This window comes from Aurantimonas marianensis (assembly GCF_024195285.1).
Lineage (GTDB): Bacteria > Pseudomonadota > Alphaproteobacteria > Rhizobiales > Rhizobiaceae > Aurantimonas > Aurantimonas marianensis.
This window is the reverse complement of the sequence record NZ_JALHBS010000069.1, coordinates 57672-101617: the sequence shown is the minus strand read 5'-3', so window position 1 is coordinate 101617 and position 43946 is coordinate 57672. Positions and strand designations below refer to the sequence as shown.

The following is a 43946-nucleotide window of genomic DNA, read 5'->3' as shown; positions in this document are numbered from 1 at the left end:
CGACAGCTGGGAAGAGTTCTGATCGGGCGCGAACGCGGCCGAAACGGACCTGACAATCCCATGACAAAGAGGGCGGCACGGTCAAACCGGGCCGCCCTTTTTTCAGTCCGGACCGGGCGGCCGCGGACCCTTGGCAGCATCCGTGATCAGCGGTCGGTGCGAGCCGGCGCCGCTATTCCATTTCCAAGCCCGAAGGCGCAGGATGGCACCTTATCGAAGGCCGGGAGGAAAGCGACCGATGCGTTGCATCATCTGTGATGGACCGGCGGAGCGGGGCGAGGCCGAAGCAGCGCATGTCGCCGTCGTCCGGTGCCCGCGATGCGGCGAGTTCGAAGTCTCCGACGCGGCGAGCAAAGTGCTGGCGGGCTGGGAGCCTTACGCGCGGCTCCAGGCGCTCAGATATGCGCAGACGAACGCGCAGCCGGGCCGCCGCCCGCATCTTCACGGGATCGTCTAGGCAGGGCGCCTGATTCTCAATTTTGGGAAATGGTGCCAGGAAAGGCGTCACATCCATGACGTAAGACGTTGATTAAATTAGCTATCGGGTAAATTAATTTCGTTCGATACCAACAAATCTACCAACAAATGCGAATGCTTGGCGCACGTTTCCGCCGCGCCGATCACAAGGCGTTGACCAATCGAAGCGCGATATAAAACGCTTCGGTCCGCTTCGCCTATTGCACTCGGATAGCCTGATCGATCGTCGCGAAATTGCGAGCGGTCGGTATGCAGAAGATGCCTTGGCCATCCTTCGCTCTGCGCCGTCGCCTCGCCGCGCATCCCGCCAAAAATGCAACCAACCCGCCGGACGGGAACCCTACGATCGAATAAAACTTGAGGGCAACGTCAGCAGCACCGGATCGATCAGTTTATCCTTCGAAAGCCGCTGCAAATCACCGCGTTCCATCCCGCTACGTATTCAGGCATCGAGACGGCTGGCAACCGGTGGTGGGTAATTGCCCTTTGGAGACGGCGAACTGCAACCGGGTTCTGTTGCTTGCCGGAGCTTGCCTCAGAAAGCGTGCAGCGCTTACAGCTCTACCAGGGCGAAAACCGCCGGAAAAAGGTCAGGCATGTTCGAAAACGCATTCAACAACATCGACCGCGTGCTGCGAAACGACGAGGGGATCTCCTCTGAGCTCGACTACGCTGAGCAGACCTCCTGGGTTCTATTCCTGAAATATCTCGACGACCTTGAGGCCGAGCGCCAGGACGACGCCGAATTGAAGGGCGAGGGCTACACGCCCATCCTCGAAGCGCCCTATCGCTGGCAGGCATGGGCCGCGCCGAAGACGAACGGCAAGCTCGACCACAACGCGGCAAAGACAGGTGAGGACCTGATCGACTACGTCAATCGGGAGCTGTTCCCTTATCTCAAAAAATTCCGCGTGGCGTCCGACGATCCGGACACGCTGGAATACAAGATCGGCGAAATCTTCTCGGAGATCGTCAACAAGTTCCGCTCCGGCTACACGCTGCGCGACACGCTGGAGATCATCGACGGGCTGAACTTCAACAGCCAGGCGGCCAAGCACGAGCTGTCCGATCTCTATGAGAGCCGGATCAAGCGCATGGGCAATGCCGGTCGCAACGGGGGTGAATATTACACGCCGCGCCCGCTGATCCGCGCCATGATCAAGGTCGTCGAGCCGCAGATCGGCGAGACGATCTATGACGGCGCCTGCGGGTCGGCCGGCTTCCTGTGCGAGGCGTTCGAATATCTCAAGCGCGACGATCTCTCGGCCAAGGACTGGGACACACTCCAGCGCAAGACGTTCTACGGGCAGGAGAAAAAGTCGCTGGCCTATGTGCTGGGCATCATGAACATGATCCTGCACGGCATCGACACCCCGTCGATCCGCCACACGAACACGCTCACCGAGAACGTGATGGACATAAGGGAGCGGGACCGCCACGACATCGTGCTCGCCAACCCGCCCTTCGGCGGCGGCGAGCGAAAGGAAGTCCAGCAGAACTTCCCGATCAAGTCGGGCGAGACGGCCTATCTCTTCCTGCAGCATTTCATGCGCAAGCTGCGCGCCGGCGGGCGCGGCGCGATCGTCATCAAGAACACCTTCCTGTCGAACACCGACGGCGCCAGCGTCGCCCTGCGCAAGGAGTTGCTGGAGACGTGCAATCTCCACACCGTGCTCGACTGCCCGGGCGGCACGTTCCAAGGCGCAGGCGTCAAGACGGTGGTGCTGTTCTTCGAGAAGGGCTCGAAGACGCGCTCCGTCTGGTATTACCAGCTCGATCCCGGCCGCAATCTCGGCAAGACCAACCCGCTGAACGACGCTGATCTCGAAGAATTCGTCACGCTGCAGATGGAGCTGGAGGACAGCCCGCAGAGCTGGTCGGTGCCGGTCGGGAGCCTCGACAAAGCGACCTGGGACCTGTCGGTCAAGAACCCGAACGCACCCGAGGCCGAGGCACTGCGCAGCCCGGAGCAGATCATCGAAGACATGCTGGCGCGGGACGTGGAGACGGCGCATATCCTCGAAGACATTCGGGGGATGCTGTGAAGGATCAAGCTGACGCAATCAAAACATTGCCTATGGGCTGGAAATCACTGCCTCTAGCAAAAATTGCCGCTGTGTTCACCGACGGCAATTGGATCGAAACAAAGGATCAGTCAACTTCTGGAATACGACTTGTTCAAACTGGTAACGTAGGTATCGGTAAATTTAAGGATCGGCGTGAAAAGGCCCGCTTCATCGATGAAGAGACCTTCAATCGTCTGAAATGCTTTGAGGTTGTGCCTCAGGATATTCTTATATCAAGACTTCCCGATCCTGTTGGGCGTGCTTGCATAATCCCGGATTCCCGCGAAAAGATGATTACTGCTGTGGACTGCTCGATTGTGCGGCCGAAAATGGAAGCGGTCGATCCGCAATTTCTTGTCTACTACACAGAAACGCGAAGCTATCTCCGGGATGTAGATGACAGATGCACCGGGACGACACGCCGCCGGATAAGTAGAAAGAACCTGGGGAACGTCTCAATCCCACTCCCCCCACGAGAAGAGCAGAAGCGGATCGTTGCGCTGCTTGATCAGGCCTTCGCCAGCCTCGACCGCGCCCGTGCCCATGCCGAGGCCAATCTGGCGGATGCGACCGAAATTTACGATCGCTGTCGGCTTTCAATTTTTGATCCAGAGACTGCTACGGTCGCCGTCAACGAAGCGAAGACCATTGGCGACGTCTGTCGGATTCAGTCGGGCGCTGGTTTTCCAGTTAAAGAACAGGGTCAAACTGAGGGCGACTATCCTTTCTATAAGGTCAGTGACATGAATCTTGTAGGGAATGAATGGCGTCTTAGAACTGCGAATAATTATATTGGCGATGTTGCGCGAAAACGTATGAATGCGGCTGTATTTCCCATGGGATCGATTGTTTTCCCGAAGGTTGGCGGCGCAATAAATACGAATAAGAAGCGAATTGTCGAGACGGCAGGATGTGTTGACAATAACGTCATGGGATTGATTCCTGACGAGGACAAGATTTTGCCGCAATATTTGCATGAGTGGCTGTATTCGGTAGATATCTACGAATTTTCGAACAAGGCCAACCCACCGTCTATAACTCAAGGAACCGTCAGCGGTTGGCCCATTCGAGTGCCAGAGCGCGGCAGTCAAGTCGCGGCCGTAGAGCGGATTAAAACACTGCGGAATTCGATTGAATTGCTGCAGAATCAGTATTCAGAGACTCTTGCCGACATCGCCGACCTCCGCCAATCCCTCTTACAAAAGGCCTTTTCCGGACAACTGAGCGGCCCCTGTGCCGTTTGATTCCGCACCAAATCTAGGCGAAGACAGCTTAGCTCTCGCTGCACTTGCGGCACGCCATTGTCGCTTGCCGCACCCGTCTGTGGTTGCAAAGCTTGCAGGGCCTGTGTTTCCTTCAATTCGAGATCAACAGCGTAGACTGCAGGTTGACGAAGAAAGCGGATTACTACTCGACGACAACGTCACACCGAGGTGGGCTCTTTTTTGGTCACACGGCATGAAAGCAACGCACCATCCGCGTGGCTGGACGATCGCGCATGTCTGGACGAGGTCGAAGGACCCTAACGCTTACACAAACTTAGCAAATCTTTTCCTCCTGCCGGAATGTTTGGGCTCTCTCTCAGACAAGAATGGGCCGCTTGGACCTTACCTTCGCTACCATTCTCACCATGTCTATCGGTGGGTCCCCGCGGATGTCGACGTGCCAGTTGAACCTGAAGGATACAGCGAAATTCAGTGGAAATACTTCGCTCCGATTTCTGATCCACGACAGTTCTTGCACAGTCGGATATCGGCTCTGAGGAATCAGCGGGTTAGAATGCTTCGCCCGCTCATGGGGTTGCCGGATGCAGATTGAGACTGAAGCCGACACTCGCGCCAACCGCATCGACCCTATCCTGCGCGACGCCGGCTGGGGTGTCGTTGATGGCTCTCACGTCGCCCGAGAATTGACGATCGCACCGGGCCGGATTCTCAGCGGGGGACTGCGCGCGAACCGCGTCGCCGCCGACTACGTTCTGAGCCATCGCGGCCGGCAGCTCGCGGTTGTCGAGGCCAAGCGTGCCGGGCTCGGACACACCGACGGCGTCGGCCAGGCCAAGGACTACGCCACCCGCCTGCAGGCCCGCTTTGCCTATTCGACAAACGGCCTCGGCTGGTATGGCATCGACATGAACACCGGTGCGGAGGGCGACCACGCGCTGCCGTTTCCCACCCCGCAGGAGCTTTGGGATCGCTGCTACCCGCAAGGAAACGATTGGCGCGACCGCTTCGGCATGGTGCCCTTCGAGACCGGCGGCGGCAAATGGCAGCCGCGCTATTATCAGCACAACGCCATCACCGCCGTTCTCGAAGCGATCGCCAAGGGCGATCAACGCATTCTCCTGACGCTCGCCACCGGCACCGGCAAGACCTCCATCGCCTTCCAGATCGCCTGGAAGCTCTTCCAGTCCTCCTGGAATCTCACCCGCGACCCCATCCGCCGCCCGCGCATTTTGTTTCTCGCCGATCGCAACATCCTCGCCGATCAGGCCTACAACGCCTTCAGCGCCTTTGCGCCCGACGCTCTCTCCCGGATCAGCCCGGAAGAAATCCGCAAGAAGGGCAAGGTCCCGAAGAACGCCAACATCTTCTTCACGATCTTCCAGACCTTCATGACCGGCTCGGGCGAATTCACCTTCGAGGGTTACGAGCCCGACTTCTTCGACCTGATCGTTATCGACGAGTGTCATCGCGGCGGGGCGAAGGACGAAAGCACCTGGCGGGGGATTCTCGAATATTTCACGCCGGCCGTGCAGCTCGGCCTGACCGCGACGCCGAAGCGCGGGGCGAACGCCGACACCTACGGCTATTTCGGCGATCCGGTCTACACCTACGCCTTGAAGGAAGGGATCGGCGACGGCTTCCTGACGCCCTTCAAGGTGCGCCAGATGGCCTCGACGCTCGACACCTATACCTTTTCTGACGAGGACGAGGTGCTGGAAGGCGAGATCGATCCGGACCGGGTCTATTCCGAGGCGGACTTCAACACCAAGCTGATCATCGATCAGCGCGAATTGAGCCGCGTGACCGAGTTCATGGACCAGATCGATCAGCGCCAGAAGACGCTGGTGTTCTGCGCGACGCAGGACCACGCGGCGCGGGTGCGCAACTTCATCAACCAGATCAAGGACAATCCGGACCCGCATTATTGCGAGCGCGTGACCGCAGACGATGGCAAGCTCGGCGAACTGCACCTGCGCGAGTTTCAGGACAACGAGAAGACGCTGCCGACTATCCTGACGACGTCGCAGAAGCTTTCGACCGGCGTCGATGCGCGCAATATCCGCAACATCGTGCTCCTGCGGCCGATCAAATCGATGATCGAGTTCAAGCAGATCATCGGGCGCGGAACCCGCACCTTCGACGGCAAGGACTTTTTCACGATCTACGATTTCGTGAAGGCCTATGAGCACTTCAACGACCCTGAATGGGATGGCGAGCCATTGCCGCCGGATATACAACGCGCAAAGACGGAGACCGGCAACGAGCTGGATGACGTCGTCTATAGCGACCAAGAAGAGACACCGCGTGGCGAGATGTCGGAGGATGGTCCGGCGGAGAAGATCGTCGTCAGGCTGGCAGACGGCAAGGAGCGCAAGATCCGATATATCGCCACCACAACCTATTGGTGGCACGGCCGGCAGATCTCGGCGCAGGAGTTCATGGATCAGCTCTTCGGCGATCTTGGTTCGATGGTGGACTCCGAGGACGAACTGCGGAGCGTCTGGAGCGATCCTGCCCGGCGCGAAGCGATGATGCAGCGGCTCACCGAGCTTGGCTACGATGCCGATCGCATGGAGGACATGCGCCGCCTGATCGACGCGCCGAACAGCGACATCTTCGACGTCCTCGCCTATGTCCGCTTTACGCTCGCACCCTTGGCGCGATCGGAGCGTGCCGAGGGTGCCCGATCGACCGGACTTTCCGGCTACGAGACCGAGATGCGGGAGTTTCTCGACTACGTCCTGCGCGCCTATGAGCTACACGGGATCGAGGAACTGGCGCCGAGGAAGATCGCAGATTTCCTGCGGATTCGATATGGCGGCACCAACGACGCGAAGCGGGTTCTCGGCGGTGTCGCTGACATCCGAGACGCGTTCGTCGGAATTCAGAGCCATTTGTTTCAGTCGCGTATTTGACCCAGTCCACCGCCTTGGACGAGGTGCTCCAAGACGCGGCGAACTGTTTCAGGATCGGGCGATCCGGTTTCGACGGAATTGGCCTGCCGCCCAATTCGCATCTTGCCGATCAGTTCTTCCTGTCGGTGCGGAGCGACCGTGCCGTAGCTAACCAGCGTCGTCATTACCTGATCGTGGCCAAGATTTTGCGACCACGCCTTGAACTCTTCCGGTGATCCGCAGACGCGCTCGCCGAGCCGCGCCAGCGTCTTCCTTAGACTGTGCGGATTGAAGTACGGCAGGCCGGCGCCTTCGAAGCTCTCGCGAAAAACGCGGCGGATCGGATCGGCATTCGACCAATGCGCCCTTTCGAGGCCGGCCGGCGCGAATTGCCCCTCGTTCAATCCGATCTTCGTCTTGGGAAACAGCGGATCGTCGGGACCGAACAAAAGCGCCTCTCCGAGGTAAGCTTTCCAGTCGCGCACGATCGCTTCGATATCGTCGCCGATCGGAAAGAACCAGGTCGGAAACGTCTTGCGGTTCTTCGTGCGGACCGTGCGCGCATCCTGATCGAGAAGCCGCCGATCCATATCGACATGCTTCAGCGACAGTGACGCCACCGCGTCGTCTCTAGCGCCGGTCAGGAGGATGAAGGCGATCAGCGCCCGATCGCGCTTTTCGATGTCCGAGCCGGCCGGCATCGATGCGATCACATGGCGCACCTGTTCCACGCTTGGCGCGCGCTGTTCGCGGCTGGCCGTCGCGATCCGGGCGTCATTCGCCGACGGGTTGAAATAGTCGGCGTCCGAATAGCTGATCTTGGATTTGTAGCCCTGTTGCCCCGCCAGCCAGTGAATGAAGCGCCCCACCGCCTTGAGCCGCGCATAGCTCGTCGCCTTGGCAAGCGGCCGGCCGGTTTTCGGGTTCACATCCTCTTCGAGCTGCCGTTTGAATTTGCGCGCTCGTTCGATGTGGAACCGGGCAAAGTCCCGCCAGCCGGTCGAGGCCTCGAAGCCGGCAATTGCTGCCAACGCCTGATCGACGCTCTTCGGCGCCATGCGTTGCGCCTCTTCGAGATAGATCGCGTAAGCGCGCTTGATCCGTTCGTTTTTGGGATGGTGTTTTCGCACGGGTTCACCTCGTCTTTTCCAAGTGATCATTCGGACAGGGGGGATGGCTCTCGCCTATGCGTTCGTGCTCTTGCACGATCATGACCGTCACCTTGGCGCGAAGTTCGGGGAGCCGGGCGACGGATACGGGCTTGTGCATGACCGTCGCGCATTGCTCGCAGAGCGCCCGCATCATCGCGGTCGCCGTCGTTTTCGGCCTGATCTCGACTTCGCCGAAAGCGGGGTCGCGCGGCGCGCGGCAGGAGAAGCAAAAGCCTTGATGGAGTTGGCAGGTCTGCCGCGCGGGTTGTCGGCCATCGAGAAACGCGATCAGGTCGCTTCCGAGTATCAGCGTCGGTCGCTGATCGGTGAGAGCCGGCAAGCCAGCCTTCAGCCATCGCCGAACGGTGCCTTTCGCGACCTTCAAGGTCCGCGCCGAATCGTCGACGGTGTAGTTGCGATGTTTCTTGATGGCCCTGCCGTTCGGGCGCCGGGCCACCCTTAGAGCGCTCCGTTGTCGATAAGGGCGCGGATGTCTTCCACCCGCCAGACGGTAATCCGGCTGCCAAGCTTCGTCGGCTTGGGAAAGCGCCCATCGCGGACACCTGCCCACCATGTCGATTTGGAAACAGGGATCGGGCCGGCCGGCGCAAGGATGGAGCGCAAGCGCAGGAAGCCGGTGCGGGGAAGTTCGTCGGGATTTGCCATGATGTCACCTCGTCGTGGATTGAACGAGGTGGGCTTAGGAGAGCCGCCAGCGGCTTTGGCCGAATTCGGTTAGGGCATTCCCGAATTCGGCTTCAGCGGGGCTCTATTCGTCTTGCTGCGGAAGCAGCTCGGCACCCTCGCGAAGGTATTTTCGAATCGTGTCTTCGGACAAAGAGACGCCGTGCGTTTGCAGGTCGGTCGCGATATCAGCCGGGATCGGAGACCGCGCAGCCATCGGATCGTAGCCGTAGCCGCCGGTTGCCATGCCGATGATCAGCTTCAAAAGGCTCTCGCGTTCCCTGGTGGCGCCGGATGACTTGCCCGTTCCATCGGCAATGGCCGCTTCCAATTCGCTCACACGACTTGCAAGTTGATCCCGACTCTGTTCGGCCTTCTCCGCTCTCGCCTTCCAATCGACTGGATTTCTATCGAATCGTTCAACGGCTTCGGCCATTCCATCGGGAACCCACAATTCCAGTTCCCAAAGCCAGTTGAGAAACGTTGTAGGGGTAATCGTGGCGCCACGGAATTGCCCCCCGAAATGTCGAACGACTAGCGTGGCCATCCGATCAATTCGCTTCGCGAACGCCTTTTCGTCGTCGGAGCGAGTGTCGGTTCGATACTCATGAAGCGGATCGTAGGGCGGTTCGTCGATGGGCTCGGCACCGAGTGCGAGCGCCACGCATTCTTCCGTCGTCCAAACCTTTGCGCGCGCCCAGTGGTTGTAGTTCGCGGGAGCCCTGCCGGCGGGTAAAATGACGCGACTCTCGTCAGACATCGACGCCACGCACGGATGGTAAGAGGGCCATTTCGGCGCGAGCCACCTCCGAGGCCCACCATTCCGTCATTTTCACCCGCTCGTCCCAATAGGCCGCGCGGTGATACGCGCGCCGCACTTCGTCGGCGCCGACATGGCCCAACTCGGCTTCGATCGCGTCCGAATGCCAGAGACCGCTTTCGTTCAAGAGGGACGACGCCGAAGCGCGAAAACCGTGCGACGTCATTTCGTCCTTGTCGAATCCCATCCGGCGAAGGGCGCCGTTCAGCGTGTTCTCGCTCATCGGCCGCAAGGCCGTATGAATCGCTGGGAAAACGAGGCGTCCCAACCCCGAGCGGCTTTTTACATCCTCAAGGATTGCGACCGCCGCTTCGGAAAGGGGCTTGCGATGCTCTCGCCGCATTTTCGTTCGCGCGGCCGGTAGCGTCCAAACGCGCTTCTTTAGATCGAATTCGCTCCATTCCGCCTGCCGTAATTCGCCCGGTCGAGGATAGAGCAAGGCGAGAAGCTTCAGCGCCGCGCGCGTATCGGTCGAACCCTCATAGCTCTCGATCGCGCGAAGCAGGCCGCCAAAGCGTTGCCAGTCGGTGAAGGCCGCGCGATGCGTGACGGTTGGGGCGGTGAGGGCGCCGCGAAGCCCGTAGGTCGGATCGTTCTCGGCGCGCGCCGTCGCGATCGCATATCGGAACACTTGGCCGACGACGGCACGAAGCCGGCGCGCGGTCTCATAATTGCCTTGCGCTTCGACACGGCGAAGCGGGACGAGGATTTCCGCCGCGCTGATTTCGGTGATCGGCCGGCCGCCGATGTCGGACTGGACCAATCCGAGCAGCCAGCGTTTCTTCGTCAGGGTCGCTTCGGCTTTGCCTTCGCGCCCGGATTTCGAAAGTAGCTCTTCCGCCACGGCGTCGAACGTGGTCGCGCGCGACGTCGTCGACGCGATCCGATCGAGCTTCGATTTTTCCGACGGATCGATGTTTTGTTTGAGAAGCGATTTCGCCGCGTCGCGCCGTGCGCGCGCATCCGCCAGTGAGACCGTCGGATAGGGACCGAGCGAGAGAAGCTTCTGTTTTCCGCTGAAGCGATAGGACACCCGCCAGAGCTTCGAGCCGGTCGGCGATACCAACAAATGAAGCCCGCCGCCGTCGCTGTGTTTGGCGGGTCGCTCGGAAGGTCTAAAAGCCTTGATTTGCAGGTCAGAGAGCGACATTCCGCCATCCGTTTGTTGGTATCGAGTTTCGGTTCCAACCGCATTCCGCAGCCGATACCAACAAAACTACCAACAAATGAATTGGATACCAACACCCCGCGCTGGACAACGTCGGATCAAGAATTCAGCGTTTCTAGGGGTTTGGGCTGCTATTCGGACTGTTTTGGAACGTCTCGAATAGGGAAATGGTGCCCAGGAAAGGACTCGAACCTTCACGCCTCGCGGCACACGGACCTGAACCGTGCGCGTCTACCAATTCCGCCACCTGGGCACGGCGCGGAGCATTAGAAGCTGGGCGGGTCCCTGTCAACGCGGATTTTTTCGCGTCGCGATCAGCGATGCCCAGGCACGAACGAAGAGGGGAACGCGGCGGTGCTTTCGCGCCTTCACCTGGGCGGGCGAACCGGCTATGAGGCAAGGCGAGCCGGGCGCGCGGGGCCGGGCGAGACACGTCAAGCGAAGCAAGGAGCGCGGTAACGATGGCGATCGGCACGGGCAAGACGGTGGTGGTCTTTGGCGGTTCGGGATTCCTCGGCCGCTATGTGACGCGGGCGCTGGCCAGCCGTGGCCATCGCATCCGCGTCGCCTGCCGGCGGCCGGATCTGGCCTATCATCTGCAGACCAACGGCAATATGGGCCAGATCATGCCGGTCCAGGCGAATCTGCGCTATCGCTGGTCGGTGGATCGGGCTGTCGTGGGCGCCGACCATGTGATCAATCTCGTCGGGATTCTCGCCGAAAGCGGCCGTCAGAATTTCGAGGCGGTGCAGTCGTTCGGAGCGAGGGCGGTCGCCGCGGCGGCGCGCGAGGTAGGCGCGTCGATGACGCAGATATCGGCGATCGGGGCGGACGCATCTTCCGATTCCGCCTATGCCCGCACCAAGGCGGCCGGCGAACAGGCGGTCCTCGAAACCATTCCGGACGCCTTCATCATCCGGCCGTCGATCGTGTTCGGGGCGGAAGACCAGTTCTTCAATCGCTTCGCCGAGATGGCGCGGTTTTCCCCCGTCCTGCCGCTGATCGGCGGCGGTCGCACCCGTTTCCAGCCGGTCTATGTCGGCGATGTCGCCGAGGCGATCGCCGCGACGGTGGACGGCGTGGTGGCGGGCGGCCGCGCCTACGAACTCGGCGGTCCGGAAATTCTCACCTTCCGGGAAATGATGGAGGAGATGCTCGACGTGATCGGCCGCAGGCGCCGCTTCGTCACGATTCCGTTCGGCGCGGCGGCCTCGATGGCCAGAGCCATGCGGTTTCTGCCCGGGGCGCCGCTGACCGAGGACCAGGTCCGCCAGTTGCGGCGCGACAATGTGGTCTCCCAGCAAGCCATCGCCGAAGGCCGCGACCTCGCGGCTTTCGGGCTGAAGGGGCATACGATCGACGCGATCCTGCCGACCTATCTCATCCGCTTCCGGCCGCAGGGCCAGTTCACGACCCCGCAGCCGCAGGCTGGCGGTCTGAGGCCCGACGACAAGGAATTCGTCTGAGCCGGAACGCTGGGCCCGTCACCAGCGGTCCGATTTCGACATTCGCATCCCGCTTTGGAGCGCCCCCGGCGGGCGAACACCGAAAAAAGGGCACCAGCAACTTTACGACTGTCGTGGATCCCTCAAGATTCGGCACTTGCTTTCGAGCCCGCGGCACATGGTATCGGATGTCGAATTCGATCCATCAGCGGGCGTCCAAACCGGCTGTGCGCTATCCGATCGCCACGATCGCCACGATACCGGCAAGGCCGACCCCGATCCGCCACCAGGCGAAGGGAGCGAAGCCGTGCCGCGACACGAAGTCCAGCAGGCCGCGGACAACGACGAGCGCCGACAGGAACGCCATGACGAAGCCGATGGCGATCAGCCCGAAATCGTCCAGCGACAAGGTGTTCCAGTTCTTGATCAGATCGTAGGTGAACGCGCCGAGCATCGTCGGCATGGCCAGGAAGAACGAGAATTCCGCCGCCGATCGCTTGTCGGTACCCATCAAGAGCGCGCCGGCGATGGTGGCGCCCGAGCGCGAGGTGCCGGGAATGAGCGCCAGGGTCTGGAACAGGCCGATCTTCAGGTACAGCGAGAGCGGATAGTCCATCACGTCGTGATAGCGCACCTTGAGCGGCATCCGGTCGACGACGAGCAGCAGGATGCCGCCGACGACGAGCGCCACGCAGATGACCATCGGCGTCTCGAACAACACTGTCTTGATGAAGTCGTGCGCCAGGACGCCGGCGAAGGCCGCCGGCAGGAAGGCCAGCACGATGCCGGCGACGAAGCGGCGGCTTCTCGGGCTCGACGGCAGCGTGATGAACAGCTGCCACAGCCGGGCGAAATACACGGCGAGGATCGCCAGGATCGCGCCGAGCTGGATCAGCACCTCGAAGGTCCGGGCCGTCGACTGGAAGCCGAGGAAATGGCCGAGCAGAAGGATATGCCCGGTCGATGAGACCGGGATGAACTCGGTGAGACCCTCGGTAATGCCGAGGATGACCGCGTCGATGATGGCCCGAGTTTCCATAAAAGCGTCGTCCTCGATGGTGGTCGCGATCTAGGCGGAAAGGCTGATGCGAAGCTTTCGATGCCGGTCCGGGTCAGGACGCGCATGGGCAGGAACGCGCGACGCCGAACAGGGCCCGCAGCGCTTTGACTCCCTTCGGCCGCGTATTGCAACATCTTGCAAGCCACACGGATGCTGCTATGTGGCGCGCAAGCACCGGCGAAACGCCGTTCAGGGTTCGTTGACGCGCGCCTGCGACAATCCCGGTCAACGCGATCCCTGTGATCGGGCGGTCGCGTGTTTCGACATCATCATGGTCCGGCACCGCCGGCCGAGCCCGCGCCTCCACGCAAGAGTTCCCGACCGTTTCCATGCTGAAGCTCCACCATCATCCGATGTCCGCCGCCTCGCGCTTTGTGCGGCTGGTGCTCGGAGAGTACGGCGAGCGGGCCGAGCTCCTGCAGGAGCGGACCTGGGAAAAACGCCCGGAATTCCTTGCCCTCAATCCGGCGGCAACGCTGCCGGTAATGATCGAGGACAACGGCCCGCCGATCGTCGGTGCGACGGTGGTGGGCGAATATCTCGACGAGACGCGCGGCGTCTTCCAGCGCGACCGGCGATTGTTGCCGGAAAAGCCGATCGAGCGGGCCGAGGTGCGCCGGCTGACCGAATGGTTCCTGGTGAAGCTCGACGGCGAGGTCACGCGCTATCTGGTGCGCGAGCGGGTCCTCAAGCTGGAAATGAAGCCGCAGGAGGGTGGCGGATCGCCCGACGCCGCGGCGATCCGCGCCGCGCGAGCCAATCTCAAGCACCATCTGCGCTATCTCGGCTGGCTGGCCGAAAGTCGCGACTGGCTGGCCGGCACGAAGCTTTCCTACGCCGATCTGGCTGCGGCCGCCGCGCTGTCGATCCTCGACTACCTTGGCGAAGTCCCCTGGGACGACGAGCCGGCGGCCAAGGACTGGTACATGCGGGTGAAGTCGCGTCCGTCCTTCCGCCCGCTGCTCAGCGAGCGGGTGCGCGGCCTGCCGCCGGTGCATCATTACGGCGAGCTGGATTTCTGAACGGTACCCGGGATCGAGGTCGATGGGATCCCATTGCAATCAAAAGCCCGGTTTCTACGCCGCGCGACTCGACCGCGCCATGTCCAGGGTCCGCAAGAGGCCGCCGCTCTATCGCGCCAGAACCCGCAATTCCTTGAATGTGTCGGCGGGAACCGTGATCTCGTTCTTGAGAAGCGCGCCGTCACTTCCCAGGGTTTGCAGCCTGTAGGTGCCGCTTTCGATGTCATCGAACTGATAGTAGCCGGTCGCGTCGGTGACCTGGCTCACGCAATCGTTGCCCGTCACACTGCATAACTCGATCAGCTGGTTGGAGAGGGGCTTCAATGGCAGGTCTTTCGAAATGTCGATCTTTCCGGGGCTCGCCGTGGTCCCGCTGTTCGTCCCAACACCCCCGTTTTCGGCCGGAACAGAACCAGTGACCGCCGCCGAGGCGGCTTTCGGCAATGCCATGACGTCGCCGAACAACCCGCCGGCCTCGGCCGGGATCGGATGCAGGGACGAAACCAGGGCGACGACCACCGTGATCGAGGCGACCGGGCGGACGCTATTCGAGCAAAACGACCTCGGCATCGTTTTCTCCTATCGGTGTGAGGCTGCGCTTCCTGCGCAACGTCACCGGCTCGAACGTGAGCGACGTCGTCGCCCCGTTCGCCTGCGCGGAAGACAATTGAAGTTTTTGCGTCACGAAATCCGGATAGCCGATCAGAATGTCGGCCAAGGGCTGATAGCCCTCAACCCTGCGATCGGCGGGTCGAAGAGTTACCACCTTCCAGTCCAGAAAGCCTTCTCCATAAGGCCGCCCGATCTCGTAGGAACGGGGGGCGTAGGTAATTGTCAATTGGCGGTAGTCCGGCTCATCCCTCATTCCTTCCAGTTTCACGGACCCCGCGATCGTATACAGCTGGTAGCGGTTGGTCCCCGCCACATCGTCGATGCTCACATAGTTGACGCCGATCAGGAGCACGACGACATAGCCGGCGATCGATCCGGTCAACTTGATCGGAACGCCGTAGAGGGTACCACCCACCTCGCCGGCAGCGGGAAGGAAACGATAAAGGAAAAAAGCGGGAACCATTGGCAGCAGGAACAAAAGGGCCAATGTCACCCAGTTGACGATCGCGGGATTCATGGGATCCTCCGTCATCCAGGCCGAGTATCGCCAAAACAGGAATGGTTTTCAATTGGTGCTGGATGAAAATGAAAGTGAAGCCGCCGTCAGGATCGGCGCGTCGGCAACCGAAAATGCAGACGATGGACGTAACGTCACCTGACGCGAGACCGGCCGGACCCGTGTCCGACCGCCTGGAAGCCTTCATCCGCGAGGACGCGCGCCGCCTCGGCTTCGACGCCGTCGGCATCGCACCGGGCGCCGGCGACGTCGCGACCGGTCCGCGTCTCGATGACTTCCTCGCCGAGGGCCGCCACGGCACCATGGACTGGATGGCGGACACGGCCGAACGGCGCCGCTCGGCGAGGGCGCTGTGGCCCGAGGTGCGCTCGATTGTCGTTCTGGGCATGAGCTACGCGCCCGACGAGGACCCGCTGGCGATCCTGCAGCGGCCGGACCGGGGCGCGATCTCCGTCTATGCCCGCCACCGCGACTATCACGCGGTGATCAAGGGCCGGTTGAAGGAATTCGCCTCGCGGCTGATCGCCAAGGCCGGCGGGCCGGCAAGCGGCCACGACGCCAAGGTCTTCGTCGACACCGCGCCGGTGATGGAAAAGCCGCTCGGCGAGCTCGCCGGCCTCGGCTGGCAGGGCAAGCACACCAATCTGGTCAGCCGCGTGCATGGCTCCTGGCTCTTCCTTGGCTCGATCTTCACGACGCTCGAGCTTGCCGCCGACGTGCCGGGCCGCGATCTCTGCGGCTCCTGCCGCGCCTGCCAGGACATCTGCCCCACCGACGCCTTCCCCGCGCCCTATCAGCTCGATGCGCGGCGCTGCATCTCCTATCTGACCATCGAGACCAGGGCAGTGATCCCGCGCGAGTTCCGTGCCGCAATGGGCAACCGCATCTATGGCTGCGACGACTGCCTCGCGGTCTGTCCCTGGAACAAGTTCGCGGCGAGCGCCCGCGAGGCCAAGCTGATCGCGCGCGACGAATTGCGCGCGCCGCGCCTTGCGGAACTGCTCGCCCTCGACGATCCTGGCTTCCGGGCGCTGTTTTCCGGTTCGCCGGTGAAGCGGATCGGTCGCGACAAGTTCGTTTCCAACTGCCTGATCGCGGCCGGAAATTCCGGTGATCCGACTCTGGCTCCCTTGGTGCGGGGACTTCTGCGGGACCCAGCGCCGCTGGTTCGGGCGATGGCGATCTGGGCGCTGGACCGCCTGGATCGCGCCGACGCCTTGCGTGAACGCGTCGGCGCGCTCGATAGCGAAGGCAATCCGAACGTCAGGAGCGAATGGCATGCGCTGGGGCAGGAACACGAGCCAGTCGGCCGAGACGGAGCGTGATGCTGCCGTTAAGGCCGGCGAAACCGCGGTCGAGTCCGGTCGAATGAGGGTCGAGCAGGCCCGCCGCTCGCTGCAATGGGCCGGCAACGAGCTACCCAACGCTCTGCGCCGCCGCCAGCCGATCGGGGCCGGCGCGATTGGGGCGCTGGCGATCGGCGCCCTCGCTGTCGGCGCGATTGGGGCGCTGGCGATCGGCCGGCTGTCGATCGGTCGGGCGAAGGTCGGGTCCGCGGATATCGGCCGTCTCAGGATCGGTCGGCTCGAGGTCGATGAGATCGGTCCAGCCGGCCGGCGTCATTCGCGTCGTGACGGTCGAGCGGCATGACCGACATATCCGGTCTGTCCAGGATGCGGCTCTTCGTCTTCGGCCACGGTTATTCGGCTTCGCGCTTCGTCGAGACGCTCAAACCGGCAAGCGTCGACAGGAAGGCGGTCACCGGCGTCACCGTCCGTTCACGGGGCAAGGCGGTCGCGCTCGCCGCGCACGGCTTGACGCCCTTCGTCTTCGATGGCGAGCATCCGGCCGACGGCATCGCGCCGGCGCTCTTTCGCGCCACGCATCTTCTCGTCTCGATCCCGCCCGGCCATGCCGCCCCGGCCGGCGCCTCCGTCGGCGGCGCCAACGCCCGGCCCGGCGACCCGGCGCTGCGCTGGTACGCCGACGAGATCGCCCATGGCAGCCCGAACCTCGAATGGATCGGCTATCTGTCGACGGTCGGCGTCTATGGCGACCATGAGGGCGCCTGGATCGACGAGGGCAGCGAGACGCGCCCGGTCTCCGAGCGTTCCAGGGCGCGGATCGCGGCCGAGGCCGCTTGGCAGGCCGTCGCCAAGACCCGCGGCGTGCCGCTGGCGATCCTGCGGCTCTCCGGCATTTACGGGCCGGGCCGCAACGGTTTCGTCAATCTCGCCAGGGGAACCGCCAAGCGGCTGGTGAAGCCCGGCCAGGTGTTCAACCGCATCCATGTCGACGACATCGCCGGGGCGCTGGCGCTGCTTGCCGGCGAGCGCCTCGGCGGTGTGTTCAACGTCAGCGACGACGAGCCGGCGCCACCGCAGGACGTCGTCACCCATGCGGCCGAGCTCGCCGGCATCGCGCCGCCGCCCGAGGGGGAATTCGACGCCGCCGAATTGTCGACGATGGCGCGCAGTTTCTACGGCGAGAACAAGCGGGTTTCCAACGCCAGGATCAAGGCGGCGGGGTATCGCTTCCGCTATCCGACCTATCGCGAGGGCCTGGCGGGGCTGGTCGGTGATTTTCGGTCGGCACAGCAAGGGTAAGGCGTTTGCCGGCGCCCGGTTTGATCCGCGTCAAGGCGGCGGCTGCTGGAACGTTTCATGGTGTCCGGATTGGCAAAGCGGAGCGCGCGTGCGCGCCGCCCGAGCCGGAAACCACGGAGCATCGCGATGATCAGGCCCACACTCATTCCCGCGACGGTCGCGGCCGTCGCCCTACTGCCGGGCATGGCCCTGGCGCAGCAGACGGAATCCTATCGATACGCCTATGGCCCGCATATGGGCTGGGATGGAGGCTGGTACGGCATGATCTTCGGTCCCTTCTTCATGATCCTGTTTCTGGCCATTGTGATCGGCCTCATCGTCCTCCTGGTACGCTGGCTCGGCGGCGGAACGTGGCCGACGATGCAGGCGGCCAGCCAGCAGGGCGGGCGCTCGCCGCACGATATCCTCAAGGAACGCTATGCGCGCGGCGAGATCGACAAGGCCGATTTCGAGGAACGCAGGCGCACTCTCGGCGAATGACCGGGGAATCGCCGCGCGAGGCCAAGCTATCGCGGCGGATGTCCGTCGTCGGTTCCGCCGGCCTCGGATAGGATCCACGCGATCACGGCGTTCCTGGCGGGGTTCGGTTTTGCCGCGATCGGGTGGACGATGTGGTAGCCGCTCCGATCCGGGCCCGCGTCGCGCCATAAAAGGACGAGCTTGCCGCTTGCGATCTCGTCCGCCACGAGCAGGCGCGGCGCCAGCGCGACGCCCTGTCCGTTCGCCGCCGCGTCCATGGCAAGCGATGTCTGATTGAATTGCATGAAGCGATGGCGGGCCGTGGCCCCGCTGTGCTCGAACAGCGTTTCCCAGAAAGTATGGCTGTCCTGGATCAGCCGGTGCGCGGCAAAATCCTCGAACCGGTCGATCGGCGCGGCTGACTGCGCGTATCCGGGGCTGCAGACGGCACAGAGATCGAGCGGGGCGAGAAGCGTGCCGTGCGTGCCGCGTTCGAACGGCGGTTGCCCGTGGCGAATGGCGATGTCGACGCCGTCGGGCTGGAAATCGGCGATCCGTTCGCTGGCGACGGTGCGCAGGTCGATCTCCGGGTGGGCCGCTTCGAAGCGGCTCAGTCGCGGCACCAGCCATTTCGCTGCGAAGGAGGGCGTGACGCTCAGCGTGACGCGAGCGGTCTCCGGCCGCAGCGTCCGGGTGGCCTCATCGATGATCGCCAGCGCCCGACGCACGGGCGCGTGGTAGCTCCGCCCGATGTCGGTCAGCGCGAGGCCGCGTGCCTTGCGGTGGAAGAACACCTCTCCGAGCTCGGCCTCGAGCCGGCGCACCTGTTGCGCCACGGCCCCTTGCGTCAGCTTCAGTTCCTCCGCCGCGAGCCGGAAGTTCAGATGTCGCGCGGCGGCGTCGAACATCCGCAGCGCGTTCAGATTCCGTGTTCGCACGGGGAACGTCCCTGTTGAGGCAGTAGAAATTCTGCAGTCTCGCGCGACGAGACATGATTGGTCAAGCCGCCGTCGGTGGTCCATTCTGGCGCCGGTCAGAGACAACGGAGAACGGTCATGACCTCGAAAGTAGCCCTCATCACAGCCGGCGGCAGCGGCATGGGCGCCGACGCGGCAAAGCGCCTGGCCGCCGACGGCTACAAGGTCGCGATCCTGTCGTCATCGGGCAAGGGCGAGGCGCTGGCCGCCGAATTCGGCGGCGTCGGCGTCACCGGCTCGAACCGGTCGGTCGCGGATCTGCAACGGCTCGTCGATCTGGCGATGGACCGCTGGGGCCGCGTCGACGTGCTGGTCAATTCGGCCGGACACGGGCCGAAGGGGCCGGTGCTCGAGATCAGCGACGAGGACTGGCACACCGGCATGGAGGTCTATCTGCTCAACGTCATCCGGCCGACCCGGATCGTCGCGCCGATCATGATCGGGCGGGGCGGCGGTTCGATCGTCAACATCTCGACCTTCGCCGCCTTCGAGCCGGACCCGCTGTTTCCGACCTCGGGTGTCTTCCGGGCGGGGCTCGCCGCCTTCACCAAGCTGTTCGCCGACAAATACGCCGCCGACAACGTGCGGATGAACAACGTTCTTCCCGGGTTCATCGACAGCCTGCCCGAGACCGAGGACCGCCGCGCCCGCATTCCCATGGGCCGCTACGGCAAGGCCGGCGAAATCTCGTCGCTGATCGCCTATCTCGCTTCCGATGACGCTGCCTACATGACCGGCCAGAACATTCGCGTCGACGGCGGATTGACCCGTGCTGTCTGAAGCCGTCCCGGTACCGCCACCGCGCGACGCCGGCCAGATCGCCTTCGCGGTCAAGTGGGTCGCGTCGATCATCCATATCATGGGCTATACGGCGACCGCCTTCGGATGGACGCCGTGGAACATCTATCTGTTTCTGGCCGGGCTCATCGGCTGGTTCGCGGTCGGCATCCTGTGGAAGGATCGGGCGATCATCCTGATTCACCTCGTCGCGCTCGGCGCGATGGCGGTGGGGCTCGCGAGCTGACGGCTTCTCGCTGCCGCGAAAGGTTCGGCGAATGCCGCGCCGGGGGTAAGAATGCTCACCGCGGATCGTTTCGCATGACGGGGGGCAGCCCCAATTTCGGGATAAACATGCCGACACGGGATCGATACCTGGCGTAGGGCTCAGCAAAGCGGGTTCCGAGGAAACTGGCTTCTTCTTTGCGCGCCGCGGTTACATACAATGTTGTTAATATGATCAAAATCAGTAGGGTCGCTACGGTGGGTGCTCCCGCGAAACAGGCCAGCCAAAATAATATATATGACGTATAAAATGGGTGTCGGACATAATTATAGATTCCGTTCTCAATCAAACAAAGCGGATCTTCATCGCTAAAAGCGAGAAATTGCTGATGTGCTACGGATGATTTTAAGCTCAACATAAAAATCAGGAATGAAAAAAATTGTATTGATAAAGATGTCAGAGTTAACCACGGAGATGGCGGCGTCATCCAAAGTGTAATAAGGAAAACGGCTAATCCAAGGGTCGACATCGCCATGACTATTTTCATGCCAGACGGAATCGACATTCCGGCGAAGTGATTTCTAATCGCCCATGCGAAGAGACAAAAAAGAGAAACACTGGATAACGATAATATTAAATCATTCAGCATGGATGCTAGCATCGTTTTTATGTGAACAAGTGTCGCGCTGAGAGTTCGAGCTGTGAAAAGTTCGCTCGTACCGCAAGTACCGAGTGGGGATGATCGCGGAGCCACTCGCGAAATGCAATCAGAATTTGCATATCGGCGCTTGCAGAAGAGGTCGGAGGTCGCGTGACGCCAAATAATCCGTTAACTTCCGGGAAAAGAACCAACCTCAACCCAACGTAAACGCTTGTGGCGCATAAATGTCGCTTCCTGATGCGCATCGTTGCGCGTCTTGACGCGGTGCGAGTGAATGTCGGTTGCGTGTAAAACGGTGCGAACGACCCACGGCGAGGTCTCCGTCGTCGAGACCTGCGGCAAGGGTCTCCCGGTTCTGCTCGTTCACGGTAACTCGAGCTGCAAGGAGGTCTTCCGCCGGCAGATCGAGAGTCCGGAGGCGGAAATCTATCGAATGATCGCCTTCGATCTTCCTGGACACGGCCGATCGAGTGACGCTTGCGACCCCGCGCGAACCTATTCGGTGTCCGGGTATGCCGACGTCGCCCTCGAACTCCTGGATACCCTCGGAATACAGCATGCGGCCGTGTTCGGATGGTCGTATGGAGGCCATATCGCGCTGGAAATGCTGCATCGCCATCCCGGGATCGCCGGCGTGATGATCGTCGGTGCCCCTCCGATCGCGAGCGGGATACTGGGGGTGATGCGCGGTTATCAATTGCGGCGCGACATGCATCTTCTGGCCAAGAGCCGTCTGACGCCGCGCGAAATCAAGCGATTTGCCCGTGTCTGCCTGGGAGAAACCAGCAATCGCGAACTTGAGCGGATGATCGCCCGGACCGACGAGCGTGTGCGGCCGCTTCTAGCCAGAAGCATGATGAGCGGCGACTGGGCGGATCAGAAAGCCGTTCTCGAACGCGCATTCGTCCCCGTCGCCATCGTCAACGGATCGCAGGAGCCATTCGCGGAGCTGAGCTATCTGGAGAGCTTGTGCTGCCCGACGCTGTGGGAAGGCCGATGCCACGTCCTCGACGGTGCCGGCCACGCGCCCTTCCGGCAAACGCCGGACTCATTCGATCCCGTCTTCCGGCACTTCCTCGAGGCGGTTGCGCGAGGCAACGAATCCCGGTCCCTGCTGGCCCGCGCGGGTTAGCCGCGCGCTTTCCATCCGGCGGTCATCCGGCCCGGCCGAGGAAGCTGAATTCGCAACGTTTCGGGAGCCCTGGCGGGTCTGATGAACGTCAGCAAGAATGATCGCTTTACGCCGATCGATCGTCCTGACCGAAATGGCGGCACCGGCAATTTGTCATTGCCGTCCCGGCGGTTATAGACTTCTTCGCGAGGAGGAAGGCGCGCCGGAAGGTGCCTGGCGCGTTCCGGTAGCAAGATGTTCGACGGGCACAATTTCTATCTGGTCGCCCTCTCGGTGACGGTCGCGATTCTGGGCGGATACACGGGCTTCGGCCTCGCCGCGCGGGTTCGCGGCGCGCCGGGGCTGACCCGCCGGCTGCTCTTGGCCGGCGCGGCCGTGTTCCTCGCCGTAAGCATCTGGACCATGCATTTCATCGGCATGCTGGCCGCGCCGCTTCCGCAGTCCGCCGGCTATCTCGTTCTGCCGACGATCGTCTCGTTTCTGATCTGCGCGCTGGTCGTCGGCGTTTCGCTGTTCTTCGTCAGCGTCGGCGAACCGTCCGAAGGGCGCGTGATTGCCTCGGCGCTGTTGCTGGGCGTCGGTATCGTCTCCATGCATTATGTGGGAATTCACGGTCTGGCGGGCGATTTCGCCATCGAGCACGACCCCGTCATGGTCGGTCTCGCGGCGCTCATCGCCTTCGGCACGGCTTACGGCGGCTTGCGAATCCTGATCGCCGCGCATGATGGCCGGCGGCTGGCGCCGAGCGCCGTCGCCTTCGGCCTTGCCGTCTCCGGCATGCATTACACCGCGATGTACGGGATGCGATTGCAGCGGCTCGACTCGCTGGGCGGCGCGAGCCCTATCGGATTGGTCGCGTCGGCCGAAGTTCTGGCGCTGATCGTCGCGCTGCTGTGTTTCGTCGTCGCCGCGGGCTTCCTGCTGCTGCTGGTTCCCGAACCGCGCCAGCGGACGGTCCATGCCTTTGCTCCCGCGGGCTTCGGCGAGGCGGCGTCCGCGACGGGCGCACTCGGTGCTGGCGCGATTCATGCGCCGACTGACGAGGGGCCGTTATCGTCGCCGCCAGTGACGCGGCTGCCGGTCGAAGGGCCCGACGGCACGCATTTCATCAACGTCGCGGAGGTGCGCGGCGTGAAGGCCGACGCGCATTATACGCTGGTGCATGACGGCACCCGCGAGCGGATGTGCCCGTGGTCGATTTCGACGGCCGAGGCACGACTCGACCCGGCCCAGTTCGTGCGGGTGCATCGCAGCCACATCGTGGCGATCCCGCATGTCGCCTCGGTGCGTCGGGCGGGCGACGGTGGCATCGTCGAACTCGACGGGCCGGCGCCGCACCAGGTGCCGGTGAGCCGGGCAAGGATCGCGGAACTGAAGACCCGTCTTGGCCTCGCCCGGCACGGCGCCCGGCCACAGAAAGCCAAGAACACGTCATAGATACTGACGCAGTTCGTGTGTCGAGAACGGCGCTTCGTGCGCAATCCGGGCGTTCGTGACCCGTTGACGGCGGCTGTCTTGCCGAGGCGCGAACCACGGAACAGCCTAGCTTCCAATGTCCGCGCCCATCGCGAGAAAGGACAGGGGAGGAACGATGATAACGGGCCAGTTCGACTATCACCGGCCGGCGACCGTCGCTGAGGCGGTCCAGCTCATGGCATCGCTCGGCGAGGAAGCAAATCTTCTTGCCGGCGGCCACAGCCTGATCCCGATGATGAAGCTGCGGCTCGCCGCGCCCGAGCATCTCGTCGACCTCGGCGCCATCTCCGGGCTCAAGGGTATCAGCCGCGAGAACGACACGATCGTGATCGGCGCGATGACGACCCAGCACGAACTGCTTGCCGACGAGACCATCGCCGCATCGCTGCCGATCCTTCGTGAGACGGCGCTTTTGATCGCCGACCCGCAGGTGCGCTATCGCGGCACGATCGGCGGCAATGTGGCGAATGGCGATCCGGGCAACGACATGCCGGCGCTGATGATGACGCTGGGCGCGCGTTACCGGATCGAAGGACAGAATGGCGTCCGCGAGGTCGCGGCGGCGGAATTCTATCAGGGCGCCTATGTCACCGCGCTGGAGCCGGGGGAGATCGTGACGGCGATCGCCATCCCGGCACCGGCAAAGGGCCACGGCTACGCCTATGAAAAGCTGAAACGAAAGGTCGGCGACTACGCTACGGCAGCCGCCGCCGTCATGTTGACGATGGAAGGCGGCACGGTGGCGACCTGCGCGATCGGGCTGACCAATCTGTCCGACACGCCGCTGCTCGCCGAAGAGGCGGCCGGGCTCGTCGTCGGCTCCAGTCTCGACGAGGCGACGCTGAAAAAGGCCGCCGCCGCCGCCGAGGCGATCATGTCGCCCGCCGCCGATACGCGCGGTCCGGTCGAATACCGCAAACACGTCGGCGGCATCATGGTCGCGCGGGCGCTGACCCGCGCTGCTGGCCGCGCCGGCGAAGCCGGCTGAGGGGGAACAATGGCGAAAACTCATGTCACGATGACGGTGAACGGCGAGACGGTCGAAGGCCTCGTCGAGCCGCGCACGCTGCTCGTCCATTTCATCCGCGAGAATTTGCAGCTCACCGGCACGCATATCGGCTGCGAGACCACCCATTGCGGCGCCTGCACCATCGATATCGACGGCATGTCGGTGAAGAGTTGCACGATGTTCGCCGTCCAGGCGGAAGGCGCCGCGATCACCACGATCGAGGGCGTGGCCAATGCCGACGGCACGCTGTCGGCCTTGCAGGAGGGCTTTAGGCAGATGCACGGCCTGCAATGCGGCTTCTGCACCCCGGGCATGATCCTGCGCGCCCAACGTCTGCTGCAGGAGAACCCGACGCCCAGCGAGGAGGAGATCCGCTTCGGCATCGCCGGCAATCTTTGCCGCTGCACGGGTTACCAGAACATCGTCAAGGCGATCCAGTACGCGGCCGCCAAGATCAACGGCACCGAGTTTCAGGAGGCCGCGCAATGAACGACATGGCACCGACGCGCGAACAACGCGAGGCCAATCTCGAAGGCATGGGCTGCAAGCGCAAGCGCGTCGAGGACGTGCGCTTTACCCAAGGCAAGGGCAATTATGTCGACGACCTGAAGCTGCCGGGCATGCTGCACGGCGATTTCGTGCGCTCGCCCTATCCGCATGCGCGGGTCGTTTCGATCAACACGGAAGCGGCGCTGAAGGTGCCGGGCGTTTTGGCCGTGCTGACCGCCGAGGATCTCAAGGGCGTCAATCTCGCCTGGATGCCGACGCTCGCCGGCGACGTGCAGATGGTGCTGGCCGATGGCAAGGTGCTCTACCAGAATCAGGAAGTGGCCTTCGTCGTTGCCACCGACCGCTACGCGGCCGACGACGGCATCAACGCCGTCGAGGTCGAATACGAGCAACTCGACGTCGTCATCGATCCGTTCACCGCGATGGCGCCCGACGCGCCGGTGCTGCGCGAGGATCTGGCCGGCAAAACCGAGGGCGCGCACGGGCCGCGCAAGCACCACAACCATGTTTTCGAGTGGACGGTGGGCGATCGGGAGCTGACCGACGCCGCCTTCGCCAAGGCCGACGTGACGATCAAGGAGATGCTCTCCTATCACCGCACCCATCCCTCGCCGCTGGAAACCTGCCAGTGCGTCTGCTCCTTCGACAAGATCCGCGGCGAGCTGTCGATCTGGGGCACCTTCCAGGCGCCGCACGTCATCCGCACGGTGGTGGCGCTGATCGCCAAGATCCCCGAACACAAGATTCACGTGATCGCGCCGGATATCGGCGGCGGCTTCGGCAACAAGGTTGGCGCCTATCCGGGCTATATCTGCGCCGCCGTCGCCACGATCGTCACCGGCAAGCCGGTGAAATGGGTCGAGGACCGGATCGAGAACCTGACCACGACGTCGTTCGCCCGCGACTACCACATGACCACGGAGATCGCCGCGACCAGGGAGGGCAAGGTCACCGGGCTTCGCGTCCATGTGCTGGCCGATCACGGCGCCTTCGACGCCTGCGCCGATCCGTCCAAATGGCCGGCCGGCTTCTTCAACATCGTCACCGGGTCCTATGATTTCCCGACGGCGCATGTGGCGGTCGACGGCGTCTATACCAACAAGGCCCCGGGGGGCGTCGCCTATCGCTGCTCGTTCCGGGTGACGGAGGCCGCCTATTGCATCGAGCGCGGGATGGACATTCTGGCCCAGAAGCTCGGCATGGACCCGGCCGAACTGCGGCTGAAGAACTTCATCAAGCCGGAGCAGTTTCCCTATCACTCGGCGCTCGGCTGGGAATATGATTCCGGCGACTACCAGACCGCCATGAAGAAGATGATGGAGACGGTGGACTACGCCGGCCTGCGCAAGGAGCAGTCCGAAAAGCGCGAGGCCTTCAAGCGTGGCGAGACGCGCGAGATCATGGGCCTCGGCGTGTCCTTCTTCACCGAGATCGTCGGCGCCGGCCCGTCGAAGAACTGCGACATCCTCGGCATCGCCATGTTCGACAGCTGCGAGATCCGGATGCATCCGACCGGCGCCGGCATCGCCCGCGTCGGCTCCAAGAGCCAGGGCCAGGGGCACGAAACCACCTGGGCGCAGATCATCGCGACGGAAATCGGGATTCCCGCCGACGACATCATGGTCGAGGAGGGCAACACCGACACCGCGCCCTACGGTCTCGGCACCTACGGCTCGCGTTCGACCCCGGTGGCCGGCGCGGCGATCGCCATGGCGGCGCGCAAGATCAAGGCCAAGGCGCAGATGATCGCGGCCTACAAGCTCGAGGTCCATGAAGGCGATCTGGAATGGGACATCGACGGCTTCCGGGTGAAGGGCCTGCCGGAAAAGACCATGTCGATGAAGGACATCTGCTGGGCGGCCTATAATTCGGTGCCGCCAGGCATGGAGCCGGGGCTGGAGGCGGTGAGCTATTACGATCCGCCCAACATGACCTACCCCTTCGGCGCCTATATCTGCGTGATGGAGATCGACGTCGACACCGGCGTCTACAAGATCCGCCGCTTCTACGCGCTGGACGATTGCGGCACGCGGATCAATCCGATGATCATCGAGGGGCAGGTCCATGGCGGTCTGACCGAAGCCTTCGCCATCGCGATGGGCCAGGAAATCCGCTACGACGAGACCGGCAACGTCATCACCGGCTCGTTCATGGATTTCTTCATGCCGACCGCCGTCGAGACCCCGCATTGGGAGACCGATTTCACGGTCACGCCCTCGCCGCATCACCCGATCGGCGCCAAGGGCGTCGGCGAAAGCCCGAATGTCGGCGGCGTGCCGGCCTTTTCCAACGCCGTCAACGACGCCTTTTCGTTTCTGGGCTCGACGCATATCCAGATGCCGCATGATTTCTGGCGCAACTGGAAGGCGGCGAAAGACCTCGGCGCGCTCGGTTGAGTCTGTCGTGAGAGGGCAAGGCATGGCGGCGTCGCGCGTTACGATCGGCGCGCGGCCGACGCCGCGGGGGAGACCGGAGCACCGGCCATGAGTCTGTCCCGCGACCAGATCGCCGAGCGCCTCGCCGCGGCGGGCTACATCGCTGACGGCGAACTGGCGGTGGCGATCTCGCTGATGGACCTTCTAAAGCGCCCGCTGCTTCTGGAAGGCGAGGCCGGGGTCGGCAAGACCGAGGACGCGAAGGCGCTGGCGGCCGTGCATTCGGCCGAGCTGATCCGGCTGCAATGCTACGAGGGCCTCGACCAGTCGGCGGCGCTCTACGAATGGAACTACCAGCGGCAATTGCTGGCGATCCAGGCGCATCAGGTTGAAGCGGGCGGCAAGGCGGGCGAGATCGAGGATCAGATCTTCTCGGAAAAATACCTCCTGGAGCGCCCGCTCCTCGCCGCGATCCGCCGGGAAAGGCCGCCGATCCTGTTGATCGACGAGATCGACCGCGCCGACGAGGAGTTCGAGGCGTTTCTGCTCGAGCTCCTGTCGGACTTCCAGGTCACGATCCCCGAGCTCGGCACAATTACCGCCGTCTCGATCCCGCATGTCGTGCTGACCTCGAACGGCACGCGCGAGCTGTCGGACGCGCTGCGCCGGCGCTGCCTTTATCACTATGTCGACTATCCCCACGTCGATCGCGAGGCCCGCATCATCATGGCGCGGGTTGAGGGCGCCGGCGCCTCGCTGTCGCTGCAGATCGCGCGGATGGTCGAGAGCATCCGCAAGGAGGATCTGCGCAAGGTTCCCGGTGTCGCCGAGACGCTGGACTGGGCGGCGGCGCTGGTCGGCCTCGACGTGCGCGATCTCGCCGACCGGCCGGAGACGGTGCATGAAACGCTGATGTGCCTGTTGAAGACCCATGAGGACAAGGCGCGGCTGTCGCGGGAAGTGACGGAGCGCCTGCTGGGGAAGGTGGCGTGAGCACCGGCGGTCCCGCTCCGGCCCTTCTGCCGGTCGAGCCGGACGCGGTGGCGACGCTCGTTGCCGACAAGCTCGCGGCCTTTCTGCGGACCCTGCGCGACAATGCCTTTGCCGTCGGCCTCAGCGAGGGCCAGGATGCGGCGATGTTGCTGGCGTCCGGCTATGGTGACCGGCCCGCTCTTCTGCGGGCGGCCTTCAAGCATCTGTTCGCGGCGCGCAAGGCCGACTGGGAGGTCTTCGACGGCCTGTTCGACGCCTTCTGGCTCGGCAAGCGGGTGCGCTCGCGCTCGGCGATCTCCGGTTCGACCAAGGCCGCCAACAGCCCGTCGCTCAAGAATCTGCGCAACGACGCGGCCCATTCCGGCGGCGACACGGCGCCGGACCAGATGCCCGCCGGCGACGAGCCCGGCGAGGACCGCGACGGCGTCGGCCGCATGGAAGGCGCGTCGCGCGCCGACAATCTTAGCGACACCGATTTTCGCAAGATCGCCGACCCGGCGCAGATCGCGGCGGCCCACGACATCGCCGCGCGGCTGGCGCGGACCATGCGCACGCGGCTCACCCGCCGTGATCTCGCCCGCCGGCGTGGCTACCGGCTCGACCTTCGCCGCACCATCCACCGCAATATCAGCCATGGCGGCGTGCCGATTTCCCTTGTGAAGCGCCGCCGCAAGGAGAAGCCGTTGCGGCTGGTCATGCTGCTCGACGCGTCGGGCTCGATGAGCCTTTACACCGGCGTCTTTCTGCGCTTCATCCACGGGGTTTTGGACGAATTCCGCGAGGCCGACGCCTTCCTGTTCCATACGAGGCTCGCTCACGTCTCCGACGCGATGAAGGAGAAGAACCCCGTCCGCGCGCTCGACCGTCTGTCGATGATGGCGCAGGGCGCCGGCGGCGGCACGCGGATCGGCGAGAGCCTTCAGACCTTCAACCGCTGGCACGCGGCGCGGGTGATCCATTCGCGGACCTGCGTCATGATCGTTTCCGACGGCTACGAAACCGGCGACGCGGCGCTGCTTGGCCGCGAGATGGCGCGGCTTGCCCGGCGCTGCCGCCGGATCGTCTGGCTGAACCCGATGATCGGCTGGGAGGGCTACGCGCCGGAGGCCGCAGGCATCAAGGCGGCGCTGCCCCATGTCGACCTCTATGCGCCAGCACACACGCTGCAAAGCCTTGCCGATCTCGAACCCTATCTGGCGAAACTGTGACGGACCCCTTGCGATGACCGCCCATGTCGACGTGATCGACCTGATATCCCGTCTGAAGGCGGCCGAAGAAGCCTTCGTTCTGGCGACCGTCGTGCGGACCGTTTCGGTGACCGCCGCCAAGGCCGGCGCCAAGGCGGTGATCCGTGCGGACGGCACCATCGCGGCCGGCTGGATCGGCGGCGGCTGTGCCCGCGGCGCGGTGCTGAAGGCGGCGCGCGAGGCGCTCGCCGACGGGGTGGCGCGGCTGGTCTCGGTGCAGCCGGAAAACCTCCTCGCCGAACTCGGCGTCAGCCCCGGCGAAAGCCGCGAGGGCGTGCGCTTCGCCAAGAACATGTGCCCGAGCGAGGGCACCATGGACATCTTCATCGAGCCCGTCCTGCCGCAACCCTCGCTGGTGATCCTTGGCGCCAGTCCCGTTGCGATGGCGCTGGCGAGTCAGGCGCGGCCGCTCGGCTTCCATGTCACCCTCGCGGCCCCGGCGGAGGATCGGCCCTCAACGCCGGACGCCGACCGCGTCATCGACGGCTTTGCGGTCGACGGCCTGCAAGAGGCCCGGCGCTTCGTCGTTGTCTCGACGCAAGGGCGGGGCGACAAGGCGGCGCTGACAGCCGCGCTGGGCATTGCGGCCGACACCCACGCCTTCGTCGGCAGCCGGCGCAAGATGACGGCGCTGCGCCAGACGCTGGCCGCCGAGGGTGCCGACCCTTTGGCGCTCGCCCGGGTCAAGGCGCCGGCGGGTCTCGATCTCGGCGCGATCACGCCGGAGGAGATCGCGCTGTCGATCCTCGCGGAGATCGTTCAGGCCCGCCGCCGCGGCCAGCGCGAGGGTGGGGGATAGGGGCCGGTCAACCCGCCCATCGCCTCTCCCTCACGTAAACTTCTTGAACATCGCGGTTTCGTCGAGCAGGCCTTCCAGCTCGTTCATCCGCCGCCGCGCGGTGTCCCAGTGCAGCGCCTGGATGCCGGCCAGCAACGCCTCCACCAGGTAGGTCAAAACGACGGTCGAATCCCAGGCCGACGGCACCTCGATCCGGGCATGAAAGCCGTGTGCCGCCTGGGTGGTGATCGGCGAGCCCCACTGGTCGGTCATCAAGACGATGGTCACGCCGCGCGCGCGGGCCATCCTGGCGAGGCTCAGGAGTTCGCGCTCATAGCGCCTGATGTCGAAGATCAGGAGGACGTCGCCCTCCTTCATGCCCAACACGCTGTGCGGCCAGATATTGGCGTTGGGCGGCAACAGATGCGCGCCGTCGCGGATCACCTGCAGCAGGCTGAAGAAATAGTCGGCGAGTGAGTGGGTGACCCGGCCGCCGACGACGAAGACCGCCCGATCGGGGTCCGCCAGAAGGGCCGTCGCGGCGTCGAAGGTCTCCACGTCCATCCGCTGCAGTGTCTTGCGCAGATTGTCGGATACCGCCTCGGCGAAGCGGTTGAGGATATGGGCGTGCGGTAGCTCGTCGGTCCAGTGCTCGCGCCTGGCGACGGGATCGGAAATCATCATCTTCAGTTCGCCGCGCAGGCTCGCCTGAAAATGCGTGAAGCCGTCGAAGCCGAGCTTGCGCGCCATGCGCAGCACCGTCGGCGTCGAGACGCCGGAGCTTTCCGACAGGGCGGTGATGCTGCCGAGCCCGGAGATCGGATAGTCCTCGAGGATGGCGTCGGCCAACTGCCGCTCGGCGCGGGTCAGATCGGGAAACGCGGCGCGGATCAGCTCCGCGACCGTCCGGTCATCGCTCGTCGTCATTCAAAAGCTCCCCGTCCATCCGCGCCGGCCTCCTAACATGGTGCCGCGCCGCCGACGAATTTCGCGGCCGGTCGTGCTTGACATGGTAGGCAACTCTGTAATGATCGTTTCAGAGCCAGTCGAGAGGTAACGCCTTGTCCGAAGGGAGCGCAACGCTGAATGAGCCGTCCGCCGGCTCGCGCGCCCGAACGGTCGAGGTGATCAATCCCGGCGGCGCCGGCGCCATTCTCCTCGTCTGCGAACATGCCTCGAACGCGATTCCCGCCGAGTTCGGCGATCTCGGCATCGGCGCGGCGACGAAAGCCAGCCACGCCGCCTGGGACCCGGGAGCATTGGCGGTGGCACGGCATCTGTCGGAGATGTTCGACGCGCCGCTGGTCGCGCAGACCGTGTCGCGCCTCGTCTATGACTGCAACCGGCCGCCGGATGCCGGCGACGCCATTCCCGCCCGCAGTGAAATCCACGAGATTCCCGGCAATACGGGGCTGGGCGCGGCGGTGCGGGCCGATCGGGTCGAACGCTTCTATCGGCCGTTCGAGCGGACGCTGGCGCAGGCCGTCGCGCGGCATCGCGCCACCCATGCCAACCCCGTGCTTTTGACGATCCATTCCTTCACGCCGATCTATGCCGGCGAGCGGCGGTCCGTGGAAATCGGTATCCTGCACGACAGCGACCGGCGTCTCGCCGACGCCATCCTCGATGCCGCAGACGGCTCGCTCGACATACGCCGCAACGAGCCATACGGTCCGGCCGACGGGGTCATGCACACGCTGGCGACCCACGCGGTTCCGCATGGGATGGCCAATGCGATGATCGAGATCCGCAACGACCTGATCGACATGCCCGGGGACGTGGTCGAGATTGCCAGCCGCCTGGGCGCCTGGGTGTCGCGCGCCCACGCCTCGCTCCCGGCCGACGCGCCGAAAGGGGCGGCGCTATGAGGCGGCTGGCCGCCTATGTCCGATTCATCGACCGGGTGAACGGTTGGGTGGGTCTCGTCACGATGTATTCGATCTTCGCGATGATCGGCATCCTGTTTTATTCGACCATCACCAAGACCTTCTTCCTGCCATCGCTGTGGACGCTGGAGATGGCCCAGTTCGCGATGGTGGCCTATTTCCTGGTCGGCGGTGGCTATTCGCTCAAGATGGGCGCCCATGTCCGCATGGACCTTGCTTACGGGCGCTGGTCACCACGCACGCAGGCAAGTGTCGACGCGGTCACGATCCTTCTCCTGATCTTCTATCTCGGCATCCTCCTCTACGGAGGCATCTCATCCACGGCCTATGCGCTGGAATACAGCGAGCGGAGCTATTCGTCCTGGCGGCCCTACATGGCGCCGATCAAGATCGTCATGGTCTGCGGCATCGTGCTGATGCTGCTTCAGGCCATTGCGATGCTGATCCGCAACGTCGCCGAAGCGCGGGGAATCGTGCTGCCGGGGGTCGAGCGGCTGCCGCGCGAGGACGAGCTCGATCACCCGCGTGGCGGGGAACCGGACGAAGCCGAGCGGGGGGCGGCCTCGTGAGCTACGAGATGATCGCCATCGTCATGTTCGCCAGCATGATGGTCATGCTTTTGACCGGCCAGCGCGTCTTCGGCGTCATCGGTGGCGTGGCGGTGGTGACCGCGCTTTTTCTTTATGGCGACGGCGGTTCGGAGATGGGTTTCTCGGCCGTGATGAAGCTGATGAAATGGTATCCGCTGCTCACGCTGCCGCTGTTCATCTTCATGGGCTACATGTTGTCGGAGAGCGGTATCGCCGACGATCTCTACCACATGTTCCACGTCTGGATGGGCGGCACGGCCGGCGGCCTCGCCATCGGGACGATCGGGCTGATGGTGATGATCTCGGCCATGAACGGGCTCTCGGTTGCCGGCATGGCGATCGGCGCGACGATCGCGCTGCCGGAACTGCTGCGGCGCGGCTACGACAAGGTGATGGTGACGGGGGTTATCCAGGCGGGGTCGTCCCTGGGCATCCTGGTGCCGCCGAGCGTCGTCCTCGTTCTTTACGGCATGATCGCCCGCCAGCCGGTCGGCCAGCTCTGGCTCGCCGGCGTCTTTCCGGGGCTGATGATCGCGGCGATGTTCATCGTCTATATCTACCTCCGCTGCCGGGCGAATCCCAGGCTGGGCCCGGTCCTGCCGCTGGAAGAGCGCGAGAACATCACCCGCGCGCAGAAGATCGGTCTGCTCAAGGCCGGCATCCTGCCGCTGTTCATCTTCTTCGCCATGACCGGCCTTTTCGTCATGGGTGTCACCAGCCTGGTGGAAAGCTCCGCCGTCGGCGCGGTGGCGGCGATGATCGCGGCCTTGGTCAAGCGTCGGTTGACCCTTCATGTGCTGCACGAGACGGTGCGAAAGACGCTCCTCATCTCCTGCATGTTCTTCTGGATCATCATGGCGGCGCTCGCCTTCGGCAGTATCTTCGACGGTGTCGGCGCGTCGCGAGCGCTGGACAGCTTCTTCACCGAGGATCTGGGGCTTGGGCCCTGGCAGATTCTCATCATGATGCAGATTTCCTACATCCTGCTTGGCATGTTCCTCGACGACACGGCCATGCTGGTCATCGTGGCGCCGCTCTACATTCCGCTGGTCGGCGCCCTCGGCTTCGACCTCGTCTGGTACGGCGTCCTCTACACGATCACCTGCCAGATCGCCTATATGACGCCGCCCTTCGGCTACAATCTCTTCCTGATGCGGGCGATGGCGCCGCCCGAAATCTCGCTGTCCGACATCTACCGTTCCGTCTGGCCGTTCGTCACCATCATGATCGTCGGCCTCGGCATCGTTACCGCCTTTCCGCAGATCGCGCTGTGGCTGCCGGAATTCGCCTATTCCAATGGTCGCTGACCCTTCTGGTCGGCGAAAACGAGCGGGCGGCAAAGCCCGTGCAACCGGCCTGACCGGGCCGCAACAGAAGGAAGCGACGACATGACGAACAGACGCGATTTCCTCAAGAAGGCGGGTGTTGTCACGGCGGCGGCCGGCGCCTCGGCCCTCGCCGCCCCGGCTGTTCACGCCCAGAGCAGCCCCATTCGCTGGCGCCTGCAGACCTATGCCGGCCCGGCGCTGGCCGAGTTTGTCGTCAAGGGCATGGTCGACGACTTCAACAAGGCGGCAAACGGCCAGATGGAAATCGAGCTGTTCTTCGCCGATCAGCTCGTGCCGACGGGCGAACTGTTCCGCGCCATGCAGCGCGGCACCATCGACATGGTCCAGTCGGACGACGATTCCATCGCCGCGCCGGTCGACATCTCGGTGTTCGGCGGCTATTTCCCGTTCGGCACCCGCTACAGCCTCGACGTGCCGGTACTGTTCGAGCAGTACGGGCTGAAAGAGATCTGGGAGGAGGCCTATGGCGAGGTCGAAGGCGTGAAATGGCTCTCCGCCGGCTCATGGGATCCGTGCAACTTCGCCACCAAGGAGCCGATCAACAGCCTGGCGGATCTGAAGGGTAAGCGGATCTTCACCTTCCCGACGGCCGGCCGCTTCCTCACCCGCTTCGGCATCGTGCCCGTGACGCTGCCCTGGGAAGATGTCGAAGTGGCGCTGCAGACCGGCGAACTCGATGGTATCGCCTGGTCCGGCATCACCGAGGATTACACCGTCGGCTGGGCCGACGTGACCAACTACTTCCTCACCAACAACATCTCCGGCGCCTGGTGCGGCTCGTTCTTCGCCAACCAGGAGAAGTACGACGAGCTGCCGGATCACCTGAAGACGCTGTTGAAGCTGGCGATGGATTCCTCCCACTACTTCCGCCAGCAATGGTATTGGGGCGGCGAGGCCAAGCTGCGTGTCAACGGCGACAAACTGAAGCTGACCACGATCCCGGAAGAGGAATGGGCGACGGTGGAAGCCGAGGCGATCAAGTTCTGGGACGAGATCGCCGCGACCAGCGAGCGTACCGCCCGTGTGGTGAAGATCTTCCGCGAGTACAACGACGTGATGGCCAAGGCCGGCAAGCCCTACCGCTACACGTAGCGAGTCGGAAGAACCCCACCCGGCCGCGGCGCCACGATCGGTGCCGCGGCTCCCTCACTCCAGCTGCGACATGTCTCACCGATGCCCGGCAAACTGACCTTCGACGAACTGAAACAGGCCGTTCAGAGCGGCGAAATCGACACGGTTCTGGCTGTCCAGGTGGACATGCAGGGGCGGCTAATGGGCAAGCGCTTCCACGCCGTCTTCTTCGTGGAGAGCGCCTGGGAAGAGACCCACAGCTGCAACTATCTCCTGGCCACCGACATGGAAATGAACACGGTCGAGGGTTACGAGGCGACGAGCTGGGCGGCGGGCTACGGCGACTACGTCATGCGGCCGGACCTGTCGACGTTGCGCCGCGTGCCCTGGCTGGAAGCGACGGCGCTTGTCCTCTGCGACGTGGAGGACCACGACGCCCACGCGCCGGTCGCCCATTCGCCTCGCGCCATCCTGAAGCGCCAGATCGCCCGGCTGGAGGCGATCGGGCTGCGGCCGACGATGGCCTCGGAGCTCGAATTCTTCCTGTTCGAGGACAGTTTCGCCGCCGCCGCGCGAGCCGGCTACCGCGATCTTTCCCTCGTCAGTGCGTACAATGAGGACTATCACATCCTCCAGACGACCAAGGAAGAGGAGGTGATGCGCGCTGTCCGCAATGGCCTCTATGGCGCCGGCATCCCGGTCGAGTGCTCGAAGGGCGAAGCCTCGGCGGGTCAGGAGGAGATCAACGTCAAATACGATCACGCGCTGACCGCCGCCGACAATCATGTGATCGTCAAGAACGGCGTCAAGGAGATCGCCTGGTCGAAGGGCCGCGCGGCGACCTTCATGGCGAAGTGGAACGACGCCTCCGCCGGCTCGTCCAGCCACGTCCATCAATCGTTGCAGACCCTCGACGGCGAGCCCGCCTTCTACGACGCGGCGTCCGAGCATGGCATGTCGGAACTGATGCGGCATTATCTGGCCGGGCTCTTGCAATACGCCGACGACGTCACGCTGCTGCTCGCGCCCAACATCAACTCCTACAAGCGCTTCGTCGCCGGCACCTTCGCGCCGACCATGGCCGTGTGGAGCCTCGACAACCGCACCGCCGGCTATCGCCTGTGCGGCGCCGGCACCAAGGGTGTCAGGGTCGAGTGCAGGGTCGGCGGCTCGGACCTCAATCCCTATCTGGCCTTTGCCGGCCAGATCGCCGCCGGGCTCGCCGGGATCGAGGAAAAGCTGGCGCTGGAGCCCGCCTTCGAGGGCGATGCCTATGGGGCGCGCGAAGGAATGCGGCATGTCCCCTCGACCCTTCGCGCCGCGACCGAGGCGTTCGACCAATCCGCCATGCTGAGACGGGCCTTCGGCGACGATGTCATCGACCACTATGTGCATGCCGCCCGGTGGGAGCAGCACGAATATGATTTCCATGTGACGGACTGGGAAGTCCGGCGCGGCTTCGAGCGCGCCTGAGAGGCTATGATGAGCGAACTGACCTGTATCTCGCCGATCGACGGCAGCGTTCTGGTGCGCCGGGTAACCGAGGACGCGGCGGCGCTCGCGCCTCGCCTTCAGGCCGCGCGGACCGCCCAGAAGGATTGGGCGGCGCGACCTGAGGCCGAACGTGTCGCGATCGTCGACCGGGCGATTTCGGCGCTCGAGGCGATGAACGACGACATCGTCCCCGAACTCGCCCGGATGATGGGCCGGCCGGTACGCTACGGCGGCGAGATCGGCGGCGTGAAGGAGCGCGCCTTCCACATGACCGCGCTGGCGAAGGAGGCGCTGGCGCCGACGGTGATCGAGAATTCCGATGCCTTCCGCCGCTTCATCGCCTATGAACCGCTCGGTCTCGTGCTGGTGATCGCACCCTGGAACTACCCGTATCTCACCGCCGTCAACACGATCGTGCCGGCGCTGGCGGCCGGCAACGCGGTGGTGCTGAAACATTCGACGCAGACGATCCTCGCCGGCGACCGCTTCGCCGCCGCCTTCCGCGACGCCGGCCTGCCGGACGGCCTGTTCCAGGCGATCCACGTCACCCATGAGACGACCGCCGAGCTTCTCGGCGCCCGCGCCTTCGACTTCGTCAACTTCACCGGCTCGGTCGGCGGCGGACGGGCAATCGAGCGTGCGGCGGCCGGCACCTTCACCGGCGTCGGACTGGAGCTCGGCGGCAAGGATCCGGGCTATGTCCGCGAAGACGCCGATCTCGACGCGGCGGTGGAGACGCTGATCGACGGCGCGATGTTCAACTCCGGCCAGTGCTGCTGCGGCATCGAGCGGATCTACGTCGCGGACGCGCTTTTCGATGCCTTCGTGGAGAAGGCGGTCAAGATCGTCGAAGCCTATCGTCTCGGCGATCCGCTCGACCCGGAAACGACGCTCGGGCCGATGGCAAATATCCGCTTCGCCCGCGAGGTGCGGGCCCAGGTGAAGGAAGCGATCGACGCCGGCGCCAGGGCGCTGATCGATCCGGCACTGTTTCCCGCCGACACCGGCGACACAGCCTATCTCGCCCCGCAGATCCTGATCGACGTCGATCATTCCATGCGCGTCATGCGCGACGAAAGCTTCGGCCCCGTCGTTGGCATCATGCGGGTGTCGTCTGATGAAGAAGCGATTGCGCTGATGAACGATTCGCCCTTCGGATTGACCGCCTCGCTGTGGACGCGCGACGCCGACGCGGCGGAGCGGATCGGCCGCCAGATCGAGACCGGGACGATCTACATGAACCGCTGCGACTATCTCGACCCGGCGCTCTGCTGGACCGGCTGCAAGGACACCGGCCGCGGCGCGGCGCTGTCGACGCTCGGCTATCGCAGCGTGACCCGCCCGAAATCCTATCATCTGAAGAAAGCCTGACCCATGAAGCTTTGGGGCAACTGGTCGTATCCGACCGCCATCCGTTTCGGCGCCGGGCGGATCGCGGAACTTGCCGACGCCTGCGCGGCCGCCGGCATCGCGCGCCCGCTGCTGGTCACCGACAGCGGGCTGGCCAAGCTGCCGGTCACCGCCCGCGCGCTCGACCTGATGGCGGAAGCGGGGCTGGGCCGGGCGATCTTCGCCGAGGTCGACCCGAACCCGAACGGCGCCAATCTCGACGCCGGGGTGAATGCCTATCGCGACGGCGGCCATGACGGCGTGATCGCCTTCGGCGGCGGCTCGGGTCTCGATCTCGGCAAGCTCGTCGCGCTGATGGCCGGGCAGTCGATCCCGGTCTGGGATCTGGAGGACATCGGCGACTGGTGGACGCGGGCAAACGCCGACGCGATCGCCCCGATCGTCGCGGTGCCGACGACGGCGGGAACCGGTTCGGAGGTTGGCCGGGCGGGAGTCCTGACCGACACGGCGACCGAAACCAAGAAGATCATCTTCCATCCGAAACTGATGCCGCGGGTGGTCATCTGCGATCCCGAGCTCACCGTCGGCATGCCGCCGGCGATCACCGCCGGCACCGGCATGGATGCTTTCGCCCATTGCCTGGAAGCTTATTGTTCGCCGCATTTTCATCCGATGAGCCAGGGAATCGCCCTGGAAGGCCTGCGGCTGGTCAAGGATTTTCTGCCGCGCGCCTTTCGCGACGGCTCCGATATCGAGGCCCGCGCCCAGGTGATGGCCGCCGCCGCCATGGGCGCGACCGCCTTCCAGAAGGGCCTCGGCGCGATCCATGCGATCTCGCATCCGATCGGCGCCATCCATCATGCCCATCACGGCACCACGAACGCGGTCGTCATGCGGCCGGTGCTGGCCTTCAATCGCGACGTGATCGAAGCGCGGATCGAACGGGCGGCGGCCTATCTCGGCATCGCCGGGGGCTTCGAGGGGTTCGACGCCTTCGTCGGCGAACTCACCGGTGAGCTGGGCATCCCCGCCAATTTGACGGCGCTGGGCGTCGTCGATCCCGACATCGATCGCCTGACCGAGATGGCGCTGCGCGATCCCAGCACCGGCGGCAACCCGGTGCCGATGACCCCCGAGAACACCCGCGACCTGATCCGCGCCTGTCTGTGATTCGATGCGGGACGCCGGACCCCGCCGCACCCAGGCGCTGTAGCTCGACTTCGCCGCCGGCATGGCATAGGCAGTGGCCGCAGAATCCCGGTGCGTGGATGCGCCTGGAGCCCCGGTTTCGTGGCCACGCCTTCTAAGAGACGATGATGCTTCACACCATTTCAGGTTTCGATCGCATCGGCGAGGAAAACGCCTTCGCCGTGCTCGCACGCGCGACGGCGCTCAGCGCCGCGGGCAAGGACATCATCAATCTCGGCATCGGCCAGCCGGATTTTCGCACCCCGGACCACATCGTCGAAGCGGCGATCAAGGCGCTGCGCGACGGCCACCACGGCTATACGCCGGCAACCGGCCTGCTGGCGACGCGCGAGGCGGTGGCGCGGCGAACGCTGACGACGACCGGCGTCGAGATCTCGCCGGAGAGCATCGTGATCCTGCCCGGCGGCAAGCCGACCATGTATGCGGCGATCGTCATGTTCGGCGAGGCGGGCGCCGAGATCCTCTACCCCGATCCGGGGTTTCCGATCTACCGCTCAATGATCGAATACACCGGCGCGACGCCGGTGCCGGTCCCGGTTCGCGAGGAAAACGGCTTTGCCTTCTCGGCCGACGAAACCCTGTCGCTGATCACCGACCGGACGCGGCTCCTGATCCTGAACTCTCCGGCCAACCCGACCGGCGGCGTCACCCCGCGCGCCGAGATCGAGAAGCTGGTGAAGGGCCTCGCCGATCATCCGGACGTCGCGATCCTGTCGGACGATATCTACGACGTCATGACCTATGACGGTGAGGAACATTGCTCGCTTTTGACCTTTCCCGAACTGCGCGACCGGCTGATTGTGCTGAACGGCTGGTCGAAGACCTGGGCGATGACCGGCTGGCGCATGGGCTGGTCGATCTGGCCCGACCAACTCTACGACAAGATCCGCAAGCTGGCGGTCAATTGCTGGTCCTGCGTCAACGCGCCGAGCCAGTTCGCCGGGATCGCCGCGATCGACGGGCCGCAGGACGATGTCGAGGCGATGATGGCTGCCTTCGACCGCCGCCGCCGTGTCGTCGTCGAGGGGCTCAACGCCCTGCCGGGCGTGACCTGCGCGACGCCGAAGGGAGCGTTCTATGCCTTCCCGAATATCTCCGGGACCGGCTGGAAGGCCAAGAAGCTGGCGTCCGCGCTGCTCGAGGAAACCGGGGTTGCGCTGATCGGCGGCCCCGACTTCGGCATTCTTGGCGAGGGCTATCTGCGGCTGTCCTATGCCAACTCCGAGGAAAACATCCGTCAGGCGCTGGCGCGGATGGACGGGTTTCTGCGCTCCAGCGCCGGCCGCTGATCGTCTCCGGCCTCAGCGCGGCAGGAACAGAACACCGCGGGAATCATCGGACTTACCGGCGGTGCCGGGGCGAACCAGCGGTGAGCGGATCGACTGGCCGCTCGCCCCGGCATTCATCGAGAGCGCGGCAGAGCGCGCCAGGGATATTCTCGCGGGGATAGCGCGCCGACCTGGACGCCGGGCGGAAATGCTGCTCACCCGGGAAACGCTGACGGCCCAGGAATTCGCGCCACCGCGGGGTGGCCGCGGCTTCATCCGCAACCACGCGGTTTCAATTAGTCGACGTGACGCCGCTCCGGCCGCTTTACCATGATCTTTTTCAGACGCGGCAGGCAGCGTGGTAGGATCGCAAGCTTTCGCTCACCCGCCAGATCAGCAATGCCTGCACGTCCAGTGGCTTGTCGGCGTACGGCGCCGCTGCTGGCAGATGTTGCCACATAAGCGGCAGAGGAACTGTCCGTCCCTCCAAGTGCTCGGAAAGCCGGGCGACGGCGGTTTCTGCCGCCTCGGATGCCCAGCAATAGCGAATCCGGTCGGACAGCGAATAGTGGCGTAGCGCGGCTTGTGTCGCGGCGTCGCCCGTATAGTGACGGTTCCAGTTGCCGGGTGCCGCCAGCATGATCTCTTCCATCGCCTTCATCAGGGATCGGTCACCGTAATCCGGGACCAGGTCGGAGGCGATCAGGTCGAGGGCATAGAGCGCCTCGCGCAACACAAAGGTCAGTTCAGGGCCGACTTTGAGGATCGAAAATCCGTCTTCGACCAGTTCCGACAGGGGCCCGGTGCCCTGATAATCGGTGGAATGCGCCTCGAATACGAAGCGGGGCTCATCATCGAGAACCCGGGTCAGCGCTTGCACCTTGCTCCTGTCATAGGCGATGACATTGTGATTGCCGAATTCCACGCCGGGCTGCACCACGATGCCGATGACCCGGGCCATCACCTCCGACAAACCGGCGTCGGCGAAGTGTTGGCGATGCACGGCGATGGTCATGCGTGCGGCCTCCGGCGCGGTCGGTGTGATCTCGTCCAGCGCATGGTCGGCGCCGCCGGGCGGCGGTACTTCGGTCCCGATAATGTAGCGGGGCATTTCGCCGCCCTGTTCTGCCGCGGTGCGCTCGGCGATGGCGGCCAGCCGCACGGCGCGTTTGGCAGCAGCTTCGTCGCCGAGCGCCACCGGCTCGCCCGCACAGCCCATGGAGGCGTCGAGATGGATCTTGCGAAAGCCCGCGGCGACATAGGCTTCGACCATTTTCTCGGCTTCGGCCATGGCGGCGTCAGCCGATTGATCACGCCACGGGTTGGGGCCAAGATGGTCGCCGCCAAGGACGATCTGCTTGGCCGGACACCCTTCCTCTTCAGCGATTACGCCAACCAGGGCCGCGAAATCGGCGGGTTGCATCCCTGTGTAGCCGCCCTGATGATTCACCTGATTGCAGGTCGCCTCGATCAGAACCGTCGCGCCGGTTTCTCGCCCGAGGCGCAGCGCCGCGCGCAATACCACCGGATGCGCCGAACACACCGAGGTGATGCCACGCGGCGTTCCCGTCCGCCGCAGTTCGGCGAGTTGGTCGAGACCGGTCTGCATCATGACAGCCTTTTCGTTGTACCTATGAATTCATCGAGTTCGGCAAGCGTGCTTGTGCCTTCCATCGGCCCGCGGCGTGTCACCGCCAGAGCTCCGGCCGCGCAGGCCATTTTCAACGCGGCGTCTGTTTCCATGCCGCGAAGCCACAGCGTGGTGAAGGCGCCGCCAAAGCAGTCGCCGGCACCGGTAGGGTCGATTTCCTCAACCTGAAAGGCCGGCGCGACGATGCTGCGCGAGGCATCATGATACCGCACCCCCGCCGCGCCTTGCTTATGGACGATCGCTTCCATGCCCATGGACAGCAACTCCCGGACAGCATCAATTTCGTCAGTGGCCTCGGTCAGCAGGGTCAGTTCTTCGCCGCTGGGCAAGAAAAGGTCCGTCGCGGCGAGGATTTGCATCATCGCATCGCGCATGCCCGGCGTGGCGAGGGTCTCTTTTCGCAGGTTGGGATCAAACGACACGGTTCCACCGCGCGCCTTCACCGACAAGGCCGATTTGACGTTCAGCGCGACGAATTCCCGGCTGGACAGGGAGGAGCCCATCACATGGAGATGATCGGCGTCTGAAAGGGCGGATTCCGTCGTGCTCGAGTGCGGAAGAAATCCGCACGCGCTGTGACGAATGTTGAATACGAAGTCCCGTGAGCCGTCCTCGCGGTAGCGCACGAAGGCACTTCCGGTCGGCCGATCGGAATCGATCCGGACGGAGGACACATCAACGCCGTCGCGCCTTAATCGATCGAGATTGAGGTGGCCGAAATCGTCGTCGCCGACGGCTGAAACAATTGCGCAAGGCTGGCCAAGTTTGGCGACCTGATCGATGAAGATGGCAGGCGCGCCCGATGGGTAGGGACCGGTCAGGGCGATTGGCTGGTGGAATCCGTCACCCACGGAGTCGGCCATGATCTCTACCAATATTTCGCCGATGACAACGATCGTCTTCAACGCGCTTCCCCCAAGTCGCCGCTACGACGGCAGGCTGCGTCAATATCTTCCCAGCGTCAAGATAAATCTTTACGCGCGCAAAATTAAGTGATAGGGATTTGTTAAGATCAGGCGCGCTCAAGGCGCTGATCGTTATGCCGGAAGGATCGTGGCGTGGGTGAAACAAGAATTCAGACGATGGAGGAATTTGCGTCGGCGAGCGGGATATCACGTCCGACCGTCTCGAAATATTTCAACGACCCGGCAAGTGTGCGCAGCACCACGCGGGAGCGGATCGAGCGGGCTTTGGAGCAATTTGACTTCAGGCCCAACATTTTCGCCGTCAACCAGAACAGGAAGCTGACCAAGAATATCGGCATCATCGTGCCCTATCTCGCCGATCCGTTCTTTGCGGAGATGGCTCGAATGATCGAGCGGCGTTGTATCGATGCCGGCTATTGGCCGATTCTGTTCAGTTCACACGGACAGCGGCAGCTGGAGATCAACGCTCTGGAGACGTTGAGATCGCTCAAGCCGGCTGGCGCCCTGATTGCGCCCCTTGGACGCGCATCGGATTTGGAGGCGGTACGGAAATTTACCGAAGATGTGCCGACGGTGACATTCGACAGCAATCAGGAAATCGGCGAAGTCTTTGTCGGGTCGGACAACTTCCAGAGCATTGGTCTGATCGTAGACTATTTGTGCCGCACCGGCGAACCGCCTTGTTTCTTCGAGATGCCACCGGTCAACCCCAACGCCATGAAGCGCCGGAGCGCGTATATCAAGGCGGTGGAACTGCTTGGCCAGACGCCGGAGATCATCCACG

General features: G+C 63.9%; 43 protein-coding genes and 1 tRNA gene (1 of these 44 only partly in view). 31 read left to right on the top strand and 13 right to left on the bottom strand.

The features are described from left to right. Positions 1–238 precede the first annotated feature (238 nt). The 4 genes from MJ956_RS12015 (at position 239) to hsdR (ending at position 6684) form a co-directional block, all read left to right on the top strand. Complete coding sequence (locus MJ956_RS12015; RefSeq protein ID WP_253964694.1) at positions 239–457, top strand: hypothetical protein; 219 nt, start codon at positions 239–241, stop codon at positions 455–457. Positions 458–1073: 616 nt separating this feature from the next. After that, entirely contained in the window at positions 1074–2522 is a 1449-nt protein-coding gene (locus MJ956_RS12010; RefSeq protein ID WP_253964693.1) for a class I SAM-dependent DNA methyltransferase, read from the top strand. Continuing rightward, positions 2519–3787: a restriction endonuclease subunit S gene (locus tag MJ956_RS12005; protein ID WP_253964692.1), complete on the top strand. Its 1269-nt coding sequence runs from the start codon at positions 2519–2521 to the stop codon at positions 3785–3787. Before MJ956_RS12010 ends, MJ956_RS12005 begins: the two co-directional genes overlap by 4 nt. A 563-nt stretch (positions 3788–4350) precedes the next feature. Then, positions 4351–6684, top strand: a complete 2334-nt coding sequence (gene hsdR, locus MJ956_RS12000) for an EcoAI/FtnUII family type I restriction enzme subunit R (protein WP_253964691.1) — start codon at positions 4351–4353, stop codon at positions 6682–6684. Here the strand turns inward: hsdR and MJ956_RS11995 are convergent. Beyond that, on the bottom strand, positions 6669–7721 hold the full coding sequence (locus MJ956_RS11995; protein ID WP_253964690.1) for a tyrosine-type recombinase/integrase: 1053 nt from the start codon (positions 7719–7721) through the stop codon (positions 6669–6671). The genes hsdR and MJ956_RS11995 overlap by 16 nt on opposite strands. A gap of 37 nt (positions 7722–7758) precedes the next feature. Here MJ956_RS11995 and MJ956_RS11990 point away from each other — a divergent pair, with 37 nt between their 5' ends. Next, positions 7759–8277 carry a hypothetical protein gene (locus MJ956_RS11990; RefSeq protein WP_253964689.1) on the top strand — a complete coding sequence of 173 codons (519 nt, stop codon included), beginning with the start codon at positions 7759–7761 and terminating at the stop codon, positions 8275–8277. Here MJ956_RS11990 and MJ956_RS11985 read toward each other — a convergent pair. From MJ956_RS11985 to MJ956_RS11970, 4 genes are all read right to left on the bottom strand, one after another. Beyond that, on the bottom strand, positions 8274–8480 hold the full coding sequence (locus tag MJ956_RS11985) for a helix-turn-helix transcriptional regulator (RefSeq protein ID WP_253964688.1): 207 nt from the start codon (positions 8478–8480) through the stop codon (positions 8274–8276). The two genes, MJ956_RS11990 and MJ956_RS11985, sit on opposite strands and share 4 nt — an antisense overlap. Positions 8481–8583: 103 nt before the next feature. After that, positions 8584–9162 carry a hypothetical protein gene (locus tag MJ956_RS11980; protein WP_253964687.1) on the bottom strand — a complete coding sequence of 193 codons (579 nt, stop codon included), beginning with the start codon at positions 9160–9162 and terminating at the stop codon, positions 8584–8586. A gap of 88 nt (positions 9163–9250) precedes the next feature. Continuing rightward, the gene (locus MJ956_RS11975) at positions 9251–10468 is read right to left on the bottom strand and encodes a tyrosine-type recombinase/integrase (protein ID WP_253964686.1); all 1218 of its coding nucleotides are present in this window, start codon (positions 10466–10468) and stop codon (positions 9251–9253) included. Positions 10469–10654: 186 nt separating this feature from the next. Continuing rightward, positions 10655–10739, bottom strand: a tRNA-Leu gene (locus tag MJ956_RS11970). Positions 10740–10947: 208 nt separating this feature from the next. Between MJ956_RS11970 and MJ956_RS11965 the strand changes: the two genes are divergently transcribed. Beyond that, on the top strand, positions 10948–11952 hold the full coding sequence (locus MJ956_RS11965) for a complex I NDUFA9 subunit family protein (protein ID WP_253964685.1): 1005 nt from the start codon (positions 10948–10950) through the stop codon (positions 11950–11952). 211 nt (positions 11953–12163) lie between these two features. Here MJ956_RS11965 and MJ956_RS11960 read toward each other — a convergent pair whose 3' ends face one another. Next, a complete protein-coding gene (locus MJ956_RS11960) occupies positions 12164–12970 on the bottom strand; it encodes an undecaprenyl-diphosphate phosphatase (RefSeq protein ID WP_253964684.1) in 807 nt (268 codons plus the stop codon). Positions 12971–13320: 350 nt separating this feature from the next. Between MJ956_RS11960 and MJ956_RS11955 the strand changes: the two genes are divergently transcribed. Continuing rightward, on the top strand, positions 13321–14013 hold the full coding sequence (locus tag MJ956_RS11955; protein WP_253964683.1) for a glutathione S-transferase family protein: 693 nt from the start codon (positions 13321–13323) through the stop codon (positions 14011–14013). A 108-nt stretch (positions 14014–14121) separates the two neighbouring features. Here MJ956_RS11955 and MJ956_RS11950 read toward each other — a convergent pair whose 3' ends face one another. Next, a complete protein-coding gene (locus MJ956_RS11950) occupies positions 14122–14583 on the bottom strand; it encodes a hypothetical protein (protein ID WP_253964682.1) in 462 nt (153 codons plus the stop codon). Continuing rightward, positions 14558–15142 (bottom strand): hypothetical protein, encoded by a 585-nt coding sequence (locus MJ956_RS11945; protein ID WP_253964681.1) that lies wholly within the window; start codon positions 15140–15142, stop codon positions 14558–14560. The genes MJ956_RS11950 and MJ956_RS11945 overlap by 26 nt, the downstream gene beginning before the upstream one ends. Here MJ956_RS11945 and MJ956_RS11940 point away from each other — a divergent pair. From MJ956_RS11940 to MJ956_RS11920, 5 genes are all read left to right on the top strand, one after another. Further along, the gene (locus tag MJ956_RS11940) at positions 15141–15284 is read left to right on the top strand and encodes a hypothetical protein (protein ID WP_253964680.1); all 144 of its coding nucleotides are present in this window, start codon (positions 15141–15143) and stop codon (positions 15282–15284) included. The two genes, MJ956_RS11945 and MJ956_RS11940, sit on opposite strands and share 2 nt — an antisense overlap. Continuing rightward, positions 15265–16467: a tRNA epoxyqueuosine(34) reductase QueG gene (gene queG, locus MJ956_RS11935; RefSeq protein ID WP_253964679.1), complete on the top strand. Its 1203-nt coding sequence runs from the start codon at positions 15265–15267 to the stop codon at positions 16465–16467. The genes MJ956_RS11940 and queG overlap by 20 nt, the downstream gene beginning before the upstream one ends. Before the next feature lie 43 nt (positions 16468–16510). Continuing rightward, positions 16511–16792 (top strand): hypothetical protein, encoded by a 282-nt coding sequence (locus tag MJ956_RS11930; RefSeq protein ID WP_253964678.1) that lies wholly within the window; start codon positions 16511–16513, stop codon positions 16790–16792. Positions 16793–16815: 23 nt separating this feature from the next. Continuing rightward, the gene (locus MJ956_RS11925; protein WP_253964698.1) at positions 16816–17748 is read left to right on the top strand and encodes an SDR family oxidoreductase; all 933 of its coding nucleotides are present in this window, start codon (positions 16816–16818) and stop codon (positions 17746–17748) included. Between the two features lie 126 nt (positions 17749–17874). Then, the gene (locus tag MJ956_RS11920; protein ID WP_253964677.1) at positions 17875–18228 is read left to right on the top strand and encodes an SHOCT domain-containing protein; all 354 of its coding nucleotides are present in this window, start codon (positions 17875–17877) and stop codon (positions 18226–18228) included. Positions 18229–18254: 26 nt separating this feature from the next. Here MJ956_RS11920 and MJ956_RS11915 read toward each other — a convergent pair whose 3' ends face one another. Continuing rightward, entirely contained in the window at positions 18255–19145 is an 891-nt protein-coding gene (locus MJ956_RS11915) for a LysR substrate-binding domain-containing protein (protein WP_253964676.1), read from the bottom strand. A 117-nt stretch (positions 19146–19262) separates the two neighbouring features. On the opposite strand from MJ956_RS11915, the gene MJ956_RS11910 reads away from it, so the two are divergent. Together MJ956_RS11910 and MJ956_RS11905 are read left to right on the top strand one after the other, a co-directional pair. Beyond that, on the top strand, positions 19263–19964 hold the full coding sequence (locus MJ956_RS11910; protein WP_253964675.1) for an SDR family oxidoreductase: 702 nt from the start codon (positions 19263–19265) through the stop codon (positions 19962–19964). Beyond that, positions 19954–20208, top strand: coding sequence for a DUF6552 family protein (locus MJ956_RS11905; protein WP_253964674.1), 255 nt, complete (start codon positions 19954–19956; stop codon positions 20206–20208). Before MJ956_RS11910 ends, MJ956_RS11905 begins: the two co-directional genes overlap by 11 nt. 55 nt (positions 20209–20263) lie before the next feature. Here the strand turns inward: MJ956_RS11905 and MJ956_RS11900 are convergent, their stop codons facing one another. Beyond that, positions 20264–20722, bottom strand: a complete 459-nt coding sequence (locus tag MJ956_RS11900) for a methyltransferase family protein (RefSeq protein ID WP_253964673.1) — start codon at positions 20720–20722, stop codon at positions 20264–20266. Positions 20723–21143: 421 nt separating this feature from the next. Here MJ956_RS11900 and MJ956_RS11895 point away from each other — a divergent pair, with 421 nt between their 5' ends. The 8 genes from MJ956_RS11895 to MJ956_RS11860 all read left to right on the top strand — a co-directional run bounded on the left by MJ956_RS11895 (position 21144) and on the right by MJ956_RS11860 (position 30389). Continuing rightward, a complete protein-coding gene (locus tag MJ956_RS11895) occupies positions 21144–21980 on the top strand; it encodes an alpha/beta fold hydrolase (RefSeq protein ID WP_253964672.1) in 837 nt (278 codons plus the stop codon). A gap of 234 nt (positions 21981–22214) precedes the next feature. Next, positions 22215–23417 carry an MHYT domain-containing protein gene (locus tag MJ956_RS11890; protein ID WP_253964671.1) on the top strand — a complete coding sequence of 401 codons (1203 nt, stop codon included), beginning with the start codon at positions 22215–22217 and terminating at the stop codon, positions 23415–23417. 154 nt (positions 23418–23571) lie between these two features. Continuing rightward, a complete protein-coding gene (locus MJ956_RS11885; protein WP_253964670.1) occupies positions 23572–24444 on the top strand; it encodes an FAD binding domain-containing protein in 873 nt (290 codons plus the stop codon). Between the two features lie 9 nt (positions 24445–24453). Further along, the gene (locus MJ956_RS11880; protein ID WP_253964669.1) at positions 24454–24954 is read left to right on the top strand and encodes a (2Fe-2S)-binding protein; all 501 of its coding nucleotides are present in this window, start codon (positions 24454–24456) and stop codon (positions 24952–24954) included. After that, a complete protein-coding gene (locus tag MJ956_RS11875) occupies positions 24951–27371 on the top strand; it encodes an aerobic carbon-monoxide dehydrogenase large subunit (protein ID WP_253964668.1) in 2421 nt (806 codons plus the stop codon). The genes MJ956_RS11880 and MJ956_RS11875 overlap by 4 nt, the downstream gene beginning before the upstream one ends. A gap of 87 nt (positions 27372–27458) precedes the next feature. Continuing rightward, positions 27459–28343 carry an AAA family ATPase gene (locus MJ956_RS11870; RefSeq protein WP_253964667.1) on the top strand — a complete coding sequence of 295 codons (885 nt, stop codon included), beginning with the start codon at positions 27459–27461 and terminating at the stop codon, positions 28341–28343. Then, positions 28340–29551, top strand: coding sequence for a vWA domain-containing protein (locus tag MJ956_RS11865; protein ID WP_253964666.1), 1212 nt, complete (start codon positions 28340–28342; stop codon positions 29549–29551). The genes MJ956_RS11870 and MJ956_RS11865 overlap by 4 nt, the downstream gene beginning before the upstream one ends. A gap of 13 nt (positions 29552–29564) precedes the next feature. Next, positions 29565–30389 (top strand): XdhC family protein, encoded by an 825-nt coding sequence (locus MJ956_RS11860; protein ID WP_253964665.1) that lies wholly within the window; start codon positions 29565–29567, stop codon positions 30387–30389. 30 nt (positions 30390–30419) lie between these two features. Here the strand turns inward: MJ956_RS11860 and MJ956_RS11855 are convergent, their stop codons facing one another. Further along, the gene (locus MJ956_RS11855) at positions 30420–31295 is read right to left on the bottom strand and encodes a MurR/RpiR family transcriptional regulator (protein WP_253964664.1); all 876 of its coding nucleotides are present in this window, start codon (positions 31293–31295) and stop codon (positions 30420–30422) included. Positions 31296–31429: 134 nt separating this feature from the next. On the opposite strand from MJ956_RS11855, the gene MJ956_RS11850 reads away from it, so the two are divergent. The 8 genes from MJ956_RS11850 (at position 31430) to MJ956_RS11815 (ending at position 40606) form a co-directional block, all read left to right on the top strand. Beyond that, complete coding sequence (locus tag MJ956_RS11850) at positions 31430–32236, top strand: N-formylglutamate amidohydrolase (RefSeq protein ID WP_253964663.1); 807 nt, start codon at positions 31430–31432, stop codon at positions 32234–32236. Next, a complete protein-coding gene (locus MJ956_RS11845; RefSeq protein WP_341482722.1) occupies positions 32233–32823 on the top strand; it encodes a TRAP transporter small permease subunit in 591 nt (196 codons plus the stop codon). The genes MJ956_RS11850 and MJ956_RS11845 overlap by 4 nt, the downstream gene beginning before the upstream one ends. Then, positions 32820–34151 carry a TRAP transporter large permease gene (locus MJ956_RS11840; RefSeq protein ID WP_253964662.1) on the top strand — a complete coding sequence of 444 codons (1332 nt, stop codon included), beginning with the start codon at positions 32820–32822 and terminating at the stop codon, positions 34149–34151. Before MJ956_RS11845 ends, MJ956_RS11840 begins: the two co-directional genes overlap by 4 nt. 81 nt (positions 34152–34232) lie before the next feature. Next, entirely contained in the window at positions 34233–35285 is a 1053-nt protein-coding gene (locus MJ956_RS11835) for a TRAP transporter substrate-binding protein (RefSeq protein ID WP_253964661.1), read from the top strand. A gap of 81 nt (positions 35286–35366) precedes the next feature. Next, entirely contained in the window at positions 35367–36737 is a 1371-nt protein-coding gene (locus MJ956_RS11830; protein ID WP_253964660.1) for a glutamine synthetase family protein, read from the top strand. 9 nt (positions 36738–36746) lie between these two features. After that, complete coding sequence (locus MJ956_RS11825) at positions 36747–38129, top strand: aldehyde dehydrogenase family protein (protein WP_253964659.1); 1383 nt, start codon at positions 36747–36749, stop codon at positions 38127–38129. 3 nt (positions 38130–38132) lie between these two features. Then, positions 38133–39278 carry an iron-containing alcohol dehydrogenase gene (locus MJ956_RS11820; protein WP_253964658.1) on the top strand — a complete coding sequence of 382 codons (1146 nt, stop codon included), beginning with the start codon at positions 38133–38135 and terminating at the stop codon, positions 39276–39278. A 146-nt stretch (positions 39279–39424) separates the two neighbouring features. Then, positions 39425–40606, top strand: a complete 1182-nt coding sequence (locus tag MJ956_RS11815) for a pyridoxal phosphate-dependent aminotransferase (RefSeq protein WP_253964657.1) — start codon at positions 39425–39427, stop codon at positions 40604–40606. Between the two features lie 319 nt (positions 40607–40925). Here MJ956_RS11815 and MJ956_RS11810 read toward each other — a convergent pair whose 3' ends face one another. Both MJ956_RS11810 and MJ956_RS11805 read right to left on the bottom strand, forming a co-directional pair. Continuing rightward, positions 40926–42197 carry a D-tagatose-bisphosphate aldolase, class II, non-catalytic subunit gene (locus MJ956_RS11810; protein WP_253964656.1) on the bottom strand — a complete coding sequence of 424 codons (1272 nt, stop codon included), beginning with the start codon at positions 42195–42197 and terminating at the stop codon, positions 40926–40928. Next, a complete protein-coding gene (locus tag MJ956_RS11805; protein ID WP_253964655.1) occupies positions 42194–43141 on the bottom strand; it encodes a tagatose kinase in 948 nt (315 codons plus the stop codon). Before MJ956_RS11805 ends, MJ956_RS11810 begins: the two co-directional genes overlap by 4 nt. 153 nt (positions 43142–43294) lie before the next feature. Here MJ956_RS11805 and MJ956_RS11800 point away from each other — a divergent pair, with 153 nt between their 5' ends. Further along, positions 43295–43946 carry the 5' portion of a LacI family DNA-binding transcriptional regulator gene (locus tag MJ956_RS11800; protein ID WP_253964654.1) on the top strand. The gene runs 374 nt beyond the window's last position, so 652 of the gene's 1026 nt are visible here — the first part of the coding sequence; its start codon is at positions 43295–43297; its stop codon lies beyond the right edge, outside the window.

What these genes read in the sequence shown, in the direction of transcription:
- MJ956_RS12015 (WP_253964694.1), top strand. Translation starts at nt 239, where the DNA reads ATGCGTTGCATCATCTGTGATGGACCGGCGGAGCGGGGCGAGGCCGAA.
- MJ956_RS12010 (WP_253964693.1), top strand. Translation starts at nt 1,074, where the DNA reads ATGTTCGAAAACGCATTCAACAACATCGACCGCGTGCTGCGAAACGAC.
- hsdR (WP_253964691.1), top strand. Translation starts at nt 4,351, where the DNA reads ATGCAGATTGAGACTGAAGCCGACACTCGCGCCAACCGCATCGACCCT.
- MJ956_RS11995 (WP_253964690.1), bottom strand. Translation starts at nt 7,721, where the DNA reads ATGGCGCCGAAGAGCGTCGATCAGGCGTTGGCAGCAATTGCCGGCTTC.
- MJ956_RS11985 (WP_253964688.1), bottom strand. Translation starts at nt 8,480, where the DNA reads ATGGCAAATCCCGACGAACTTCCCCGCACCGGCTTCCTGCGCTTGCGC.
- MJ956_RS11975 (WP_253964686.1), bottom strand. Translation starts at nt 10,468, where the DNA reads ATGTCGCTCTCTGACCTGCAAATCAAGGCTTTTAGACCTTCCGAGCGA.
- MJ956_RS11965 (WP_253964685.1), top strand. Translation starts at nt 10,948, where the DNA reads ATGGCGATCGGCACGGGCAAGACGGTGGTGGTCTTTGGCGGTTCGGGA.
- MJ956_RS11960 (WP_253964684.1), bottom strand. Translation starts at nt 12,970, where the DNA reads ATGGAAACTCGGGCCATCATCGACGCGGTCATCCTCGGCATTACCGAG.
- MJ956_RS11955 (WP_253964683.1), top strand. Translation starts at nt 13,321, where the DNA reads ATGCTGAAGCTCCACCATCATCCGATGTCCGCCGCCTCGCGCTTTGTG.
- MJ956_RS11950 (WP_253964682.1), bottom strand. Translation starts at nt 14,583, where the DNA reads ATGCCGAGGTCGTTTTGCTCGAATAGCGTCCGCCCGGTCGCCTCGATC.
- MJ956_RS11940 (WP_253964680.1), top strand. Translation starts at nt 15,141, where the DNA reads ATGGGATCCTCCGTCATCCAGGCCGAGTATCGCCAAAACAGGAATGGT.
- MJ956_RS11945 (WP_253964681.1), bottom strand. Translation starts at nt 15,142, where the DNA reads ATGAATCCCGCGATCGTCAACTGGGTGACATTGGCCCTTTTGTTCCTG.
- queG (WP_253964679.1), top strand. Translation starts at nt 15,265, where the DNA reads ATGGACGTAACGTCACCTGACGCGAGACCGGCCGGACCCGTGTCCGAC.
- MJ956_RS11930 (WP_253964678.1), top strand. Translation starts at nt 16,511, where the DNA reads ATGAGGGTCGAGCAGGCCCGCCGCTCGCTGCAATGGGCCGGCAACGAG.
- MJ956_RS11925 (WP_253964698.1), top strand. Translation starts at nt 16,816, where the DNA reads ATGCGGCTCTTCGTCTTCGGCCACGGTTATTCGGCTTCGCGCTTCGTC.
- MJ956_RS11920 (WP_253964677.1), top strand. Translation starts at nt 17,875, where the DNA reads ATGATCAGGCCCACACTCATTCCCGCGACGGTCGCGGCCGTCGCCCTA.
- MJ956_RS11910 (WP_253964675.1), top strand. Translation starts at nt 19,263, where the DNA reads ATGACCTCGAAAGTAGCCCTCATCACAGCCGGCGGCAGCGGCATGGGC.
- MJ956_RS11900 (WP_253964673.1), bottom strand. Translation starts at nt 20,722, where the DNA reads ATGGCGATGTCGACCCTTGGATTAGCCGTTTTCCTTATTACACTTTGG.
- MJ956_RS11890 (WP_253964671.1), top strand. Translation starts at nt 22,215, where the DNA reads ATGTTCGACGGGCACAATTTCTATCTGGTCGCCCTCTCGGTGACGGTC.
- MJ956_RS11885 (WP_253964670.1), top strand. Translation starts at nt 23,572, where the DNA reads ATGATAACGGGCCAGTTCGACTATCACCGGCCGGCGACCGTCGCTGAG.
- MJ956_RS11880 (WP_253964669.1), top strand. Translation starts at nt 24,454, where the DNA reads ATGGCGAAAACTCATGTCACGATGACGGTGAACGGCGAGACGGTCGAA.
- MJ956_RS11875 (WP_253964668.1), top strand. Translation starts at nt 24,951, where the DNA reads ATGAACGACATGGCACCGACGCGCGAACAACGCGAGGCCAATCTCGAA.
- MJ956_RS11870 (WP_253964667.1), top strand. Translation starts at nt 27,459, where the DNA reads ATGAGTCTGTCCCGCGACCAGATCGCCGAGCGCCTCGCCGCGGCGGGC.
- MJ956_RS11860 (WP_253964665.1), top strand. Translation starts at nt 29,565, where the DNA reads ATGACCGCCCATGTCGACGTGATCGACCTGATATCCCGTCTGAAGGCG.
- MJ956_RS11855 (WP_253964664.1), bottom strand. Translation starts at nt 31,295, where the DNA reads ATGACGACGAGCGATGACCGGACGGTCGCGGAGCTGATCCGCGCCGCG.
- MJ956_RS11845 (WP_341482722.1), top strand. Translation starts at nt 32,233, where the DNA reads ATGAGGCGGCTGGCCGCCTATGTCCGATTCATCGACCGGGTGAACGGT.
- MJ956_RS11835 (WP_253964661.1), top strand. Translation starts at nt 34,233, where the DNA reads ATGACGAACAGACGCGATTTCCTCAAGAAGGCGGGTGTTGTCACGGCG.
- MJ956_RS11830 (WP_253964660.1), top strand. Translation starts at nt 35,367, where the DNA reads ATGCCCGGCAAACTGACCTTCGACGAACTGAAACAGGCCGTTCAGAGC.
- MJ956_RS11825 (WP_253964659.1), top strand. Translation starts at nt 36,747, where the DNA reads ATGAGCGAACTGACCTGTATCTCGCCGATCGACGGCAGCGTTCTGGTG.
- MJ956_RS11820 (WP_253964658.1), top strand. Translation starts at nt 38,133, where the DNA reads ATGAAGCTTTGGGGCAACTGGTCGTATCCGACCGCCATCCGTTTCGGC.
- MJ956_RS11815 (WP_253964657.1), top strand. Translation starts at nt 39,425, where the DNA reads ATGCTTCACACCATTTCAGGTTTCGATCGCATCGGCGAGGAAAACGCC.
- MJ956_RS11810 (WP_253964656.1), bottom strand. Translation starts at nt 42,197, where the DNA reads ATGATGCAGACCGGTCTCGACCAACTCGCCGAACTGCGGCGGACGGGA.